Raw genomic sequence first — 57,671 nt, 5'->3', positions numbered from 1 at the left:
CAGAACACGTTATCAGCCTTGCCCTTGAGGACCTGGTCCACGCCCTTGACGACCGCCCCAGCCGCAAAGCTTGCTGCCTGCAGGCTGTCGGGGTTCATCAAGGTGTCGGCGTCCAGGTGGGCGTGGCCGGCGTCAGGCAGAGCGGCGTCGAGGCGCGCCAGGTAGGCAGTGCCATGCACGCGCTCAAGCTGTTCCCGGGTGACCTCGCGAGCATCGGCCTGCATGGCATGCTGCAGCACACCTGCACGCATCAGCTGAGCTCTGATGGCATCCAGTCGCAGCGGGCTCTCCGGGTGCTCTGGTCCCATGTCGTGGCGCTGGCACTGCGGATGGGTCAAGTAGGCTGTAATCATGCGAGGCTCCGGCGGTCATGGCGCCACCTTAAGGGTGAGACGGCCTGGGAAGACAGTCACCAATGGTCGAACGCGCCCACCGTGGCGACACCCCTTGACGTGACACCCAAGGGTGGACGCGCGGAGGGCACCGCGCCACACTCCACCACTATTGGCTTGGGTGGCACGCCAGGTGCCACCCATCGGGGTACGATTCGCCCAGGAGGTCTTGCCGTGAGCACCCAGTTTTTGCGCCGTTTTTTCGATCCCGCGTCGATAGCCGTCGTGGGCGCCTCCGAGAAGACGCACTCCACGGGAGGCCAGGTCATTCGCAACCTTCTCGATGGGGGATACACCGGTAAACTCTGGGCGGTCAATGCCAAGGGCTACGCCAGCGTGCATGGGGTCACCTGTGTCGCGCGGACATCGCAGTTACCCGAGATCGTCGATCTGGCGATTCTGTGCACTCCGGTCAATAGCTTGCCGAAGCTGCTTTCCCGCCTTGGCGAGAGTGGCGTACGGGCTGCGCTGGTGCTGTCCGGAGGCAGCCAACTGGATGATGAGCATAGCGGCAAGTCCTCGCTTCGCCAGCGCATGCTCGATGCTGCCAGGGCCTCCGGTATTCGCGTGCTGGGACCTGAATGCATGGGGCTGATCGTGCCCGGAAGGCACCTCAATGCCTCCTATTCGAGCCACACGGTTCCCAGGGGCAAGGTCGCCTATCTCGGGCAATCCGGCATGCTGGCCAACGCCATGATCGACTGGGCTGCGGGGCGAGGTATTGGCTTTTCACACTTGCTGACGCTGGGTGAAAGCATCGATGTGATGCTTCCTGACCTGATTGACTACATCAATCAGAACTCGCCGACCCAGGCGATATTGCTGCACCTGGAGCGAGTGCATGATGCCCAGCACTTCATGACCGCCGTGCGAGATGCGTCACGCAGTCGCCTGGTCCTGGCCATCAAGAGTGGTCGCACGGCGCAAAGTGACATGAGTGGACTGCCACCGACACCGGGTATCACCCATCGCGATCAGGTCTTCGATGCGGCCTTTGCCCGGGCGGGGGTGGTCAGGGTCAACGATTCCGATGAGCTTTATGATGCGCTGGAAACCCTGTCGCGGATGCGCCCTCTCAAAGGGGATCGGCTGGCGATCGTTTCCAATGGGTTAGGCCCGGCCATGCTCGCCATCGACAAGCTGATCAGCTCCGGCGGTCGCCTGGCCGAGTTCGAGGATGATACCCAACGCGCGCTGCGCGAACAGGACCTGGATATCAGCAAGCCAGGTGAAAATCCGGTGGACCTGGGAGGCAATGCCACCCCAGAGCGGTTTGTGGCAGCGCTGGAGGTGGTGGCAGCAGATCCCAACGTCGATGCGGTGCTGGTGGTTCATGCCCCCACACGCCTGGCGCCCTCCCGGGCCACCGCCGAAGCGCTGATTGGTGGAAGGCGGCGTTTCCCGCGCAATCTGCTGACCAGTTGGATGGGCTTCGAACAGGCTGTCGACGCCCGTCATCTCTGTCATGAAGCCGGTATCCCCACCTACCTGTCTCCTGAGAAGGCGGTCAAGGCATTCATGCACATGGTGGACTATCAGAGAGTCCAATCGCTATTGCAGCAGACGCCGCCAAGTCTTCCCATTTCCACTGCAGCAGAGGTACGCCAGCGCTGTCATCAGCTGATCGATCGGGTGCTGGCCGAGGGCAGGGAAAGTCTTGCCCATAGCGAGACGGCCGAGGTGCTCAAGGCCTATGGCCTGCCGGTGGCCAAGAGCCTCTATCCCGACAGCACCGATAACGCGGCGCAATTGTCCCGAGCCATGGAGGGGCCCTTTGCCCTGAAGGTGGTACATGATGGCAACAGTCGGCCATTCCGCTACCGCCAGCATCCTCACAAACTGTCGGCTGGCTTGATTCAGGACATCGCCTCACCTGCGGACGTCGCAGCCGCCATGGATCGTCTCAGCGAGAAAGTGTCCGAGAAGTTCCCGGGTTTTCAGGTGCGCGAGTTCTGTCTCCAGCCCATGCAGCGGGGCAAGCATTCCATGCAGCTGTGTGCCGGGATCACTCGCGATCCGGTGTTCGGCCCGCTCATCGTCTTTGGCATCGGCGGTTACAAGGTGAATATTCTGGCCGACCGACAGGTATCGCTGCCGCCGCTCAACATGACCTTGGCGGCCGACATGGTAGGCCGCACCCATGCCTACCGGCTGATTCGTGAGCACTCAAGCGATCCCGAACGTGACATGCAGCGTCTTTGCCAGGTGCTGGTGACGCTGTCGCAGATGGCAACCGACCTGCCCAGGCTGCGGGGGCTAGAGATCAACCCCTTGCTGCTCAACCGTGATGGCATGGTGGCGGTGGATTTCGCCATGGACCTGGGGCAGCCCGCGCGATTTGCCATCATGCCCTATCCGGAGGAGTTGCGAGAATCGGTCACACTACGCAATGGATGGGAAGTGGAGTTTCGCCCCATCCGTGCCGAGGACGCGCCGCTGATCACCGAGTTCCACCGTCAGCTGTCGGAAGAGAGTATTCGCTTTCGCTACTTCCATAACAAGACCGACCTGAGCCAAGGCGACCTGTCACGCCTGGCCCATATCAACTACGACCGCCAGATGGCCTTTATCGCAGAGCGTCTGTGCGAGGATGGCAGCAAGGAAATGTTGGGGGTGGTGCGCGTGTGGAATGACCCCGACAACATTCGCACCGAATTTTCTATCATCATTCGTGATGATCTTCAGGGGCTGGGTATTGGCAGTCGGCTGATGGAGAAGATGATCCGCTACTGCAAGGGTGTCGGTACCCTGGAAATGTTCGGCAAGATCATGATCGACAATCATCCCATGCGGGCACTGATGAAACATCTGGGGTTCCGTCAGCGCTTCAACATGGAGGAGCAGGTGGTGGATGCCGTTCTGCGACTCAACGAGCCCACCAGTGATTGGCAGCGGCACCGCCTGGAACGGCCAGTGGAATGATCACGCCGCCACCGGCGCAGCATCCTTCCATGCGCCGGTGGGCCTGAGTTCTCAAGAAGGGTTGCTCTCCAGGTTCTTGTCGACAGACTCTCTTCGACAGATGCTTACTAGAGCAGCCTGCTTTCTCTACGGAGCCAGGCGAGCCACCTCCCAGCTATCATCGCGGCGGTGATAGCGCACGCGATCATGCAGGCGACTGGGTTGCCCTTGCCAGAATTCGATCATCTCCGGTACGACGCGATAGCCGCCCCAATGTACGGGTCGAGGAATGTCCTGACCTTCGTAGGCTTTTTCGAAGCGTTGCTGGCGCTGTTCGATCCAGCCGCGGTCAGGAATCACCACGCTTTGTGTCGCGATCCAGGCACCAAGCTGGCTGCCCCGGGGCCGACTGGAGAAGTAGTCGTTCGATTCTTCTTCTGCCACGCGCTCGACGTGTCCTTCCACGCGTACCTGACGTGCCAGAGAGGGCCACCAGAAGGTCAGTGCGGCATGGGGAACGTTGGCCAGCTCGCTGCCCTTATGGCTGTGGTAATTGGTGTAGAACACCATGCCGTTGGCATCGACGCCCTTGAGTAGCACAATCCGCGCATGGGGCAGTCCCTGACTATCTACCGTAGATAGTGTCATGGCATTAGCGTCCTGGGGTTCGCTATCCAGCGCGAGGGCAAACCACTCGTCGAACAAGGTGAAGGGGTCGTTCGGTACGCTGCCTTCGTCGAGAATACCGCCTTCATAGTCGCGTCGGATGTCCGCAATATCACGGGTCATGAGTGTCTCCAGTGGTATCCAATTAAGCAGTGAACGTGAGTTGTGTTCGGCTGGCCGCTACCAGAATCATCGCATCCACGAAAGTCGCTGTCGCCTTGCCAAGTCATCGTTTAGGCAACGCACACCCAGGCCGTCGGGTTGCACCACGCCAACGGCCAACCAAGACGCATGGGGAGACGCCAACTGGTTCAAGCTTGGCGTAGCTGGCGCGAACGAAAGCGGGCGTAGGCGGTACAGCCGGCAAACAATACCAGCGCCACCACAGCCTCCAGGATGCCGCGACCACCCAGCCCTGGCAGGCTTGCGACCATGACTCCTTGAGCAAAGTACAGCAGGCTGACAAAGGCAAGCCAGGCGTGTCCACGCGGTCGCCGCGTAAGGATGGAAGGCAGAAAGAGGATCAACGGCAGGACGAAGGCGATCATCGGCCCGAATCGATTGCCGTCGGCCTCTACCGAGAACCCTCGATAGATCATCATGGCCAGCAGTGCGATAAACCCTACCAGCACTACCTGGCGTGCTCTCGTGGTGAGCTGATCCAGGCCCTTGCGCCGTTCCAGTTCCTCGAGCCAGGCCCTCATGATGCCGCCTTACGGACAGCCGAGAGCGCCAGCGTCAACCTGGCGATTCGTTCGCCTTGGGCAAAGGCGAGTTCGCGCTCGTGTTCATCCAGCGGACGATCGCTGCGGACCCCAGCGAGGTGGCTGACACCGTAGGGAGTGCCGCCGCCTTGAGTGCGGGTGAGAGCCGTCTCACTGTAGGGCAGGCCTGCGTAAACCATGCCATGGTGCAGCAGCGGCACGAGCATGGTCATCAGCGTGGTTTCTTGCCCACCGTGGAGGCTGGAGGTGGAGGTGAAGGCGGTGGCCGGCTTGTCGATCAGTGCACCGGACAGCCATAGCTCGCTGGTGCTGTCGAGAAAGTGCTTGAGCGGCGCAGCCATGTTGCCAAACCGCGTAGGACTGCCGATAGCAAGGCCGCTGGCATGGCGCAGATCATCGAGTTCGGCGTAGATAGCACCTTCCTCGGGAATCTCAGGATCTACCGCCTCACAGGTGGGCGACACCGGAGGAACCGTGCGGATCCTGGCGTCCACTCCCGCGACCGACTCCACGCCGGCGGCAATCCGCTCTGCCAGAGCGCGCGTTGCGCCCTGGCGTGAATAGTAGAGGACCAGTACGTAGGGCAAATCCGACATGCGGTTTCCTATTGAGTTGACCAGTAAACGGCGTTGAGAGCAGGGCGTTCACCCCATGAAAAAGGCGGAGATCAATGGCCGCGCAGTGCTAGAACAGGCGTTTGATGTCTTCGGGTGGTCGTCCGATCACGGCACGCTGTCCGTCATCGAGAATCGGCCGTTGGAGGATACGCGGATGAGCCTGAATCGCCGCAATAACCTGTTCCGGGTCGTCACGATCGGCGCCCAGCGTTTTCCACTCGGTCTCGTTGGTGCGGACCAGGTCCCTAGGAGAGCCATCCAGACGCGCGATCAGCTCGCGCAGCTCCTGGCCGTTCAGGGGATCGTCCAGATAACGCCGGACCTGCGCCTCTATCCCGGCCTCCTCGAGCAGGGCAAGGGCTTCACGCGACTTGGAACAGCGCGGGTTATGCAGCAGGACGAGAGTGGCCATGACAGCTCCGACGGCAGGAGAAAGGGCTCACATTGTAATGCCCCGGCACCGGGCCCCACAACGCTGTGCGTATCCCGCACCGAAGGACCTGGGCGATGAGATGGGTGAGCGCATCGTCTCGACGAACTTGCGTGTCAGTGTGGATCCAGGCGCAAGTAGACCCAGGCCGGCGTACCATTGGCCAGCGCCACCCTGACCCGCTCGTAGCGCTGGCCCAGCCGCTCGTAGCGATCGAGGGCGCGTAATTCGTCGCCGTCGACCTGTAACAGCTGACCAGGCACGTAGGCCTGTGGCGCGGGCTCAAGGTCCAGGCCAACCCGCTCAAACCCACGCAATAGTGCAGGACTTGTCTCAAGGTCGTCACCGGTAATCAGCCATCGCACCCACGGCCAGCGTAGGGTGCCGTAAACAAAGACCCGATGTTCATCCGCCAAGTCGAGCTCTGAACGAGCCGAACTGACGGTTGTCGCTTGCGCTGGTGGCGTGTAGCCAAGTGGGCTCTTGTAGGTGTACCACAGCCAGCCAAGGCCGAGGATGCCGGCCATGACCAGAGCAAGGCACAGACGAGGGATCCAGCGTGACAGCAACGACATAAGCAGTGACCGCAAAGGGATGAGCGTTGGCACTGTAGCGTGGCCAGGAAGCCGTGCACAACGTTCTGCACGGGAAGAAGACGCCTGGCGCCGACGATGGCAGGGCGTTTGCACGACAGTCTATCGATGATCGTCTTCGGCTTGCTAGGATAAAGACCCGATGACGAGGAGGTGCCCCATGACCGATTCCTTCCATGCCAGCGGAACTGACCATGGCCATGACGATATCGACTTCAAGACCATGATGGGGGATGTCCAGCCACTGCGCCGCAGCCAGAATCGTGCCGATGCAGGTCATCGGCCAGCAGCACCCACCGAGTCACAGATTGCCAGGCGGCGCCATGCCCTGAGTGGCAACGACGGCGCGGACGGTTTGAGTGACGACTTCGTTGATCTGGTGCCTCCCTATGATCCGCTTGAGTTTCGGCGAGATGGCATTCAGATTGGCGTGATGGAGCGCTTGCGCCAGGGGGGCTACCCGGTACAGGCCAGCCTGCATCTATTGCGCAGACCGTTGTACGAGTGCCGTGCCAGCCTGCCGCAGTTTATCCGCGATGCTTACGCTGCTGATCTTCGCTCCGTACTCATCGTTCACGGGCGCAGCCGAGAGATCGATGGCGCGGCCAATGTGCTGCGATCCTGTCTCGCCAAGTGGCTACCTACGCTGGAGGAGGTTCACGCCTTTGTTTCTGCGCAAGAGGGGGATGGGGGATTGGGCGCTACCTGGGTGATGCTACGCAAGAGCGAGCGTGCGCGATCGGCCAACCGGGAACGCCAGCAAAAACGTCGGGGCTAGTTCTGGTGCTTAGTGTCTCGTCCTTAGTCCTTAGTCCTTAGTCCTTAGTCCTTAGTCCTTAGTTCTTAGCCCCTAGTGTCCAGTACCTCCCGGCGGGGACTTGCTGCCAATCCTGACGGTGACAAGCAACTTCTACGTCAATAAGCTTCACCAAACAACAGCGCCGCCCCATCGGGCGGCGCTGTTGTCTTGAATCATAGGTGACAGCAGATCAGTGCTGGCACATCAGCGGTTCAATGCTCCTGCGTCGTTTGACGTATCAGGCGACGGCGGTGTCACGCTGGCGCTCACGCGCTTCACGCTGGCGGCGAAGGAACATCGGTTCCGGGTTGTCGATAGACACCTGGTAATGGCGGGAAAAGATGGTCAAGGCATTCAGCGCATCCTCGACGATCTGATCTTCGCGCAGGGAGAAGGCATCGAAGCCACAGCGAGCCATATAGGACAGCTGGTCGATGAGTACATCGCCGACAGCGCGAATTTCCCCGCTGATACCGTACCGTTCCCGCAGCACGCGCGCGAGGGTGTAGCCGCGACCATCGGTGAACTTGGGAAAGTCGATGGCGATCAGTGGCGCCTTGCGCAGCTCGGCCACGGTATCGTCATCCAGTACTGTATCGCTTGGCAACCAGGGGGCCAGGTCGTCGCGACGCTCAGCGGCGAGCCAGATGTCCAGGCGCACGATGCTGCTGGGCTGGTCGGCAGAGGCTTCGTCTTCCAGGCGAACCCAGGTGTCCTCAGCCAGTCGACGCTCCTTGATGAGCGGACGCTGGGGCGTGTCCTGGAGGGTGGCTTCAGGCTGCATAGACAAACTCCTTGAAGGGTTTCAGGCCGATACGGCGATAGGTGTCGATAAAGGTTTCGTCGGGCTGACGCTCGCCAACATACACCTTGAGCACCTTGTCGATGACGTCCGGCACGTCTTCACGGAAGAACGAGGGGCCAAGGATCTTGCCCAATGACGCTTCGTTGCCCTGGCTGCCACCGAGCGAGATCTGGTAGTACTCTTCGCCTTTCTTGTCGACGCCAAGAATACCGATATGGCCAACGTGATGGTGACCGCAGGCGTTCATGCAGCCGGATATATTGAGGTCCAGCGGGCCGAGGTCATACAGGAAGTCGAGGCTTTCAAAGCGTTCCTGGATGGCTTGAGCCACCGGAATTGACTTGGCGTTGGCCAGGGCGCAGTAGTCACCGCCAGGGCAGCAGATCAGATCGGCCAGGGTGCCCACGGTGGGGTTGGCCAAGCCAAGCGCTTCCAGCTTGTGCCACAGCTCCTCAATCTGGTCCACGGCCACGTCGGACAGCACCAGGTTCTGCTCGTGGGTCACACGCAGTTCGCCGAAGCTGTAATCGTCAGCCAGATCGGCGATCTGTGCCATCTGCTCTGAGGTGACGTCACCAGGCGACTGTCCGCTGCGCTTGAGAGACAGCGTGACGGCCTTGTAACCAGGCACCTTGTGATCGGTCACATTGTTGGTCACGAAACGGGCAAAGGCGCGGTTGTCCCGGCGCAACGCTTCGAAGGCCTCGATGGCCGATGCGTCCACGTCACGGCGGGGCGGATCGACAAAATGAGCGGCCATGTCGTCCACTGCCTGCTGATTGAGGGTCTGCACGCCGTCCTTCAGGTGCGCCCATTCTTCCTCGACCCGACGGCGCATTTCGTCGACGCCCAGGGCCTTGGTCAGAATCTTGATGCGCGCCTTGAACTTATTGTCCCGGCGACCGAACTGGTTATACACCCGCAGTACCGCTTCCAGGTACGTCAACAGATGCTGCCAAGGCAGGTCTTCGCAGAGCGTCTCGCCAATCATCGGGGTACGCCCCAGGCCGCCACCGACAAGGACCTTGATGCGCACGTCCCCGGCGTCGTTGCGCCACAGCTTGAGGCCGATGTCGTGCACCTGAATGGCAGCACGGTCCTGGGCAGCGCCGGTCACCGCGATCTTGAACTTACGCGGCAGGTAGTAGAATTCCGGGTGGAAGGTCGACCACTGACGAATCAGCTCGCACCAAGGCCGCGGATCCACTTCTTCGTCCCCGGCGATGCCGGAGAACTGGTCGGTGGTGGTGTTGCGGATGTCGTTGCCGCTGGTCTGGATGGCGTGCATCTGCACACTGGCGAGTTCCGCCAGCATGTCAGGCACGTCTTCCAGCTTCGGCCAGTTGAGCTGAAGGTTGGTACGCGTCGTGAAATGCCCATAGCCACGATCATAGCGAGCAGCCAGCTCACCGAGCTTGCGCAGCTGGTAAGAGGCCAGCATGCCGTAGGGAATCGCGATGCGCAGCATGGGCGCGTAACGCTGCACGTACAGACCGTTCTGCACCCGAATCGGGAGGAATTCTTCCTCGCTGATCTTGCCTTCGAGATAGCGACGCATCTGGTCACGGAACTGTGCGACGCGTTCGTCGACCAGGGTCTGGTCATGATTGTCGTAGCGATACATTCTGCGCTTTCCTGCAGCCAGGGAATGACGGGACGTTGCGGGTTACTCTACCTGCACGCCATTATGCGATAAAAGAATAAATATTTATAGTTTGGGTGAAAATAGTAATAAGAGGCTTGTCAGCATACCCTCATACCGCCAGTTGTTGCCATCGGCGACGTTGCCAAATGATGGCAAAGCATAGTGAATTGAGGGCGCGATAGCCGAGCTGGCACCACCATACCGCCAATAGGCCGGCACCTTCATGGACGCCAAACCACCAGGCCAGCGGCAAGAACACCAGCCATTGGCACGCCAGGGTCAGCTGCATGACCGTGCGATTGGCGCCGGCACCCAGCAATGCCTGGGTGAACACCAGGGCGACGGCGTCAATCACGATCATCATGGCGGTCAACCGCAACGGGGCAACCCCGAGCGTGATCAGGTCGGGCTCATGCAGGAACAGGCCTAGGACGGCGTGGGGAATCGTCAACATGGGGAGGGCCAGAAGGGCGAGCAGTAGCCAGGCCACCCTGACCGTGTCCCAGCCCCAGCGATGGGCCTTTTCCGGCGAGGCATTGCCCAGCGCTTCCCCCACTAGACTCATCGCCGCCATGCCCAGGCCAACACCCGGCAGAATCAACAGTAGCGACAGGTTGACCAGAACATGGCCGACCGCGACGCTGGCGGTATCGATCTGGCCAAGAATCCAGAACAGCACGGCGTAGCCGGCCGCAAACCAAAGCTGCTGAAAGGAGTGTGGGGTGGCGAGGCGAAGCGTCGTTGCCAGTGTCCTGGGGCAGGGGCGACGGGGCGTTCCCGCGCGGCGGCTGAGCCAGGCCCAGATGCCGAGACCGACGAACAGCGACAGGCTGCTGCCCAGGCCAGCGCCACTCACGCCCATGGCCGGTAGTCCCCAATAGCCAAAGATGAGTCCGACGCTTGCCACCAGGTTGACCGCCTGCATGATCAGCATGATGCGCAGGTACAGCCCGGTCTGCTGGATACCGTTCCAGTAGCCTCGATAGCAGAAGATCATGGCCACCGGCAGCAACGCTATCACCCGCCAGCGAAAGTAGCTCACGGCGAGAGCAGAGACGGCGCCATCATCATTCAGCCAACCGATGAGGGTTGGGGCCTGCCATAGACACAGCAGCATGAGAGGCAGACCAAGCAGGGCGGCCAGCGCCAGTCCAGATACCAGGGGTTCGGCACGAGGATCGCGTGCTCCAGCGCTGACATCCGCCTCTCCGTGACGCCTGGCAACCTGGGCCTGGACTCCGGAGGACAGCCCAAACAGGCAGGCCGTGACCATGAACATGGCATACCCTCCCACCCCTGCGGCGGCCAGTTCCGTCTCGCCCAGCCGCCCTATCAGAGCGGCGTCCACCAGATTCATCAGGCTCTGGCTAAGCATGCCCGCCATGATGGGGAGCGCCAGCCGCAGGATCATGTTCCAGCGGCTGAGCTCTGGCAGCAGCTTGCAGGGTGACGCCACGCGCATCAGGTGTCGTAGGACAGCACGGGCGAGAGCCAGCGCTCCATCTCGTCCAGCGCCATGCCCTTACGGGTCGCCAGTGTCTCTACCTGGTCCCGGGTGATCTTGCCGGTAGAGAAGTACTTTGACTGCGGGTGCGAGAAGTACCAGCCGGATACCGCTGCGGCGGGCCACATGGCGAAGCTTTCGGTCAGCTCGAGTCCACTGTTGGCGGGGGCATCAAGCAAGCGGAACAGGGTGGCTTTCTCGGTATGGTCCGGGCAGGCAGGGTAGCCAGGGGCCGGTCGAATACCCTGGTATTTCTCGGCAATCAGCGCTTCGTTGTCCAGCTGCTCTTCCGGTACGTAGGCCCAGAACTCCTTGCGCACCCGCTCATGCATCAGTTCGGCGAAGGCCTCCGCAAGGCGGTCGGCCAGGGCCTGAACCATGATGGCGTTGTAGTCATCACCGCGGGCCTTGTACTCGTTGGACAGGGCCTCGACGCCATGCCCCGCGGTGACGGCGAAGCCACCGATCCAGTCAGGCGTGCCGCTGTCCTTGGGGGCGACAAAGTCTGCCAGGCTATAGCAGACCCCCTCGCGGTTCTTGGTGGTCTGTTGGCGAATGTGATGCAGTCGTTCGATCACCTCGCTGCGGCTGTCATCGGCGTAGACCTCGATGACATCATCATCCACTGTATTGGCCGGCCACAGGCCAATCACGCCGCGGGCCTTGATGCGCCCCTCGTCGATCAACTTGCGCAGCATGACTTGAGCCTCGTCGAACAGCTGGCGTGCAGCCTCGCCGACGATCTCATCGTCCAGGATCTTCGGGAACTTGCCGACCAGCTCCCAGCTCATGAAGAAAGGCGTCCAGTCAATCCGTGCGACCAGCTCGTCAAGATCATAGTCGTCGAAGACCTTGAGGCCGGTGAAGGTCGGTGCCGGGGGGGGGTATCCCTGCCAGTCCAGCACGGGCTTGCGGGCGCAGGCGTCACGGTAGGAAAGGTCCGCTGCCTTGGGGCGGCGCTTGGCGTTGCGCTCGCGTACCTTTTCATACTCCTCACGCACTTCCTTGACGTAACTTTCCTTAAGGCCCGGGGAAAGCAGGCGGCCTGCAACACCCACGGCGCGCGAGGCATCGGTCACGTAGATGACCGGCTCATCATACTGGGGCTCGATCTTGACCGCGGTGTGGGCCTTTGACGTTGTCGCGCCCCCGATCAGCAGCGGCAGCGAAAAGCCCTGTCGCTGCATTTCCTTGGCCACGTGCACCATCTCGTCCAGGGACGGCGTGATCAGTCCGGACAAGCCAATGATATCGGCGTTCTCCTCTCGGGCCGTCTTCAGGATCTTGTCGGCAGGCACCATGACGCCAAGGTCGATGACCTCATAGTTGTTGCACTGAAGCACCACACCGACGATGTTCTTGCCGATGTCGTGGACGTCGCCCTTCACCGTGGCCATGACGATCTTGCCCTTGGCCTGGGTGTCCTCGCTCTTCTCCGCTTCGATATAGGGGATCAGATAGGCGACGGCCTGTTTCATCACTCGCGCCGACTTGACCACCTGGGGCAGAAACATCTTGCCCGCGCCAAACAGGTCGCCCACCACATTCATGCCGTCCATCAACGGCCCTTCGATGACCTCGATAGGGCGGCTGGCTCTCTGGCGGGCCAGCTCCGTGTCCTCTTCAATGAAGGCAGTGATGCCTTTCACCAACGCGTGTTCAATGCGTTTTTCCACTTCCCAGCTGCGCCACTCCAGATCCTCCTTCTTGTCGCCGCTGGAGCCATCGCCGCGGTACTGATCGGCAATATCGAGGAGGCGTTCAGTGCTGTCGTCACGGCGGTTGAGGACAACGTCCTCGACCGCTTCACGCAGGGCTTCGGGCAGGTCGTCATACACCGCCAGCTGCCCCGCGTTGACGATCCCCATGGTCAGGCCCGCGCGAATGGCGTGGTACAGAAAGACCGAGTGGATTGCCTCGCGCACGGGATTGTTACCGCGAAACGAGAAGGACACATTGGATACGCCGCCGGAGACCATGGCATGGGGCAGATGTTCACGAATCCAGCGGGTGGCCTCGATGAAATCGACGGCGTAGTTGTTGTGCTCCTCGATGCCGGTGGCAATGGCAAAAATGTTGGGGTCGAAGATGATGTCTTCAGCAGGAAAGCCGATGTCATGGACGAGCACGTTGTAGGCTCGCTGACAGATCTCCGTCTTGCGCGCGAAGGTGTCCGCCTGGCCGGTTTCATCGAACGCCATGACGACGACCGCGGCGCCATGCCGGCGACACTCGGTGGCCTGGTGGCGGAAAGCGTCTTCGCCTTCCTTGAGCGAGATCGAGTTGACCACTGCCTTGCCTTGAATGCACTTCAGGCCCGCTTCGATGATGTCCCACTTGGAGGAGTCGACCATGATCGGCACGCGAGCAATGTCCGGCTCCCCGGCGATCAGGTTGAGGAAGCGCACCATGGCATCCTTGGACTCGAGCATGCCCTCGTCCATGTTGATATCGATCACCTGGGCGCCGTTCTCGACCTGCTCAAGTGCCACCTCGAGCGCAGTGGTGTAATCCTCTTCCTTGATCAGGCGCTTGAAGCGCGCCGAGCCGGTGACGTTGGTGCGCTCACCGACGTTCACAAACAGCGAGTCATGTTCGATGTTGAACGGCTCGAGGCCTGACAGGCGGCAGGCGCGGCTGCGCTGTGGAATCTGACGCGGCGTCAGGTCTTTGATAGCACGGTGGATCGCCGCAATGTGTTCCGGTGTGGAGCCACAGCAGCCGCCGATGATATTCACCAGGCCGCTGCGTGCGAACTCGGCCACGATGGCGGCCATCTCCTCAGGCGTCTGGTCGTATTCGCCAAATTCATTGGGCAGGCCAGCGTTGGGGTGAGCCGATACGAAGGTGTCGGCCTTGGTGGACAGCTCCTCGATGTACGGCCGCAGCTCTTCAGCGCCCAGGGCGCAATTGAGGCCAACGGTCAGCGGCTGGGCGTGGCGCACGGAGTTCCAGAATGCCTCGGTCGTCTGCCCTGACAAGGTGCGGCCTGACGCGTCGGTGATGGTGCCCGAGATCATTACCGGCAGGCGCTGGCCGGTCTCGTCGAAGATCTCCTCCAGCGCGTAGATCGCGGCCTTGGCGTTCAGGGTATCGAAGATCGTTTCGATCATGATCAGATCGGCACCACCGTCGATCAATGCCAGAGCCGCCTCGCGGTAGTTGTCGCGCAGAGCATCGAAGGTCACGTTTCGCTTGGCGGGGTCATTCACGTCGGGAGACAGGGACGCCGTCCGCGACGTCGGGCCCAGTACACCGGCGACATAGCGAGCTACCCCAGTGTCCGCCTCGACCTCATCACAGACCTGGCGGGCCAGGCGAGCCGCTTCGCGGTTGAGCTCGGGCACCAGGGCTTCCATGCCATAGTCGGACTGCGACAGGCGGGTCGCATTGAAGGTATTCGTCTCGAGAATATCGGCGCCGGCCAGCAGGTAGTCGCGGTGAATCCGCGATACCAGGTCCGGGCAGGTCAGGACCAGTAGATCATTATTACCCTTGACATCCGAGGGCCAGTCCTTGAAACGCTCTCCACGAAACTCTTCTTCGCTCAGCGCTGCATTCTGCAGCATGGTTCCCATGCCACCATCCAGCATGAGGATGCGCTGGGAAAGGCTGTCGACGAGGCGGGCGGTCTGAGCGGTTGGTGCGGCTACGGCCATGGGAAGGTGGGTCTCCAGCTGGACGCTAGTCAGGTCGACTGACGCAGAATTTTTTATATGCCACCGCTTGCGTTGGCGTGGCTCGGCCCCCATGTGATTGGCGCAGACATGGCAAGTCGCCGGGGGATCCGTTCGAAAGGCGCACATCTTACCAAAGCGCTGGCCGTGGCGGCAGGGGCAATGGCGCTGTTGTCGCGATGCCGGATCCGTTCACCGTTGCGAGACATTCTTGAGTGTTTTACTCGGGATTGAGTCTGGGCCAGCTTGGGCTTACCATGCAGTCATCCAACCCGCAGTGGCCACGAGCCTTGAGTCAAGGCGGGGCGAACCAGTGAGAGAGCCATGAGCGAGAACATCCAGATCACCGACAGCGCACAGGATTACCTGGCCGAACTGCTCGAGAAGCAGAACGTCGACGGTATTGCGGTGCGGATTTTTATCACCCAGCCGGGTACCCCCTACGCAGAAACGTGTCTGGCCTACTGTCGTCCGGGCGAGGAAGAGCCCAGTGACGAGCGGCTTGAGCTCGACAAGATCGCCGTCTACCTGGACGCCAACAGCATTCCGTTCCTGGAGGAGGCCGTTGTCGACTTCAATGCGGATCGCATGGGTGGGCAGCTGACGATCAAGGCGCCCAACGCCAAGATGCCGAAGGTCAATGCCGACAGCCCGCTCGAGGATCGTATCAATTACATCCTGTACAGCGAAATCAACCCGGGCCTGGCCGCCCATGGTGGCGAGATCAAGCTGATCCAGCTGACCGACGATCAGGTGGCCGTACTGGCCTTCGGTGGCGGCTGCCAGGGCTGTGCCGCGGTCGACCTGACGCTAAAGGAAGGGGTCGAAAAGACCTTGATGGAGCGGATTCCCGAGCTTGCCGGTATCCGTGACGTCACCGATCACACCGATACCACCAACGCCTATTATCGGTAAGTCATGCTCAGTTGATCGTCGGCCGCGATGGCTGGTGAGGCATCGGCGTCACCCATCTGTATGACGAATGCATAAAGCGCCGCTCTCTGGAGCGGCGCTTTTTTTATGGAGCGCAGGGCACGTCAGCTGTCGCGGCCTGGGTCTCGCTTGAGCTTGGATTCATCATTTGGTGAGGCGGCATCTTGCTCCCGCTGCTGCCGAGCCAGCGCCCAGATCTTCTCGTCGAGCTTTTCTTCCAGTCCCTTCAGTCGCTCTGTGTGGCTCGCTATCAGGCGACGCTGCTCCTCGATGCGTTCGTTGAGCAAATCCACTTCATGTCCGCGTGCGCGTAGCGCCTCTTCCGAACGAGATCGCTCCAGCTGCGTTTCTCGATGCCGCTTTTCCTCCTCCGCAAGCTCTCCGCGCAGGGCGTGTAGCTGCTGCTGTAGCGTGTCGTGGCGCTGCTCAGCCTGCTTCAAGCGCTGGGCATGGGATTTCTCCAGCGCCTGTCGCTCGCGACGGGCTTCGTCCAGCATCGCCATCAGGCGTGCCTCTGCCGCTTCGTGACGCTGCTCTTCCTGGGCGAGCTTCTCGCGCTGCTGTTGCTGCTGCTCCTCCAGTGCACGCTGGAATTCCCTTGCTTCCTGCTCCTTGTCCTGTTGCAGGCGCTCGAGTTGATCCTGTTGCTGGCTACGGCGCTCGCGCTCCTTGGTCAGCAGCTCCTCCAGTCCCTGCTTTGCCGATGTCAGGTGAGCCGCCTCACTGGCAGCCTCCTGCAGGCGCGCTTCCACCGAGGAAAGGTGGGCAGCAAGGGCGCTCTCGCGCTGCTCCGCGTCTTCCGCGCGACGGTGGGCGGTAGCGACCTTCTCCAGTGCCGCCTCGACGTTACGGTCAGCTTCCTGGCGGTAATGGGCGAGGTTCTCGGCTGCCGCTTCCTGTGCCTTGGTCCACAACTCTTCTGCCAGTGACACGAGTTCTGCCGGCATCCCCTGAGGCGGTGGCACATCACGCCGCTCCTCACGCCGAGACCGCCATTCGCGCAGATGCTCGCTGATGGTGGTGAAGCTGCCAGTCCCAAGCACTTCGCGGATCTTCTGAACGCTAGGGGCTTCCTGCTGCTTCAGCAGAGTGTCCACCGCTCGCTGTACGTCGTCGTAGGTAATCCCTGTGCGGGCCATCGGGGTCTCCTTGAGCGGGCATGTTAGCGCCAGCGGCAGATCATGCCTGAATGCGGGGGTGCTGACTACGATCCAGTGTGTCCATTGGCCACGGCGGCGACCGCGGCCCATCGCCTCAGCGCTGTGCATGTGACGATCTTAGTGTAATTACACTACATAAGTAAACGTAATAATATTTATGATAACGCATAAAAAATCAAGATTACGCGCCTTATCTTGAATAAATGATGCTGTAGGGGCAGCATGGAAGGGGCAGGGAAGGTGTTCAATCCATGGTGGTGACGGGCTTTATCAATGGCAGATAACGACAGATCTGGCGGAGGTGGCATGGCTGCCTTGCGCGCGGAGTCTTCTCAGTGGCTGGCCGCGCGGGAGGCGGATCGCCCAGGCGCGCTGATCGAGGCCAATGACGACTGGGAGGCTGTCACCTGCTGGTTGCAGGAGTACGCGGCAAGCCCGCAAACCCTCAGGGCCTACCGACGGGAGGCTGAGCGGCTGCTGCTGTGGCTGGCCGAGCGCCAGCAGGTCCTCGCGGGTTTGCGTCGTGCCGACATCGACGAGTTCGAACGATTCCTGGCCAACCCGATGCCTGCGGAGCACTGGGTTGGGCCGACCAGACCGCGCCAAGACCCACGCTGGAGGCCCTTTCGCGGGCCTCTGTCACCGTCGAGTCGGCGCCAGAGCCTGGTGATCCTGCAGGGCATGATGGCCTGGCTGGTTGAGGCCGGTTGGCTGTCGCGCAATCCGTTTCGATTGATGCGCGACAAGCGGCGGAGGCTCAATAATGGCCAGCGCAGGATCGAACGCTATCTGGAGCGTGCGTTATGGGACTGGCTATGGTCCTGGGCGAGTCGCCCGTTGCCTTTACTGGCGACGCAGCGCATGCGCTACCTTTGGTTCAGGCGCAGGCTGATACTGGGTTTTGGCTATCTATTGGCCCCGCGCATCAGCGAAATGAGCGCCGCACGCTTTGATGACATCGTTTCGAGAGAGGGGCGGTGGTGGTGGCAGGTCGTCGGCAAGGGGCAGAAGTTTGCCCAGATTCCGGTGCCACCAGACATGCAGGAGCTGTTGGAGGAAGCCCGCTCGCTCTATGGAGTGTCAGATGCCTTGGGCGCAGCGCAAGGTCCGATCTTGCGTCGGCTCGATGGTCAGACACCGCTGGGCGACAACCAGCTCTATCGGATGATTCGCCAGACCTTTCGCGAGGCAGCAGAGGCGCTGGAAGAGGAGGGTGGTGAGGCGCGCTACGTTGCCCAACTGCGCGAGGCTACGCCACACTGGCTGAGGCATACCGGGCTGACCCATCAGGCCCAGGCCGGGGTGGAGCTGCGCTACCTGGCTGAGACTGCGCGCCATTCACGCCTGGATACAACGGCGATCTACCTTCACTCGGAAGATGAAGAGTGGCACCGTCAGCAGTCCCTGCACCGATTGACGCGTTAGCCAGGGCCAGCATGGCCAGGCGTCTGGCTGGGATTTCAGGGGCTGGGTTCTACGAGGACTGGTTTCAGGAACAACCTGACAGAACGGTTTCAGGGCCTGAAATGGCCGCGCTTACGCGCGAGATAGCGATCGGCGTGCTCGGTCAGTGCCTTGACGTCTGACTTGTAGCCGCGATCTAACTGGTAGGCTGCCACGGCAAGTGCCAGGGTGGCGGCCAGCATGATCAGCATGGCGATGTGAAAGGTCATTACTTATCCCTCCAGGTCAGCAGGGCCTTTGCATAGGATGCCACGAGTGCGAGCCCGAAGCCAATACAGGCTCCCCATAGCGGCTTTGCGGTGTTGGCCACGACCAGGGTGGCATGACTGTCCTTGTCGGCAAAGAACAGGGCGATCAAGGACAAGGCACCCACGGTGGTGCCGGCTCGGTCCGCCAGGTCAAGCAAATTGGTCAGGATTGCCGCACGCTTGGCCCGTCGCTGGGCGGCCAGGTGCGCGATGATGTCTTCCAGTTGCTGCGATGTCAGCCCACGTTCGTGCGCAGGCGTTTCCTTGCCAGCCAAGGCATGGCGCGAGCGAGCGTCTTCCAGGTAGCGGTCAAGTTGCTTCTCGAGAGCGGCAAGCCGACGGTCGCGGGGCTGTCGTTTTCCCGGTCCTTCGGGAGGGTGTTCTGCCATATAGACTCCGTGGCGGCGCTAAAGCCCAGTTCTCAAATGCCCTGTTTTAAAATGCCCAGTTCTGAAAAGCCCAGCCCCTGAAACCGGGACGCTAACACCTACTTGCCAGAACGGGTGGCGAATACCTGGCCGTTGTAACCGGGTTGTCATGCCCGATGTATCACGACCGAGACATCACGTCGACGCATCACAGCGAGTCACCAAGACGTGTCGAGGTACCCGATGTTACCGACAAGGGAACATGGTCGAGCGTTTCCGAGCCTGGCTTATCGCAGATAGCGATACCATGCATTCATCGCTGGGGGTAAAGCGGCTACAGTCTAGCACGCTCGCTGTCGTCTTCATGTCCGCGGTAGGTCTTCATGTTCGCAGTAGGTCTTCATGTTCGCAGCAGAAGGGTGGCCGCGGGAGGGACGACGCCGGGGGCGTGGTGAAGGTATACTGGCGCGAGCAATTTCAGGGAGTTTCCATGACCACTACCGCGGAACAGGCCCAGCAGGAGCTGCTGGAAGAATTCGAGTTGTTCGACAACTGGATGGATCGCTATCAGTACATCATCGACATGGGCAAGGCGCTGCCGCCCTTTGCCGAAGAAAACAAGCGGGATGAGCTAAAGATCCAGGGCTGTCAGTCAAATGTGTGGATGCGCCACGAGCGTCAGGGCGACCTGCTGCACTTCGCTGCCGTTTCGGATGCGGCTATCGTATCTGGGCTGATTGCGGTGCTGCTGCGGATTTACAATGAGCGCACGCCATCCGACATCCTCGCCACCAGTCCTCATTTTCTCAAGGATCTGGGGCTCGACAAGCACCTGTCGCCGACCCGTAGTAATGGACTCAATGCGATGCTGCAGAGGATTTATCGCGTCGCCGAGCAAGAGGCGGCGTAACGGTCCGGCAAGGTCGAGCGCAAGAGATACACGAAAGCTGCCGCTCCGCGGGGCTTGGCAGAGTCAACGGAGTGTTGCGTAGGCCCGCCGAGCGCCGCGACTCGTCTGCGCAGGCATTTGTGCAGTGTCTCCCTATAGGTTCCGCTAAGGGCGAGGCTGAAAATGATCGTCCAGCTCAGGATCATCGCGACACAGCTGTTCGCTGGGCCCGCCTGGCACGGGATCGATGCCACCCTCGGCACCGGGATGACAGCGAAGTATGCGTTTCACTGCCAACCAGCCACCCCGCAGTGGGCCATGCACGACGATGGCTTCGTGGCTGTAGTGAGAGCAGCTCGGCCAGTAGCGACAGCGTGGCCCCAGCACCGGGCTGATCACCGTCTGATAGACACGGATGACACCGAGCAGTGGCAGTGACAGCCAGCGCTTGACCCCCTGTTGACGGGAAAGTACTGGCTGTTCAGGTGTCTGCTGCACAGGAGCTGAGGGGGAGGCGTCTGCATGATCCTCGCCACAGCGACAGCCCGCATGATGCTCTAGAAGGGGCGGCGGCGGAGCAGGGCAGGCACCATGCTGTGCCGGAGTGCCCGTCTCGCCCGTGTGAGGGTCGACCCGGTTACCATCGCTCACCTGGGCAGTGCTTGCTTGACTGCCACGGCGTGCATCACTTCTTGTTGTAGAGCTCATTGGGGTCCATCAGCGGGGCGCTGGTGATGCGCGCCTGCTGGTCCTCCAGTCCCACGTAGAAGCAGCTACGACGTCCGGTGTGACAGGCAGGTCCGGTCTGATCGACCTGAAGCAGCAGGGTGTCGCCATCACAGTCCAGCGCAGCGCTTCTCAAATGCTGCTGCTGCCCGGAGGTCTCCCCCTTGCGCCACAGTTTGCTGCGTGAGCGTGAGTAATAGCACACGCGCCCGGTGCTCAGGGTTTCCTGCAGGGCTTCGCGGTTCATCCACGCCATCATCAGCACCTCGCCACTATCGTGCTGCTGGGCAATGGCAGGCAGCAGCCCATCCCCATTGAAACGAACGTGGTTCAGCACCTCTTCGAGGGAGTGGCAGCTGTCCTTGGGTTCGCTCTCGAGGCGTTTCATGAAATCGCTCATGGGGCTCCGTTGTCGGTGGAATGGGTAGAGGTTCCGTTGTGGGCTGAGCTATCGTCGCCGCGGGATTGGCACTGCTGGCACAGGCCGTGAAGCTCGATGGTCTGACGCTGTACCTTGAAGCCCAAGGATCGAGCCCGTGCGGACAACTCCTCATTGATATCGTCCAGATGCAGTTCTTCCACGAGCCCGCACTGACGGCAGATCAGCAGTTGAAAGCGATGAGCATGCTCAGGACACGGGCATGCCACATAGGCATTGGAGGACTCGATGCGGTGGACCAGTCCCTGTTCGATCAGAAACTCCAGAGCACGATAGACCGTCGGCGGCCGCGCGGCCGCATGGTCCTTGGCCAGCCGGTCCAGAAGATCATAAGCCTTCAGTCCACCGCAGGCGTCGGCAATAAGCTCGAGCACGCGGCGACGAATCGGCGTGAAGCGTACACCACGTCGGGCGCAGTGTTCTTCAGCCTGTTGCAGCAGGGCGGTATCGGTCATGGGGGCCTAAAAGTGCAAATCCAGATGTCAGTCTACCTGCTGGCTCAGGTGCGAGCCAGCAAGCAGGCGGGTCAGATGGCTTCGGCGGGGCTGTCCTGCAGCTCTCCTTGGCGAGCAAAATGGTGCTGGGCGAAGGCGACCCGTTCGGCTGCATTGCGCGACGTTGTCTGTGCCTCGATCAGGTCCAGGCGACGACGCAACCCCTCACCGTTGGCCATCTGGATGGCCAGGCCTGGCCTCGCGTTGAGCTCAAGCAGCATCGGGCCGCGATCTCGGTCGAGCACCATATCGGTACCCAAGTAGCCAAGACCGGTCATTTCAAAGCAGCCGGAGGCCAGTTCCAGCAAGGTGGTCCAGCCGGTAATTTGCAAGCTGGCCAACTCATGCCCAGTGTCGGGATGGTCCGTGCGCGCGCGGTCAAACTGGACGCCGCGAACAGCTCGTCCGCTGGCGATATCGATGCCGACGCCCACTGCCCCCTGGTGGAGGTTAGCCTTACCATCGGAAGCAGCAGTGGACAGGCGCATCATCGCCATGACGGGATATCCCTGAAACACGATGACGCGGATATCCGGCACGCCTTCATAGGTGTAAGCCGCGAAGGAAGTGTCGAAGTTGATCAGCGCCTCGACCAGCGCCACATCGGGTGCTCCGCCGAGGGAGTAAAGACCGGAGAGGATGTTCGAGACGTGCCTCTCGATGTCCTCGATATCGAGCTCGGCGCCGCTTGGCTTGATGAAATGCCGGCCTTCGACACGTTCGATCACCAGGATGCCCTTGCCGCCGCTGCCCTTGGCCGGCTTGATGACGAAGCCATTATGGCCCGCCAGCATGTCGCCAATCCGCTTGACGCCGAACTGGGTTGACACCGTGCCGATCAACTCGGGGGTGGTGATGCCATACTCCTGAGCGAGCAGTTTGGTCTTGAGCTTGTCGTCCACCAGGGGGTAAAGCTTGCGGCTATTGTATCGGCCGATGTACCGGATGTTGCGCCGGTTCATACCGATAATCCCCTTGGCCCTCAGCTTGCCTGGGCTGGTCCAATCACGCATGAATCAGTCCTCCGTCACCGGCTTGAAGCGCCGGAGTTCGAGCAGGCGATAGCCGGTGTAGTTGCCCAGCAGCAGGATGAAGGCCATCAGGATCAGCTGCAGCCCGAGGAAGTTGAAGGTGATATGGCGAATCCAGGGATTGTTCATGGCCAGGTAAGCCAGCACCGCTGTCAGCAGACTGCCACCACCCTGAATCAGTACCTGCTTGGGGCCTTCTTCCTCCCACAGGATGGACATTCTTTCGATGGTCCAGGACAGAATGATCATCGGGAAGAAGGTGATCGTGAGGCCGGCATTAAGCCCGAATCGATAGGACAAGACCGTGAAGATGGAGATGATGGCGATGACCGTTATGATCACCGCCGTCACCCTCGCCACCAGCAATAGATTCAGGTGCGACAGGTAGCTACGAATCACCAGGCCTACCGCTACCACCAGCAGGAAGCCAATCAGGCCGGTCAGCAGGGATGTCTGGATGAAGGCCAGGGCAATCAGCACGGGCATGAAGGTGCCCGAGGTCTTGATACCCACCAGTACCCGCAGCAGCACCACCACCAGAGCGCCGATGGGAATCAGCAGGATGGTCTGGAACAGCGCCTGTTCTTCCAACGGCAGACTGTGGATCGAGAAGTTGAGCAGGGTGTCACTGTCTTCCGCCAGCTGGCTTCTGACCGCTGCCGCAGCGGGCTGATTGCGGACCAGCATGGAGAAGGAAATCCGCGAGTCGCTGCCGCCTTCCACTTCCAGAACCGCGTTGCCGGCGCTTTCCCACATCAGCAGGTTGTCGGGTTTGCCCTGTTCACCGGTGGCAGGGTTGAACAGGGCGCGCTGGTCACCGTCGTAGACTTCGATCCAGGAAGTCAGACTCTGGCGGCGGCGTCCGCTCTCGAGCATCAGGCCGTTGACTTCACGCGCGGCAACTCCCGCCTGGTTGAGCAAGCGGACGGCGAGGGGGACACGATCAAACTGAGTCAGCAGCAGACGGGCGTTCTCGCCCTGACGGTTGTCCGCAAATTCGCTCAGCAGTTCCCGGGCGAAGGTGAAGGCATCCGAGGAGCGGTCCCAGGCACGGTCGATGACCTGCTGGGCGGCAGTATCGTAGGGCCGTTGCCACGCCACATCGCTGACGGGCGGAGGCGGAGGCGGCTCTGATGCCTTGCGTCCGCCTTCGGTCACCAGGACCTGGGCCGTGTAATAGAGACGCTGATCACCGCTGGCTTCACGGGTGGACCATTCCGCACGGCGCGCGCCATCCTGCTGCAGGAAGGCAAGCCCGTAGCCCGGGGACGCGGTGTGTTCAGTCAGCACCCGGAAACCCGGTTGGGAGGAGGGCAGAGCCATGTCCACCTTGGCCGGCTTGCCATCGCCATCAAAGGTGACCTGAGCCTCGATTTCCCAGACCTGGCGCTGTTCACCCGGGGTCCATGGCACCTCGAATTCCACGTGGCGATGGATGCTTGTAGCGATGCCGACCACCATCAGCAGGGCGACGATCAGATAAAAGGGCAATCTGGACATGGGTCTTCCTTAAACGGGAGCGAAAGGCCAGCCAGCTGAGGGCTGGCACACAGCGTTCGGTCAGGGCTGTTCCTGATCATCACGATCGGCCGCTTCTTCATCAGCGGCTTCGCTGGCGGATTCCCCTCCTGGGAATTCGGGGCGGTCGTGCAGGTAGTGGCGAGCCACATCAATAACGGCAATGTCGAGCAGGAATCGCCGCCCAAGCAGCACCGGGTAGCTCAGGTGGGTACGGTCATTGAGGGTGAACTCAACTTGTTCACGAATGGGACCAAGGGTCATCAGCAGGCTGACCACCGGACGACTTTCCTCACCATTGGCCTGAACGATGGTGACATTGCGCTTGACCGGTGCTTCGATCCACTTGTCTCGCACCGATTCGACCACAGAGTCCTTGTCGTTCAGCCCCAGCTTGAAACGAACCCACTCATCACCATCTCGTTCGAAGGTGGTGACATCGGTGGCGGACAGCGACGAGGTGTTGGCCCCGGAGTCGATTCTGGCCTTCAGATACGTGCCGACGTTGGGCAAGCCGACCCACTCGCTGCGCCCGAGCAGCTCCTTGTTGTCGATGCCAGACTCGGTAGAGGCCTCACACTGGGCAACCTGAACATTGGCCTGTGAGGTGTCTCGATCCAATGCCTCAAGGTCGCTGCGGACGCCGCGGAGCAGACTGCCGACTTCACGGATATCGGCGGTCATGCGCAGGTCCTGGGCGCGCTGGGCGCTCAGCACATCCTCGGTAATGTTGCACTGGCCTGCCAGGCGGGTTTCCAGCCGCTGCATTTCAGCGTGAAATTCTGCCGGCGTAAGAGGCTCGGGGGGCGGTTGTGTATCGACCGGTGCCAGAGCACAGCCTCCCAGCATGACAGCGGCGGCCAGAGGAATCATACAGGTCGGTCGAAGAGGCATGACGCTAGCGTCCTTGTATCGGCATCGGCAAAAAGGTTTGGCTGACGGCCTGCGCCGCTAATGACGCATCCGAATGAACCAAATTGAAGGGATGATAAGGAGCGATGCCTGCGCTGTCCATGCTGGCACATGGGCGAAAGGAGGATTCAAGTCCCGCTGGGTGCGTGGTTGGTGAAGGCGAGACGCACTGGCGGCGTCGCGGGAAGGTCGCAGGAGCGAAGTCCGTGCGTCATATCCAGCCCAGCACGGGCGTCCTCGCACCATGGAAGTGAACATAGCTACCGACCAAGCCGTCAGCAACGCTCGCTATATCAGCACTCTATGGTAAATATTGTGCCAATTGTCGGTTTCAGCTCTCGTTCAGAACCAGGATCACTGAGCGATATTCGCGCTGTCTTGTCGGCTCAGTGATGCCGGGTTCATACTCAATTGGCTTCTACAGCACTGTCAGGCCCCTTCATGCCGAGGAAACCATCCTGGTGTGGTGCGGATGATGTGCCATAACTTATTGGGGATTGCATTCCTGGCAGGGTCTTGTGACATATCCATGGCCTTCCGGATGTGGGTTTCCTCGCCTGCCTTGGCCAGCTCTACCCAATCCGGAGTGACGGCCAGCCCTCTGCCCACAGCCACCAGGGGCAGACCCAGTGCCAAAGCATCGCGCGCCTGCTGTGCCGTATAGTTCTCTCCGGCAGCGAGCAACGGCACTCGGTCGGCAACGCGGTCGATAATGATCTCCGCGGTGGTTCTGCCACCGCTGACGCTATCCTGGGGTGTACTCGACAGCACGTTCTTTAGGGAGACATGCAGATAGTCGACTTGTTCTTCTACTAGCTGATCCATGAGTGCACAGGCATCGGTGATGCGTAAGGCTCCTTCATCCGCTTCCTCGGGAGAGAATCGGTAGCCGAGTAAAAAAGGGCGCTGTGCATGTAAGGATATGACGCGCTTAACCTCCCGTACGACTTCCAATGGAAACCGCATACGGTTTTCCAGCGAGCCGCCCCATTCGTCGTTACGCTGGTTGAACCGCGGCGAAAAGAAGTTCTGGATAAGAAACCCGTGCGCGCCATGCAACTCAATACCATCGAAGCCGGCGTGGATGGCTCGCCGTGTGGCTTCTCCAAAGGCGCGAATGACCTCCCGGATTTCTTCATGGTCGAGTGCACGGCTACTGATGTCTCCTGAATTGAAGGGCCCAGGCGTGGCCCGCCCTGCGCTGGCACTGACCAGATCGCCGTCCGGGATCAAATGAGGCACCGCCTTGTTGCCCGCGTGGAAGATCTGTAGAACGGCGTGTGCGCCGCCACTCTTGGCCGCGTCTGCAAGCCTGCGCAGACTGGGGATGAAACGGTCGTCATACGCCGCAAATTCGTCAGTAAAGCCTATGCCGCTTCTTTGCACATGGGTACAGCCCGTGATCACCATGCCCACGCCCTGAGCTCGGGCACGGTACCAGGCCAGCTCCTGATCGGAGATGGTCTCGTCGTCGTTGGACGACCAGGTGGTCATGGGTGCCATCACCACTCGGTTGCGCAGCGTCACGCCTCTGGCGAAGGAAAAGGAACGGAACAGGGTATCGGTAGAAGACATTCTCGTTAACTCACTTGATGTTTTAAAACCACTCATCGTCGATGGCCTGGAGCATCTCTTCGGGCGGTAGCTGTTGCGTCATGCGCCCGCGCAGTACAGAGCGGTGTTCGAAGGACGCTGCGCCGTGCTCCATGACCTTGGCCCTGAACGCAGCGATCTGCTCGTCACCGAAGTTGCTGTTGAAGGTGTTGAATAACACAACATGTTGGCCATCGAAGCGGTGGTGCTCGACGAAGGCCCAGATCGGCGGCGCAGGGCTATAGAACCACACGGGTGAGCCGAGCCAGACGGTGGAAAATGGCCTGAGGTCAATGGTGCTCGGGCTTATTTCGGGCAGGTTGCCGGGATCGTTGCGGCGTGCCTTGGCGTCCCAGGCTGAATGGCCCAAACCCCTCAGCCCTAGCTCGTATTCCGGCACTTCAAGAGCGTAGATGTTGGCATCGAGCCGTTTGGCCACCTGGCGTGCGGCCAGCGCTGTGTTACCCGAGCGTGAGAAATACACCACGGCAGTGCTCGTCAGCTTGGGTTCCACTGGTGCGGTGTAAGGCACCATGGTGCTCACCTGCCGTGCCTGGTGGCTTTCGATGCTGGTGACGCCCACAAAGAAGCCCAGCACCGCCAGGCCCACCATAGAGAAGATCATGAGACCCCACTGAAAGAAGATCATGCCTTAGAAGTCTGTCGTATTGGTCAGGTGCTCGAACCCGCGCATTTCCTCGATACGCGCGATAAGAGAGGGCATCACGTAGTCCATCGCATCGTTGCCGATCAACAGCTGCCTTGGCGGGTTGTCCAAGGCCACCAGTTGCATGACGACCTGGGCCAACTTGACCGGGTCGCCTTGTTGCTGGCCATCTGCCGCAGCCAAGTCACGACTACTGCCGTATGGCTTGTAGTCGGCGATCGGGTTTTCGCCATGGATGGCGGAGCGGTCGTTCAAGAACTCTGTACGGAAGAATCCCGGCTCGATGGCCGTGACCTGGATACCCAGCGGTGCCACTTCATCCGCTAGGGCCAGCGTCATACCTTCTACGGCGAACTTTGATGCTGAATAAAACGTGGCGTTGGCGGTCGCCTTGACGCCTGCAATCGATGAGGTGTTGAGGATGCGGCCGCTCTGCTGTGCCCGCATCACAGGCAGTACGGCTCGCAGGACATTAGCCATTCCGAAGACGTTGGTGGCAAACTGCGCTTCAATCTGTGCTGCGGTGGCTTCCTCGAAGCGGCCCAGCAAGCAAAACCCTGCGTTGTTGACCAGCACATCTATGCGGCCAAAGTGGTGCATGGTGGTATCCACGGCGGCCTTAGCCTGTGCCTCGCTAGTGACATCCAATTCCAGCAGTTTGATACGGTCCCGTGGGGCGTCGGCGAATACCTCAAGCAGTTTATCCAACGTGCGCCCGGTAGCAGCAACCTTATCGCCTTGCTGCAAGGCGGCTTTGACAATTTCGACGCCCATGCCGCGGGTGGCGCCGGTGACGAACCAGGTACGGCTCATGATGTGTCCCCTTTACTAGATGGAAAAACCCGATGGGAAGTGTTCGTTGGCGCAGACCATCGCAAAAGCCGCCGGCGGCAAACGTGAGAGCACAACAGATCGCCCGGCGTGCTCATCCTTCCCCTACGCTCTCGACCATGGCGCCGATACAAGCCTTCATCGGAGGGAAGGGTGATGATGGTTGGCGCCCGTTGGGATTACATGAAGTAGGGCTTGTCGCCGTCGGTATGAGCCTTGTTAACGCCCAGGTTGGCGGCGACGTGACGTGCTGGCGAGTCGATGACCTTTACGATCAGGTCCGCCACGCTCTTGCGTGACACCACGGTGCCCTTGAACGGCTCGTCTCTGTCGGTCAGCTCGTAGTCCACCTCGTCCTCATCCGTCAGCCAGGCGGGACGCAGAATGGTGTAATCCAGTCCCGAGGACTCGATAGCATCGGCGGCACGGCGGAAGGGCTTCAGGTCTTCACCGATGATGGCGTTGTTCCATTCGCCGAACTTGCCGGGCACCTCGTCATAAATACCTAGCGCCAGTACAAAAACCAGCCGTCTTACGCCTGTGGCCTGCATGGCGGCGATGACACTCTGGGCCTGTCTGTCCAGGTCTTCGCCGGTAAGGTTGGCATAGACAATATCCTGGCCAGCCATGGCGCTTTTCAGCAGCTTCTTGTCCAGTACGTTGCCGATGACGACCTTGGCGTTGGCGGGCTCGTTGCCCGTGAGTTTTCTGGGATCGCGCAGCAGCAGTGTCTGGCTGATGTTCTGTTCGTTGGCCAATGCCTTGACCACCCATTTGGAGATCTGGCCGTTGGCGCCAAGGATGAGGACGTTTTGCATGATGGGTTTCCTGTTTCGGGTTCAATTGCTGAAGGTAACGTTCGAAGCCCAGCCATGCTCAGGTGTCGGCGAAGCGTGGCCGTTTCCATGCCTGGAGCCCTGCAAGCCACGCGCGCGGAGGAGAAGGAGAAGAAGGGCCCCGCCGCATGAGGCTCGCGCGGCGGGGCTGGGGCGAGACGGCGCAGACGCTTATTCGCCAGCCACGTGCTGCTTAAGGAACGGCAGCATCTGCTCCATCGCCAGCGCAACCGGTTCGGCCTGGTCGTAGAGGTCGTAATGCGACCAGCCCTGCAGCGACACCAGTTGGCGGTCTTTCGAGGCGGTGGCGCGGCCATATGCCTCCATTCCGTCGCAATAGGCACCGAATGCACCCGCCTTCTGGCCGATCACAACCATCATCGGCTGGTTCATCAGGGTCTCCGAAAAGTTGAAGGCGTCCCAGGCCAGCGTCTGCTGAGCGTGGCTGAACAGCATCCGAGTCCAACCGCCAGGCTGCTGCCCGCGCGGGGTCTTGTAATAGTCGGTGGCCTCGAACACGTCGATCTCGGTCAGCCCTGCTGCGGTGGCCGCCTCGGGGCTGGCGGGCAGAAGTTCGTTGACTTGCAATTCACCACCAAGGGCTTCCTTGGTGCGCTGCGCGGCCATGGCATCCAGCACGCCCAGCGGGTTGTATTGGCTGAAGCCCTCGCGGAACAGGCGGCCGATATTGACCGGCGTGATGCCCACTACGGCTTTGATCCGCTTTTCTGTCAGCGTGGCGTTGAGGATGTAGCCGCCGCCTCCGCAAATGCCGATGCCGCCGATGCGCTCCGCATCGACGTAAGGCAGCGTCACCGCATAGTCGATGACATGGCTGACATCCGCGACACGCTGCGACGGGCTTTCAATCCAACGCGGTGCGCCGCCGGACTCACCCTGGTAACTGGCGTCAAAGGCGATGACAACAAAGCCCTGTTCGGCCAACGCCTTGCCGTACACCGCGCCGGAGGTCTGCTCCTTGCAGCTGCCGAAGGGGTGCACGCTGATAATTGTCGGGTACTTCTTGTTTCGGTCGAAGCCGGGCGGTGTCAGGATCAGGGTGGCGATGTCCCATGCCATGTCTGGGTTCCTGAAGGTCACGCGCTCAGTGGTTGTCCATCGTGCTGTCATGGTTGCCTGCTCCGGTTCAGAGGCATGGATTTACTTCAGCCTGGCCGTGAAGAACGGGGCCAGTTGCGACACGGCCTCATCTACGTACCGGGGTACGTCGTACAGCGACATGTGATTGGCACCCTCGACGACGTGCATCTGCTTGTCCTGGCTGGCGGCACGTACCAGCAGGTCGTCGCTCATCCACTTGCTGCCGGCTACACTGCCAGCCACGGCCAGGATCGGCTGGGTCAGGAAAGCCTCGGCCTTGTGGTAGGCGTCGTAGGTGATGATCTGGTTGAGGTTGCGGGTCAGCGCGAAGCCGGGGGCGTTCGGATGCTCGCTGCGCGGGGTGTGGTAATACTCCCAGGCTTCGCGCAGCTCGGCGTTGGGCGCGTCTTCTTCCTTCATCGGGGCTAGCGGGATGGTGGCGTATTCGTTCGCGCTCGCGTCGCTGCTGCGCGCGTTGGAGCCGAATTCCAGCAGGCTTACAGCGTCGGCATCCTCGACGGTATTTTCCCAGCCGTTACGGAACATCTGGCCGATGTTCACGGCGCTGACCATTCCCAGCGCTTTGATACGGCGGTCGTTGATGGCGGCGTTGGCGCTGTAGCCCGCGCCGGCGCAGATGCCCATAGCGCCGATCTTGTCCTGATCCACATAGGGCAGTGTGGTCAGGTAGTCAATCACGGCGCTCACGTCTTCGGTGCTGATATAGGGATTTTCCAACTGGCGTGGCTCACCGGTGCTTTCTCCCTGGTAGGAGCGGTCGAAGGCAATGGTGATGAGGCCATTTTCGGCCAGCTTGCGGGCATACAGGCCGGCGGTCTGCTCCTTTACGCCGCCACCAGGGTGCGAGACCACTACGGCTGCATAGGTCTTGCCCTCATCAAAGTCGGCGGGGTAGTAAGTGTTAGCAGCGAGAGTGATGCCTTGGCCGTTGAGGGTCGGGATGCTGACGTTTTTCATGGTGAGGCTCCTATCGGGATCATCAGGTGTGTACCGCTCAATACCGACAAGATTAGGAGCTCTACTGTTTTTGATAAACGGCTCTATAATGACATGACTGTTAAGTCATGGTTACCAATATGCCCTTGGATCCCACGCAATACCCGGGACTGGTGTGGTTCTTCCACATTGCCCGCCATCGCAGCTTCACCAAGGCCGCCACCGAGATGGAAGTGTCGCGTGCCGCGCTGTCCCAGCAGCTCAAGACTCTGGAGCAGCAGCTGAACGTTCGCCTGTTGAATCGAACCACTCGGAACATGTCATTGACTGAAGAAGGGCAGCGACTTTATGACTCGCTGAAGCCAGCTCTGGGGTCCATTGAGCGGGCCGTCTCAGAAGTGGGCGAGGCCCAGGCGGAGCCGTCGGGGGTCATCCGGATCAATACATCCCGGGTCGCGTCCCGACTGTTGCTGGAACCTCGAATGGACGAATTTCTCGCTCGCTACCCAAAGTTGCGCCTGGAGCTCGTCATGAACGATGGCTTTTCCAACATCGTCTCCGAAGGGATGGATGCCGGATTGCGTCTCGGGGAGAGCTTGGATGAGCATATGGTGGCTGTGCCGGTGACGCCGCCGATCGAGATGGCCATCGTTGCCTCTCCCGAGTACATCAAGCGGCATGGTATCCCGACGACGCCAGCCGATCTCGTCCAGCACAACTGTCTGGGTTATCGATTCGCGTCAAGCGGTGCGATCGATCGTTGGGGCTTTACCTCACCAGAGCCAGACGGGCGAAGCCTGGTGTTTGAACCCAAAGGAAACGTGATCTTCAATGATGACGACAGCATGTTGAATGCTGCAGTTAGAGGGGTCGGCTTGGTGAAGCACCTGGATCTGTGCGTCCGTCAGCAGCTGTCGGACGGAACCTTGGTTCGGGTACTGCAGCCGTGGTGTCAGCCTTTTTCCGGGTTCTATCTGTACGTGCCATCGCGAGCGCACATGCCTGCCAAGATCCGAGCACTGATTGATTTCCTGGTAGACCAGCGATCGAGCTTCGAGCGGAAGTGATCGCGTGCAAAGAATCTCTTGGCATTGATTCCTGATGAAGGACGGGCCAGGGTAGGGCTCAGTGCTGTGTCGCCATTTGCAGGCCATTCGCTGGCTTAAAGGCGATGCCTGAGCTCAAGGTATGCCACCAGTCCTGGTATCTCTGGATCAAGCGTTTTCGGGTCAGGGCTATCCAGGTCGATGCTTTGCACATCTCCCTTTACACTGCTTATTTAACATAATATAGATTATGCGAACTGCTATGGTACATGGCTCACTGATGGCGGTCCCACCCGTTATTCCCTATATTTGCTGTACGACACCTCTACAAGGATCTTTGCAATGTACAGTAAAATCCGATGGGTCCCCGGGCTGGCCGTGCTTCTGATATTGGTGAGTTGCGCCAATGTCGACGTCGCACGCTACGCTGGAACGACGCCGCGGCTCGATATCGCCGAGTACTTCGACGGCCAGACGCGAGCCTGGGGCATGGTCCAAGACTACGGCGGCGAGGTGCAGCGACGCTTCACCGTCGACATTGAAGGTCGCGTCGACGGCGATACCCTGACCCTGGATGAGCGATTCACCTACGCGGACGGTGAAACCGACCGTCGGGTGTGGACCTTCGAGCGAGGTGACGGTGGACGCTGGCAAGGCCGTGCCAGCGACGTCGAGGGCGTTGTCATGGCAAGTCAGGCGGGTCACGCCTTCCACATGCGCTACCCACTCGAGGTTCGTGTCGGCGAGCGGGACATCACCTTCACCATGGATGACTGGATGTACCTGCAGCCAGACGGTCGACTGATCAATCGCACCACCATGTCAAAGTTCGGTGTGACGCTCGGTGAAGTCACCCTGGTGTTCGAGCGTACTCCCTGACCCTCCTACTTTTTTTCCTTGAACTGCTGGTAGGTCTCGCGGGCGCGCTCCAGATGTCGTGCCATGGCGGCTCTGGCAGCATCGGGCTGGCGTGACAGAATCGCGTCAAGCACGTCCTGATGCTCCGCCTCCACGCGCTTTAGATAGGTCACGCTGGATTCGGCATTGACTTCGCTGGACGCGAGTTTTGAGCGCGGAATGGCGCTCAGATCCAGCTGTTCCAGCGCCTGGGGGAAAAACGGGTTGTGCGTTGCCTGAGCGATGGCATGGTGAAAGTCGAAATCCTCGTTGCGTGCCTGACTGCGCTGTTGGCGCGCCTTGACGAAGGCTTGGTGAGATTCTTTAAGCCGATCGACATCCGCCAGCTCATGGCGCTCGGCGGCCAATGCCGCCGCCGCAGGTTCAAGGTTCAAGCGCAGCTCAAGCACGTGCAGGATATCTTCTACGGTGGTCGGCCTGATGCGCTTCGCTGGCATGGCTTCTGCGGGCGCCTGGCGAATAACGGTGGTGCCAACACCACGCCTGGCCTCGACCAGGCCCAGGGACTTCAGATGGGCCACCGCTTCACGGATCACCGTGCGGCTGACACCAAAGGAGTCGCACAGACCGCTCTCCGTGGGCAGTTTTTCCCCTACAGAGATGGTGCCAGCGGTGATCAACCCCTCCAGTTGGTCGGCCACATTCATGGAAAGGCTGCCCTCACGGGTCAGCTTCTTGACGTTGAGCGGTACCGGTTCCGTTCGGGGTACAGGCTTGGCTGCCATGGTCGATTCCTCTTCAGTGCGCATGCAGGACGCACGTCTTTCCGCAAAGCGTCATTGTAACAGGGTGTTGACGGCGGGTCTTTTAGGCGATCACCGCCGACATTCCTCGTTATTTGGTACAGGGTCGCCCGCCTTGGCGATGCGCCGCTGTGCCCATTGGTTCAATCATCCGGGTGGCCCTGGGCGGTAAATTTGCCGCCCTGAAAGCGCACGGCTGGGTCGTTCGGGTCCAGGCGCCCTTCCCTTGCCTCCGTCTGGGCTCTCCAGGGCTCCGAGCTGTCCTTGGGTACCCAGCCCAAGAATCCCGCCTCGCGGTTGTCCCACCATTGCTCGGCGTTGTTGGATGCGCCATACACCACGGTATAACCGAGCTTGGGTGCAACGAAGGCGCGCTCCAATAATGCCACGAAGTCGTCGACGCTCATCCAGGTCGCCAGCATTCGAGTGTCGGCCGGTTCTGGAAAGCAGGAGCCGATCCGCACGGCGAGGGTTTCCACCCCGAATTTGTCAAAATACAGACTGGCCAGGTCCTCGCCGAAGCACTTTGACACCCCATACAAAGAGTCCGGTTTGTGCGGAACCCGGGCATCCAGACGTTCGGTGCGTGGATAGAAGCCGATGGCATGATTGGAGCTGGCGAAGACAATGCGCGAGCACTGCTGCTGCCGAGCCGCCTCGTAGAGATGATAGGTGCCCATGATGTTGGCGGGCAGAATCTCCTGCCAGGAGCGCTCTACCGAAACGCCACCGAGGTGAAGAATGCCGTCGCAGCCGTCGACCAGGCGCATGACCGCAGCACCATCAGCGAGGTCTGCCCGCACGACTTCCTCGTTATCTGCCGTTGACCCGCCTGGTAGTTCCGCCACGTCGGACAGCCGAACGTGGCGAGCAAGACGGCCCAGGTGCGGTCGCAGGGCCTGGCCCAGACCACCCGCTGCGCCGGTTACCAGTAGTCGATTCAGCATGTCAGTCTCCTTGATCTGTACGCCCGTTGAATCTCTCGACTGCTATCTCTATCCCGGCCAGGCTGAGCGTGCTGATGCTCATGCCCATTAACGGCCCGGTCCATCCACCGTTACTCTGCCGACAAGCCTGTTCTCAAGCTATTCAGCTGGCAAACCCATACAGCGTGGCCGGGTTATCGACCAGGATCTTCTGACGTTGCGCTTGTGTTGCCCAGCTCAACAGAATATCCAGCTGGTCAGGGTCGTCCGGGTATTGCTCCCGTGGCACGCCGACATGTGGCCAGTTGCTGCCCCACAGGATTCGCTCTGGCGCGTGGGCGATCACCCTTCGAGCAATCGCGCCCACGTCCTCGTAGTGGGGTCCTCCGGTCACGCTTGATTCGTAGCCGGCGCAGATCTTGAACCAGGCATTGCCCCGATCCAGCAATCGCAGAATTGCGTCTACGCGGCGGTCATCAGCGGGAACTGGATCCATGAACTTGCCGATATGGTCAATGATGTACGGGCAGTCGATGCCTTGTAAGGTTGGCAAGTGCTGGTCCAGCTCTCGGCCATTGAATTGCACCATCAAGTGCCAACCTAGTGGACGGATCAGCGGCTCGATCTGCTTGAGTTGAGCGATCGGCACGGCGCCACCGGGCAAGTTCATGATCCTGGCACCACGGATGCCTCGCGCGTGCCACTGCTCCAGGGTGCTCATCGAGGTATCGGGGGCCACCACGGCCACACCGCGGGCGCTATCAAGGCCGAGCTGGTCGAGGGAGCTCAGCAAGGCGCCATTGTCGAACTGGTAAGCGTTGGACTGGGTGACGACCACACGGTCCAGTCCCATCCAGCGTTGATAGCGGCGCAAGTCGTCGACCGTCGCCAGTTCCTTGATCGGCGGTCCGCCTGGCTGACCTTCAAAGCCCTCGAGATATAGGTGCACGTGGCAGTCGGTAGCACCTGCCGGGGCTACCAGCCGAGGGTGGCGTCCCTCGAGTGGACGGGTGTTGGCCGGAATCACAGGTTTGTCTCCTTGAGGGCGAAACGTGTCAGGGCGTCGCGATCGATGTCGATGCCAAGCCCAGGACCATCGGGAATCGATACCCAGCCGGCATCATGCTCCAAGGGCTTAAGCACCACGGCTTGCCGAAAGGGGTTGTGGGTACGGTCAAACTCCATGATGGGCTCGATAGGCTCCCGTCTCGGCGGGTTGGGTGGCAGCGCGGCCATGGCCTGAAGGCTGGCGGCAATACACACTGCAGTACCCCACACATGGGGAATCAGCCGCACGCCGTGCAGCGCGGCCATGTCCACCACCCGGCGCATTTCGGTGAAGCCCCCTACCCCACAAATATCCGGCTGGCAGATGTCGATGGCCCGACTGGCGAGCGGCTCTTGCATGGCATAGCGGCCGTGCCAGTTTTCACCACTTGCCACCGGCAGCGGCTGACCTTCACGCACCGCGCGATAGGTCGCTATCTGCTCCGGCAGTACCGGCTCCTCGAACCAGTCCACCCCGAAGGTCGCCGCCTGACGTCCCACTTCAAGTGCTTCGAGCAGATCGTAACCGTGGTTGGCGTCGATCATCAGGCGACGGCGAGGACCGATGGCTTCCCGCACCGCAGCGATGACCCGCAGGTCCTCTTCGACGTTGAAGCCAATCTTGATCTTGACCCCGTTAAAGCCTTCCGCCGCATAGCCGGCGACCTCTGCCGCGATATCGCTGACGCGATCGACGCCGTCACGGCGAAAGGATCCAGTGGCGTAGGCCTCTACACGCTCTCTGAAGCGGCCTCCCAGCAACTCGGCAATGCTGGCTCCATAGTGCTTGCCCTTGATATCCCACAAGGCGATGTCGATGCCGCTGAGCGCCGTCATGGTCAGTCCACGCTGGCCTTGATCGCGCAACCGGTTGTACAGCTCGAGCCAGCGCTTTTCATGCTCGAGGGGGTTGGTGCCGATGAGGGACGAAGCATAGGTGGCCACCACCCCCGCGTTGGCCTGGGCCGGTCCCAGGCATTCGCCCCACCCCACGGTGCCATCATCACAGGTGATCTCGACCAGGCAGTGCTGGCGGCGTTCGAAGCGCATAGAGGCACTTTCGAAGGCCTGGTCAAGGGGGTGATCCAGCAGATGGGTCTGTACCTTGGCTATCTTCATGGGTGATGCTCCGACGTCTTCGGCAGTGGGTCTAGGGGCGTTCATTGCAGCCAGTTGGGTAGCGCCATGGACAGTGCCGGTACATAGGTCACCAGCATCAGCGCAGCAAACAACGCCAGATAGAACGGCCAGATGGTACGTACGGTCTGCTCGATCTTGATCTTGCCCACCACACTGCCGACGAATAGACAGGCGCCTACCGGTGGCGTGCACAGGCCGAGGCCAAGGTTCATCATCATCATGATGCCGAACTGGATCGGATCCATGCCGAACTGAGTGGCGATGGGCAGAAAAATCGGTGTACAGATCAAAATCAATGCGGCCATGTCCATGATCATGCCCAGAGCCAGCAGGATCAGGTTGAGCATCAGCAGAATGGCGATGGGATTGTCACTGATGCCCAGCAGCGCCTCGGTGAGCAGCTCCGGTACGCTGTACAGTGCGAGCAGATAGGAAAATGCGGACGCGCAGCCCACCAGAATCATCACCAGCGCGGTGGTTCGCACCGACTGGTAGACAGCCTGCTTAAACGAGGCCCAGTTGAGCTCGCGATAGACCAGTGCGGTGATGACGATGGCGTAGATCGCACCGAAGGCACCGGACTCGGTCACCGTCAGCACCCCGGAGAGTACGCCGCCGACGATGATCACCGCCGTCAGAAGTCCTGGCAGTGCCGCCGCAAGGCTGACCACCAGCGCCTGCCAGCCGGGGAAAGGCTCGCCCTGATACCCTCGTTTCACCGCGACCAGATAGGCAGCCAAGGCCAGTAGCGCGCACATCACGATGCCCGGCACGATGCCCGCCATGAACAGCTGGGTGATGGAAAGACCGCCACCGGCTGCCACGGCATACAGAATCATGTTGTGACTGGGGGGGATGACGACGCCGGCCACCGACGAGGTGACGGTGACATTGACCGCATAGTCTGCGTCATAGCCCTTTTCCTTCATGACCGGTATCAGAATGGAGCCCAGCGCCGAGGTGTCGGCCACCGCAGACCCTGAAATGCCACCGAACAGCATCGATGAGGTGACGTTAACCACCCCCAGTCCGCCTCGCACACGGCCCACCGCAGCGGAGGCGAGCCTGACCAGACGCTGGGAAATTCCCCCATGCAGCATCAGTTCGCCGGCGAAAATAAAGAACGGAATCGCCAGCAGGGAAAATACCGAGATACCAGAGAGAATCCGCTGGAACGCGACAAACAGTGGCAGGCCCTCGTAGAGGAAGCCGCCTACAGCAGCTAACCCAACCGCAAAGGCAACGGGAGCACCCACCGCAAGCCCGAGTGCGAACAGCCCAAAGACGATCGCCAGTCCCATGTTCAGGTCTCCTGTGTGGATGTCGGGTGGCCAGCGAGACGCCGGACAATGTTGACCAGGGCGAATAGCGACATCAGCACGCCGCAGATCACCAAGGGGGCCGCACGCCAACTTTCAGAAAGCCCGAGCATGGGAATCGGCCGGGCCAGGTTGGTCATCATCAACAGCCAGCCCTGCCACGCCATGAAACCGCCAAAGGCCAGCACAAACAGGTCAGCAAGATGGTGCATCAGGGTCTTTATCGGTCCGGGCATGGCATCCCTGAGCAGATCGATGGACAGATGAGCGTTGTGGCGAACCCCCGCTGCGGTGCCAAGGCACGTGATGTACACCACGCACAGCAAGGCGGATTGCTCCACCCAGGTGGGCGTGTCATTGAGGATGTAGCGACCAAACACCAACCAGCCGAAGGTGATGATCAAAAACACCAGCAAGACCCCTGCCACCATGATGCAGCCGTGGGCCAGGCTATCCAGCAGCCGGTCCAGCGTATCCGGCGGCTGCCGCTGATAGCGAATGGAGCGGGATTCAGGCGACGCCGGAGGAAAGGCCCCGCGGCGCGTCGACGTTGACCCTTCCGAGGCGCTGGGTACTGGCTCCGCCGAAGACGATTGATGGGGTGCTTTCACACAGATACCTCCCTGCCGGCCCCATGCAGGGGCCGGCCTAGCCTGATCGCAGAGGAAACACGGCATCATCGCCTGAGCGCATGAGTTGTTGCGTTGCGCGGTGCTCGAACACCTCGCCTATGCCGCATGGGCTCCGAGTTCTTCGCTTCCGGAGCCTTGCGTGTCATTGCGCTCGGCTGATGTCGTCAGTGCTTCCTTGGGCTGACGATGTCAGCGCGTCCGTGAGGTTAGTCGGCCTGCGCCGCGCGAATGTCATCGACCAGAGATGCAAGGTCGGGGTTATCGCTCAGGAAGCCGTCATAGACCGGTTCCATCAGCGTCTGGAAGGCCGTCTTGTCGGGCACTTCATTGATTTCGACGCCGGCATCAAGCGCCTTTTGACGGCTGGCCTCGGTGCGCTGGGCCCACAGCTCCCGTTGCTCGCTGGTGGCGATCGCCGCTGCCTCCCTGATGGCCGCCTGATCGTCGGCCGAGAGCTGCTCCCAGCTACTTCTGGCCACGCACAGGCACTCTGGAATCACCAGGTGATTGGTCAGTGAGTAATAGCGGGCTACCTCGTAATGACCGCTGGACTCATAGGAGGGGAAATTGTTTTCCGCACCATCGATTACACCCGTGGTCAGCGACTGATAGACCTCCCCGTAGGCCATCGGCGTGGCATTACCGCCAAGAGCGTCGATCATCTCCACGTACAGGTCGTTGTTCATCACCCGCACCTTCATGCCCTTGACATCATCAGGGGTCTGCACCGGATGATCGGTGTTGTAGAGGCTGCGTGATCCGGCGCCAAACCAGCCAATAGCGATCAAGCCTTGTTCTTCCATGGCAGCAGCGAAGCGGTCACCGATCTCGCCGTCCATCAGCTCATACATGGCCTCTTCGCTTTCAAAGATGAACGGCAGTGACAGCACATTGGCCGCAGGCACCATGGGCCCCATCGGTCCCATGTTGAAATTGCCGAAGTCCAGCGCTCCATTGCGCGTCTGCTCTATGGCGTCGGGCTGATCTCCCAATACGGCATTGTGGTAGACCTTGGGGGTGATCCTGCCGTCGGTCTTGTCATCGACCTGCTTGGCAAAGGTCTCGAGCGCAATACTATTGGGATACTCCGGTGGGTGAATGTTCCATCCCCGCCACTGTTCCGCCATGGCGGGGGTAGCAACAAGTCCCACGCTGGCAGTAACGGCAGCAAGAATGGCGGCGTTGGTGGCATGACGTGCAGAAGACATGGCGAGACCTCGTATCGACGTTATTGCTGTTGTTGTCATCTCTGGCGCCCGGAGGAATGCCCCTACCCTGCGGCTCCCCCGTCTGGCGCCAGGCTCACACCTGATCTTGTTATATTATGTATGACAAAGTAGTGTCTTGAGCATCCAGATCGCAAGTCGCAAATAACATCTTTTGACTAAAGTGCAAGGTCTTACTGTGAGCCAGCAACGGGACATATGAGCGCGAGTGTTATCTCGGCGAGATACGGAAGCGGCGCGAGTTCAAGCTGCATCACGCCGATGCCAAACACCACCAGTGACCTTTGCTGGGCAGCGGAAACACGCAAGGTGTCAATAGTTGTAAATCTGCAATTCCAGAGCCGATATGGGCACGGCCTGACCTGAGCCTGGCGCTCGCAGGCAGGAGCGCCCTGGTGTCATGTGGTGCTCGGTAAGTGACGCGGCTACCACCATTGGCAAGTGCAACAGTTTCTGGACCGCAGCGTGTCTCAAGCGGCCTTCCAGCCCTGCACAAGGGCCCTAGAAGGCCCAGGCGGCGGACAAGGAGACGGTATCGCCGTCAAAGCGGTTTTCCGAGGACACGTCGTGAAGCCACTTGCCGATCAGCGTGACCGGTGTCTGCCCGAGGGAGACACTCTTCATGAAGGCCGGCCCCACCCCTGCTCCGCTGCTGCGGAAGCCATCATCCAGACGGTCGGGCACCGGCCCGGAGTCCGACTCCAGCTGCTCGTAGACATAACCGGCTACGCCAAGGCCGAAACCCGGCGTCACATATTTGGCGGCCAACACATCCAGGTGAAATTCGTCCCCGGTCGTATAATCGGTGGCATCGTTCTCGAAGTTGAACAGGATGCCAGCCGTCAGTGACAGGTCCCAGCCGCTTGCCGGTAGCCAGCTATAGGTGATTGTCGGGTCGATGGCCCAGTAGTGGCGCCCCAGATTGATGCGATCATCTTCGTCGTAGCGTCCCACCGGAATATTCACTCCCACCGCTGCGGTGGTGTGATGCGCGCCGTTGGCCCAATTCAACGCAATGGGCACCAGGTACGGGTCACCGAAGCCATCATTGCTGCCCGTGCTGAAGCGCTCTTGCCCGGCAAATTCGGCGTTGAGATCTACGCTGACATCAAACACATAGGGAATGTTGATGCCAGCAATGTAGGTAGCCCCCAGCCATTCCACGTCTGTGACCCAGGTAAGCTTCAGCAGGTTGAACCACAGGGTCTGCTCAAGGCCCGCATCCAGTCTACCGCCCAAAGGTCTGGCACCGATCTCCCCTTCGTAACGCACCAGATCATTGCGCGCGTAGACGCCGGGCGGCGGTGCAAGCCCGGCAGCAAAATCGTTATAGGCCCCGGGAACATAGATACTGCTTGCGCCCTCTGAGGCGTGGGCGGAGGCCGCGATCGAAAGGAGCAACGGGGCTGCGAACACCGATAGCCAAGGACGGGACGGGCGTCCTTCCAGGCGGGGGTAGCGGTAGTCGGCAGCAAGACAACGGGCAGGCATGGTCAGCGCTTCCATCAGATGGTGTGAAGCAAAGTATAGGGGGGCTGCCCAACTTTTTGGCACAATTTGCAAATTGCCTGACGTAGCGACGGATCCAACGAGACGTCGTGGCCGAATTGGCAGCGACGTCAGTGACGGCGTCTTGTTTCAATCGGCCTACGTCGGGATGTCAAAACGACAGCGGCGCCCACCAGGGGCGCCGCTGTTGTGCTTGGCTGTTATTGCCATCACACCGTTCAGTCATCGGCCGGAGCGTAGGAGCCATCCTCGCGATGCACTTCCTTGCCGGTCAGTCCCGGTGTGAAGACACAGGCCAGGTGCATGGTCTTGCTGGCCCGCAGCAGGTGCTCGTCATGCTGGTCCAGGATATAGATATCACCTGGCTTGATCGGCCAGATCTTGCCGTCGGCCAGAGTCTCGACCTCACCTTCACCCTCGATGCAGTAGACCGCCTCGAAGTGATGCTTGTAATGGATGTGAGTCTCGGTGCCTTCGAAGATACGCGTGATATGGAACGAGCACTGACCGCCATCATCGGCGAGCATCAGTCGGGTGCTGTCCCAGTTACCGTTTTCTGCCTTGACCAGGCGATCGGTTTGACGTGCTTCTTCCAAGTTACGAACGATCATTGAACACTCCATTGTCAGGGGGTTTCGACGGGCCATGGTGCACCATCCCTCGGGACGTTGGTGCCACCATGACCCTCGATCTTATCAGGCCGTGGCTATCTCAGGGCTAAGCCAGGATTAGCCGGTCCTGAGGATCTCAGCTAAGCGCTTCGTGAGTACTGCGCTCGAGGATATCGAGGCCTTCGAGCAAGTCTTCATCGGTGATGGTCAGCGGGCAGAGGCACTTCACCACTTCACCATCTTGGCCACTGGTCTCGATGACCAGGCCGTTTTCAAAGGCCTTGGCGGTAATCTTGTCAGCCACCTCACCGTTTTGAACGTCGATACCACGCATCAGTCCGCGGCCGCGCTCCGACGCGGTGTAACCCTTGTCATTCAGCCAGGCGGCAATCTTCTGGAAGCGTTCCTCGACGATGCGTGCCTTGCGCTGGACATCACGCTCGAAGGTATCGTCGCTCCAGTACTTGCGCATGGCCGCTGCAGCGGTCACGAAGGCCAGGTTGAAGCCACGGAAGGTACCGTTGTACTGGCCGGGCTTCCACTTGTCGAGTTCGGGACGCATCAAGACGTGGGCAAACGGCAGGCCGAACGCGGACAGCGACTTGGAGTTGGTCACGATGTCCGGTGTGATGCCCGCGTGTTCGAAGCTGAAGAACTTGCCGGTGCGGCCGCAGCCCGCCTGGATATCATCAATGATCAAGAGGATATCGTGGTCGCGGCAAATCTTTTCGAGTCGCTTGAGCCACTCGAGCCCAGCGACGTTGATACCGCCCTCACCCTGAACGGTTTCCACAATCACGCCCGCAGGCACGTCCAGGCCGCCGGACTTGTCACCGAGGAGCTTTTCAAAGTAATCCAGCGTATCTGTCTCGCTGCCCATGTAGCCATCAAACGGCAGGAAGGATGCGCCCTGGGTCGGGATGCCGCCGGTGGCTTCACGGAACTTGCGATTACCCGTGGTGGCAAGCGCCCCCATGGTGACGCCGTGGAAGCCATTGGTGAAGGTCACGATGTTGTGACGTCCCTTGGCCACGCGGGCCAGACGAATGGCCGCTTCCACCGCATTGGTGCCGGTCGGACCAGGCAGGTGGACCTTGTAGTCAAGACCACGCGGCTTGAGGATCACCTCTTCGAGGGTCTCGAGATAGTCGCGCTTGGCGGCCGTCCAGAAGTCGAGACCGTGAATGATGCCGTCGGTGGCCAGGTAGTCGACCAGCGCCTGCTTGAGGTGCGGGTTGTTATGCCCGTAGTTGAGGGTACCTGCACCGGCAAGAAAGTCGATGTACTCGCGACCGGTCTCGTCTGTCAGGCGAGCATTCTGCGCCTTGGTGAAGACGACCGGAAAGGAACGAGAATAGGTACGAACGTCGGATTCCATGCGTTCGAGGATCTGGGTCTGCATTGGTGACCTCCTGTCGGGTTCGTAAGCAGTGAATCTGAATGAGGAGAGAATGGCGAAGCGTCGGTAAATGCCTCGCCATCAAGTGATGGGGCTAGATGCGTGTGGTATCGAACGGACCGATGCGCACGAGGTTTTCGGGATCGTGCTCACCACCTAGCTGGTCAGTGGAGAAATACTCGCGACTGTTAAGCGGGGCCTGCCAGCGATCTGCCAAGCGTCGAAACAATCCCCACGAGGCCTGGTTATCAGGCGTGATGGTGGTCTCGAGGTGGTGCACCTCGGTAAATTCTGGTCGCGTCAGAATGGCCTCGACCAAGCGCCGTGCCAGTCCGGTTCCGCGGGCCTTCTCGCCCACCGCTACCTGCCACAGGAAGTAGGTGTCCGGGGCATTGCTTTTCACGTAGCCAGAAACGAAGCCGACAATTTCCCCTTCCTCGTTGGTGGCAACCGCACAGCTGTCACGGAACTGGGTCGCCAGCAGCAGATAGGCATAGGCGGAATTGACGTCCAGCGGGGGGCACGACTTGACCAGCTCGTAAATCCCCCAGCCGTCTTCGGGATTGGACTTGCGAATAAACAGCGGCGCCTCTTCGTGCCCGACCACTGCATCTGCCACGGTGGGCTTGGCGAGGTCGGCGGAAGGTGTGAAGGGCTCAGTGCTTGCAGTCATGTTCGTTATGCTTCGCTGTAGCGAATTTGGACAGCCATTATAACAGTCGATTATGACATTTCAAAATCTGGATTATTCTTAAGCCTCAGAATCATAACAAAATGTTATGCGAGCACCGTAGCGCCCGTGGTTGGGCGCCTTGGTACCGGCAGTAGCCGCCAACGCTTGCCAGCGACTCGAATGTCAGCCCAGGCCCCCGTTCTTGAGGTGCGTATCGACACTCCTGGATCATGAAATACGTACCTCAATGAGTATAGAAGGCGCTTGACGAACGGCCAGCTTCCGTTTTTCTCATCGCCTCAGCAACGCCAACTGCTGTGAAATCCGCCACAACCTGTCACTAACTTCGCGGATTCGCGCTCCCGCTATGGGCAATGTCTGAAAGTGCGCAGCTCCTCGCTGCGTCACGGTTTCACAATGCTTAGGATCCTTCTCATTCAGGGCCTCGTGTCTATGGCTCCGTGTTTATAGCCCCGTGTCTATGGCCCCGTGCGCTGTCAGGGAGGATCTCGCATGCCGTTGTTGTCGCGTTCATGTCGCTTGGGAAATGTCCACTGGGTGGGCTGTGTCCTCGTAGATGACGGCAAGACGGGAGGGCACTGACATGTGGATACCTCCTTCCTCCGGTCAGCCGCCTTCTGGCACTTCCGATAACTCTGACGCTTCTGACCAGCCTGGCACGAATGCCCCGCCCTCCCCCCGCCGCTTGCATGAGCTGTTGGCTGCCTTTGATGTCCCTCTGACCCAGGACCACCGGCTGCTCAAGCTTCAGCTATCCGGCCATTCCTCATCCCGCCACGCCCTGATTCCCCATCGCCTGGTCGGGGAGGAAATGCTGTCGCGACCCTATCGCTATCGTCTGGACGTGATCGCCCAGCGTGGAGATATCGAACTCAAGTCGTTGATCGCTCAACCCGCCACGCTGGAGATTCGCCAGGCCGACGGGAGTTACCGCCAGCTTTCCGGGCTGGTGGAATCCGCCGCCCTGCTCGGTGAAGACGGCGGCGTCTTCTACTACCAGCTCGAACTGGTGCCCTGGCTTGCCATGCTCAGCCTTGGCCGCGACAGCCGCATCTTTCAGGACAAGACGGTGGTCGAGATCATCGAAGCGGTGTTCGACGGCCACGACGTCGCCAAGGGGGGCTATCGCTTCGACCTGCGCCGGGACTACCCCGCCCGCAGCTATTGCGTGCAGTACCGGGAGAGCGACTACCACTTCGTCAATCGCCTGATGGAACAGGAAGGTCTGTTCTACTATTTCGAGCACCACCCCTTTACCAACGCGTCCTCCGACAGCGCCAGTGGCGCGGGCGAGGTCAGCCACCGTCTGGTGATCACCGACGATGTGATGACCTGCCCCGCCGTCGCCCCCCAGACCATTCGCTTTCATCGTCAGGCAGCGACAGAGACCGAGGACGCCATCACCCAGTGGGGCGGCAAGCGGGTGCAGCAGCCGACGCGTGTCAGCCTGGCGACCTTCGACTACAAGCACCCACGACGCGATACCAGCAACACTCAGCACACCATCCGTGCCCAGGGCAATCTGCCCGCCAACGAGGTCTATGACTTTCCCGGCGAGTACTACTATGCGGACCATGGACGGGGCGAGCGTCTTGGCGTCAATCGCCTGGAGGCGCTGGAATCCCGCGCCAAGCGCTTCTTTGGTGCCGGTGGTGCTCGCCAGCTCCAGGTCGGCGGCCATTTCACTCTGACCCAGCACCACCAGCATGACCGAGGCGATGCCAGCGAACGCGAGTTTCTGGTGCTGGCGCTGAACCTGTACGCCGAGAACGCCCTGCCGGTGTCGGCTCACCTCTCGACCCTGCCGGGCAGTTTGCAGCAGGAGCTGACGGACGCCCGTCGCGCCCATGGCCTGGATCACGCGATTGATGGCCAGAGTCTTCACCAGGGTGACTATCAGCGCGCCGGGACCGGCCACTTTCTGGTCGACTTCGAGGCCCAGCGGCGGCTCCTGCCCTACCGCTCGACCCTTGACCACCCCCGGCCCATCGTGGGTGGCCCCCAAACTGCCATCGTGGTGGGCCCCGAAGGGGAAGAGATCCACACCGACCGTCTCAACCGGGTCAAGGTGCAGTTTCATTGGGACCGCGAAGGCGCCCATAACGCCCAGTCGAGCTGCTGGCTGCGCGTCGCCTCACCCAATGCCAGCGCGGGCTGGGGCGGGGTGTTCGTGCCGCGCATCGGTCAGGAGGTCATCGTCGACTTCCTCGAGGGCGACCCGGATCGTCCGCTGATCACCGGGCGCCTCTACAACGGTGACGAACGACCCGAGTGGCACTCCAACGGCCTGCTGTCCGGCCTCAAGTCGAAGACCTACCGGGGTGGCAAGTACAACGAGCTGGTGTTTGACGATGCCACCGATCAGGAGCGAGTGCGGCTCAATTCCGAACATGCCAAGAGCCAACTCAACCTCGGCTATCTGATTCACCAGCAGGGCAATACGCGCGGCGACTTTCGCGGTACCGGCTTTGAGCTGCGCACCGACGCCTATGGCGCCGTACGCGCCAACGAGGGCCTGCTGCTGACCAGTTGGGGCCAATTGGGGGCAGGCGGTGAACAGCTCGACCTGTCACCGGCCTGGCGTGAACTGCAAGCCGCCTGGCAGCTTGCCGATACGCTGAGTGACAGCGCCGTTGACCATCAGGCCGAACCGCTGGCAAGCCTCAATGACCTGCACAAGGCCAGCGACGACGCCCAGGGGCGCCATGGCCGACCCGCCAGCACCAACAAAGACCGCTTCGATGGCAGCAGCGCCCAGAGTGCAAGCCAAGGCGGCCAGGGTGAGGCCGGCAGCCTCAAGGCGCCCTGGCTGCACCTGGCCTCCCCTGCCGGTATCGCCGCCAGCACGCCGCAGTCGACGCACCTGGTGCAAGGCAAGTCGCTCAGCATCACCAGCGGTGAAGACATTAACTTAGCGGCCGGGCGTAGCCTGATCGGCTCGCTGTCCGAGAAACTCTCGCTGTTTGTCCAGCGCGCCGGCATCAAGCTGTTCGCCGCCCAGGGCAAGGTCGATGTCCAGGCCCAGTCTGACGAGATGGCCCTGACCGCCGAGAAGAAGGTCACCATCACCTCCACCGAGGATGCCGTTCACATCGCCGCCGCAGAAGAGATTCTGCTTACCAGCGGCGGGGGCTATATCCGCCTCAAGGGCGGCGATATCGAGATTCATGCGCCGGGGCTGATCGACGTCAAGGGCGGGCAGCACCTGTTTGCGGGGCCCGCGAGTCTCAGCTACCCCTTGGCCAACCTGCCCGTGACCGAGCCCACCAATCTGGAGCTTGAACACCTGTACGGCAACGGCCAGCCGGTACCCGGAGCGCGCTATCGCGCCATTCTCGCTGATGGCTCGATCCGCCAGGGCGTACTTGATGCTGCTGGCAAGGCGACCCTCACCGGCGTCCCCACAGGAGCCGTTCAGGTCGAGTACTTCCAAGACCCGAGGGATATCGAAAAGCGGCCCCAGGCCTGGCCACGCACGCCGCCCGCCAAACCCCGCGTCGACGTACCGTCAACGGGAGTTGTCGCGTCAGCTAAGGGCAGCCCACGAGGAATGTTCCCCGGCCAGAACAAAGGCACATCGATGTCTCCCCCGGCAGGCTTTTCCTCCCCCGGCGGGCCGGGTCCTTCGCCATCGTCATTACCCTCGTTGCTGGCCTCAGCCGTGACGGCCGGCTTGCCCCCGTTGAAGGACGTGTTACCAGATAGTCTCCGACCCCATGAGAGGGACAACTTTATCGGCAAGGTCGTCGACAAGGCCGGGCACCAGCTCGAACAGCGGGCCAAGAAGGCCGTCCTCGAAAAGGCCTTCAACAAGATCCTCAAAGAGGATGGCGTACCCGATGATCTACTCGATGGGGGACTTCAGGACACGCTTCAGGATCGCGCCTCGCGGCCAACCGACATCCCCTTGTCCTCCCCTGGTTGGCCAGGGGGGGCACGCAAAAAAACCTAGCTGACACGGTAGATCAAAAGACGCGTAGGCCAAGCGCTAGAACGGTGACGCTGGCGAAACAGGGACCGTTTCCCCCTCAAAGGGGAGAAGTGAACAAGGGATACGATAATGAGTGGTGCATACGGTGGGTATCTTGGCGTCAGCGTTTCCGACGAGCTCGACAAGATCAAGGAAGAACTCAACCACAACCGTGTCATCGTCGCTGCACCCTACACGCAGGGAGAAACGCCTGATGCTGTGATGGTCATGGAGCTCGAAGAGGATGACGGCATCGATGTCCTGGACGTATTGATCCAGGCGGCCTATATGCTGCCCGTGGTCGGGAATGTCATGGCCATTGGCGATGTCGCCCGTGATGTAGCCACCATCTACGACAATGACGGGAATGAGCCCGAAGCCCTGCTATGGGCGGTATTGGTAATTGATGCCATAGGCCTGGTCCCTGCAGCAGGAAATGCATCACGTCCTGTCCGCGTCGGTGTTCGTGAAGGCTTGATGGCGTTTGCCCGCAATGACGGGATCGAGATTGTCATTGATATTTTCTTTAACTACGCAGCGGGTGCAGCACTCGATTTCCTGGAGGAACTTGAGCCATGGATCGAACAACAAAAACCCAAGCTACTGAGCGAGCTGCGTAGTCTTGTCAGCACCTTGAGTCGATACATTCAAAACCCTGTAGGTGCCGCGGAACAAGCAGGCCTCATCGACAAGAATCCCGAGTGGTGGAATCTGTTAGAGAAAGGCAAGCGCATTGTCTTTATCGCCTTTGACCGACTCCTAGAGGCGTTCGGCAATGACCGTCAGCGCCTTGTAGGCTTCCTTGCGTCCCTTGCAGGTATGGCGGAGTCCATTATCAATGGAGGGATAACACAGATACTACCGCTCGTCAGAGAATTGGCGGGCGCTGCCCGAAAACGACGCACAAGCACCGGCGGCGTCACCCACCAGACCACCGCGATTGCCGGCCAGCAAAACACCTCTCACCGAGGGGCACAAAAAGTCCAGACCAGCCATGAAGCGTCGACGCCCAGCCGTACCCCGAGCGGCTGTGCCTGTAACTTCAACGCGGTACTTCCCAGCACGACGACCAACAACCCCATCGACTATGTGATGGGCGACGAAAACCTCTGGCACACCGATTTCAGCGTGCCGGGGCTGATCGATGTCGAGTGGACCCGCTACTATCGCTCCAGCATCGATGAGCTGGATGACAGCGAACTGGGTGCCCGCTGGAGTTCGCCCTTCCACCTGCGTCTGGAAACCGAGGGCGATACCCTCACCTTTATCGACAGCCTGAACCGCGCACTGCCCATCGAGCCCCTGGCGGTGGGAGAGCAGCGTTTCCTACCCCGCGATAACCTGACCATCGAGCACTCGGACGCCGACCACTACCTGCTTCACTATCTGGACGGCAGCCAGGAGCGCTATCGCCACATTGCCGAGTCCGGTCGCGGTCAGCGTGCTCACTTCCGCCTGGTGGAGCAACGTCAGCGCGATGGTCGCGCCCTGACGCTGAGCTACCGTCAGGGTCGGCTCGATCGCATCACGGATGGTGCCGCGCTGGAGCTACGCTTTAACTACTCCGCCCAAGGGCTGATGTCCCAGGTCGTGCGTCATTACCCTCAGCAGGATGCCCTCGGCGGTCAGACCACAGCAGCTCATGAACCCGAGGTCCTGGTCCGCTATACCCACAGTGACGACGGCGACCTGATCGAAAGCCGGGATATCCGCGGCTATACCCATGAGTACGAGTACCAGCATCATCTGGTCACGCGCTACACCCATCGCGATGGCCTGGCCGTCATGCTGGAGTGGGACTGGCCGGGCAAGGCCGACGGTGCCCTGCCCTCCGCCCATGACGCCCGCTGTATCCGCAATCGTCTGGAAGACGGCAGTGAAGACACCCGCTTCGAGTACCACCGGGGCCTGTGGTACACCAAGGTCACCGACGCCGACGGCATCATCACCTACTACCGCTACAACTATCACAACCAGATCGAGTCGATCACTCACCCCTTCAACCCGGAGCTTGGCAGCGAGCACTGGCGCTGGGATGAACACGGTCGCCTTACCCGCCATATCGACGGTGAAGGCCGCACCAGCCACTATCGCTACGATGACCGCGGACGGCTGATCGAGATCACCGATCCCCAGGGCCTGACCACCCGCATCGAGTATGACGCCGATGGCCTGCCCATCAAGGTCACCGAGCCGGATGGCCGCGCACGCCATATGCGCTTTGATGAGCGCGGTCTGCCGCTGGAAGAGACCGCCCCCAACGGGCGTATCACCACCTTTGAACACGACCAGCGTGGCCTGTTGACGGCCATGACCGACGCCGCCGGCAACACCTACCACTACGCCTGGAACGCCCATGGGCGACTGATCAGCGCGTCGGACTGCTCGCGCAAGACCACCACCTTTGCCTATGACCATCGCGGCCTGCTGACCCAGCGCCGTGATGCCGCAGGCCATGTGACACACTATACCTGCGACCCGACCGGCCTGGTGCTCAGTGCCCAGCACCCCGATGGTGCCATGGAGCACTTCAGCTACAACGGTGACGGCCGCTTGACTGAGTACCAGGACCCGACCGGCCAACGCACCCGCTATCGCTACAATGGCAAGGGCATGCCGATCGAGCGTCTCGATCCCATGGGCCAGCGCTTTCGCTACGACTACGACCGCCTGCTGAGGCTTAGCGCGCTGACCAACCATAACGGGGATCGCTGGCAGTTTGTCTATGACGGCGGCGGCAGGCTGATCGAAGAAACCGGCTTCGATGGACGCATCCTGAAGTACCGCTACGACGCCGGCGGCGCGCTGATCGAGCGCGTCGATGGCGACCAGGTGATTACCTTCAAGCGCGACAACCTGGGCCGCGTGCTGGAGCGCAAGACCCGTATCAGCCAACAGGCCGAATTCATCACCCAGTATGGCTATGACCTGCTCGGGCGGCTGGCCCGGGCCGCCAATCCGAGCAGTGAGACCCGCTTCCACTTCGACCACGCCGACAACCTGATCGCCGAAGTGCAGCGTCATCAACTGCCGACCGGTGGGGAGTATGCCAGCGTCACCCGGCATACCTACGACGTCCTCGGCCACCGCGAGACCACCACCCTGCCCAACGGCCAGACCCTGGCCTGGCTGCGCTATGGCTCCGGCCACGTGCATGCCATGAGCCTGGATCAGCAGGAACTGATCGCCTTCGAGCGTGACGACCTGCATCGGGATATTCGCCGTCGTCAGGGGGCCCAGGAGATTCACTCGGCGTATGACCCGGTCGGACGCCTGATCGAGCAGCAGATTCGCACGCCCCGCTCTCCTCAAGGCCAGCCCGCCCAGGGCCGCACGCTCACCCGTCAGTGGCACTACAGCGCCAATGGCCTGCTTAGCCAGGTGGATGACAGCCTGCGTGGCACCACTCGCTACGGCTACGATCCGCTGGGCCGACTGCGTCAAGCCAGTGCGCCAGGGCTGGAGGAAGTATTTGCCTTTGATCCGGCAGGTAATCTGATCGACCCGGCAGACACTGCAGACACCACCAAGCAGCCTACGTCTCACCCCGCCAGCCCCAACGGTGCCACCCGCTGGTGGAGCGAGCGTCGTCGTGACCATCTGGACGGCGGCACCGAAGAGTTCGTGCGCGTCGGCTATCTCGGAAGCCCCAAGCTCTCCCCGGCCATGGGCAACCTGCTCAAGCGCTATGCAGGCACCCACTACCACTACGACCCACATGGCAACCTGACCCGGCGTATCTCGCCCAATGGCGAGACCTGGCACTACCAGTACGACGCCGAACACCGACTGATCGAGGCCAGCCACTACCGCAGCGCCCCGGCGGCAGGCGATGACACCCCGCCGATACTGCGTGCCCATTACGCCTACGACGGCCTGGGACGACGTATTTGGAAGCGGGTCGAGCGGGCCGAGAACTTCCGCAGCACCGAGCGTCGCCCGTCGGAGCCTGGCCACTCCCCAGGCCACACGACCATTGAACTAACGGTGTTCACCTGGGACGGAGACCTGCTGATCGGCGAAGAACGATTCGAAGGCCGAGCACAGACCCCTTTTGACACCGCCCTGTGGTATGTGCCGGGACGCCAGCCGCTGGAACTCACCTCTGAGAACCCCGCGCGGCCCCACGTCCTGCCGGTGGCCCAATGCCGCTACGATCTGGTCAACCACACGCTGACCCCGGTGTATCAGGCCAACTACCTGTTCGAGCCCGAGAGCTTTATCCCCGCAGCCAAGATCGAGCGACATTATCAGAGCGTGCCAGTCACGATGCGCACGGGCACCGACGACACCCTGCTGTATCACGACACCCAACCCGGCAGGCCTACCCTTTACTACCTGCAGACCGATCACCTTGGCACCCCACTGGAGCTCACCACCCAAGACGGACAGCTGGCCTGGGTGGGCCAGTACCACGCCTGGGGCAAGCTGCGTCACACCAGCGACGGCCAGGGTAATAAAGCCCAAACCAACAACCCCTTCCGCTTTCAGGGGCAGTATCACGACGAAGAAACCGGGCTACACTACAACCGCCATCGGTACTATGATCCAGAGATAGGCCGCTTCACCACCCAGGACCCCATCGGCCTGGCGGGAGGTGATAACCTCTACGTCTACGCACCCAACCCGACGGGCTGGGTAGATCCGTTGGGGTTGAGTGGGTGTAATTGCGGTGATAGACCACCAAGTTTGTCGCCTCCTGGTGCTGGTAGAAGAGGCGCATTCAGAGAAGCAAAAAGGCAGTCAGGGGTGCCAGTAGGAAAACAGCCTGATGCTGTTCATCCGAATCTCGACAGACGGGAGAACACCCAGCCCGGGCGAATTTATGAATTCAATGTGCCTAATGATGGCGGAGGCACGAAATCAGTTTTTATTCGCGAAGATTCCGAAGGGCACTTCTTTGGGATAGGAAACCCCCAAAATAGAGGGCCGCACTTCAATGATGAGGCTGGAAATCACTATGACTACTAGGGACGAGAACGTAGCGAAAAAAAAATTTAAGCTTGAGACGGTAGATAATCCTTTTGGTGAAGAGGGTTTCTCTAAATTAAGTTTAGTGGGCGATAAGAAAATTGAACAACAATATGCTTTAAAAGCAATTGAATCATCAGTGAAGGCTCTACCAAAAAAAGTAAACCAGTGGTTGCTTATAAAAGATAAATGTGGTCAACCTGTAAGTAGAATTGTGCTTTACAAGAAAATTTTGAAAAATATTAAAGGCTCCGGAATTGATGTATCGTGCTACCAAACCACCAAAGAGTGGAGCAGCTTCAGCGATAATAAAGTTACCTTTAGGTGCGGACTGTTAGTTAGAAGTAATATTGCACAGATTGTTGATAGATTATCACACTTGAATTATGATCTAAGTGTCATTTATGTTGAAGACGACCGAGACGTGGATGATGTGGTGTCAGGATGGGATGAAAAGGAGCCTAGCATCCAGACATTATATTCTAGCGTCGTAAAATATAATGGTCTAATCGCCAACTGTTTTGGTATGTTCGACGATCATGAATGGGGTGTGAACGTAATCGGAAGAAAAGAAAAAATCAACTTACTAAAAAAACATTTGAAATTTAATAATGTAGTCTGATGTGCATCGTTGATGGGGGGTATTCACCCCATTGACCCGCCTTATGAAAGCGGGCCGATAGCCCCCGCCATAACAGCGACGAGCGTGCCCGTCGGAGCCTGGCCATACCACAAGGGAGCTAATGGTATTTACCTGGGACGGAGGACCTGCTAACAGGCGAAGAACGGTTCAAAGGCCGCGCACAGACTCCTTTCGACACCGCCCTGTGATATGTGCCGCGACGCCAGCCGCTAAAGCCTACCTCTGAGAACCCCTAGCGGCGTGGACGCCCAACAAAGAATTAGCACTGCAGCATGCTAACAAAGACGGTTCGGGAGGAGTCCTATTGAGTGTTCCGCAAGGAGCTCCCACCGATGGAGAATCCTGGTCGTGGGGATGGTCTCACATTAATGACTGGGGAGAAACAGAAATGCTTCAAGAAGGTACACGTAGAAATGTAAAAGTCACTAGAGAAGGATGTTAATAATGAGCTCTGCAGAATTCGACTTCATAAGAACGTTAATAGAAGAGGTGCCGCCGTGTGAGCTTGCAACAAAAGCTAGGGAGGTTGTAAATTCTCAGTCGGCATGTCTGTTCGGAAAGAACCCTAGGAGCTCATCAGTACGTTTTGCTAGAGAGCAAGCTCTGGCTAGAAGAGAAACAACTAAAAACAAAGGCATCTATGCTTTTGGGATGAATGAGCTGATAAATGCACTAAAAACATACAAAGACGATGACCTTGTGTCCTACTACTATGTAAAAAGCAAAAATTTTGCTGGTGAAATATACGTTAAAGGAAGCGCGCTAGTAGGCTTTCAATTTGTTGAAAGAAAATGCGAAAAATACAGCAAAGGATATGATTCGAGTATAGTGCCATGATGATTGGCTCGAATAAAAAAACTGTGTTAAACAACTGAGCCGAGTCAGTCCCTGATCAAGATTTGGCGATCCAGTTCGCTCGCTGACCACTGGTCGCCTATACAACGTTGACGAGCTTCCCGAGTGGTAAACTAATGGCCTAGGCCTAGTGTCCGGCTTCAACTCGAAGACCTATCTGAAGTGCCCTCCCTCCCCACACACGGAGGCCGTATCCCTACAAAGCATCGAACAAAAAAGGCACCCGAAGGTGCCTTATAGAGGTGAGCCAGTGCTGTCCGCGTTGCCGCTACAGTCGATGCCTCAAGTGCGGGTGGGAGTCCGCATGGTCACGAACTCTTCTGCGCCGGTGGGGTGAATGCCAACGGTGGCATCGAACTGGGCCTTGGTCAGTCCGGCACGCACGGCGATGGCGATGCCCTGAATGACTTCACCAGCCTCTTCGCCGACCATATGGGCGCCCACCACCACGTCGCTCTTGTCATCGACGATCAGCTTCATCAGACAGCGCTCATCGCTGCCGGACAGGGTGTGCTTCATCGGACGGAAGTCGGCTGTGTAGACACGAATATCGCCGTATATCTCACGTGCCTTTTCTTCGGACAAGCCGACGGTGCCAATATTCGGGTGACAGAACACCGCTGTCGCGATGTTGTCGTAGTTCATCGGTGCCTTGGGCGCGTCCCCATAGTGGTGAGCAACCAAGTGCATGGCCTCGGCCAGGGCCACCGGGGTGAGCTCCGGCCCGCCGGTGACGTCGCCTAGCGCCAGAATGGACGGCACCGACGTCTCGAAGCGATCGTTCACCTGGATCGAGCCATTCTCGTTGAGGGCGATATCAAGACGGTCCAGTCCCAGGCCTTCCAGGTGAGGCTTACGACCGGTGGCCGACAGCACCGCATCCACTTCCAGTACATCGCCGTTGGTCAGGGTAGCCTTGATGCCGCCCTCGACCTTCTCGAGAGACTCGATGTTGGTGTTGAAGTGAAGGTTAACGCCCTTCTTGGCCATCTCGTCCCGAGTGAATTCGCGGACCTCCTGGTCAAAGCCGCGCAGGAACAGCTCCCCGCGATACACCAGATGGGTATCTGCGCCCAGGCCGTTGAAGATGCTGGCAAACTCGACGGCGATGTAGCCACCACCGAGGACCAGAAAACGCTTAGGGAAGTGGTCCAGGTCGAAGATCTGGTTGGAGTTCATGGCCAACTCACTGCCCGGGAACGGCGGCACCCATGGCCAGCCACCCACCGCCACAAGAATCTTCTCGGCGCTGATGGTTTCACCTGCGACCTCGACACGATGCTCGTCGACCACCTTGGCGCGGCCATTGATCAGGCGCACACCTGCGTTGTCGAGCAGCTTGCCGTAGATACCGTTGAGACGCTTTATCTCCCCGATCTTGTTGTCGCGAAGCGTGTTCCAGTCGAAACTGGGGGCTTCATTGAGCTCCCAGCCGAAGCCCCTTGCATCATCGAAGGCCTCATGAAAATGGGCGGCGTAGGAATACAGCTTCTTCGGTACGCAGCCTACGTTGACGCAGGTGCCACCCAGGTAGCGATCTTCAGCGACGGCCACCTTGGCTCCTGTTGCTGCTGCGGTGCGCGCCGCGCGTACACCGCCAGAGCCGGCACCAATGACAAAGAGGTCGTAGTCGTATTGTGACACTTGCGTCTCCTGAAATCCGATTCTCGTCAGCTCGCTCCAACGTCCTCGCCTACGAATAGCCAGGTTGAGGACACCGGAGAGGACAGATGGTCCGCTCGCGGCGGCAGGCTGCCATGATACCAGCGGTACGCTTACCCCGGGAGGGTGCTTGACCACCTTGGCCGACGGGGGTAAAAACATGCACCACTTTAGTCACCATTCGCACAGACGGGGAAAGAACATGAGTGATATCGACAACCTCCTTGAAAGAAACCGGGCTTGGGCTGACAAGGTCTGCCAGGATGACCCCGACTTCTTTTCTCGTCTGGCCCAGCAGCAAAGCCCCGAGTACCTGTGGATTGGCTGTTCGGATAGCCGCGTGCCGGCCAACCAGATCATCGATCTCCCTCCGGGTGAGGTGTTCGTCCACCGTAACGTTGCCAACCTGCTCTATCACAACGACATGAATGCTCTGTCGGTCGTGCAATTTGCCGTCGACGTGCTGAAGGTACGTCACATCATGATCGTGGGTCATTACAACTGCGGCGGCGTGCGTGCGGCGGTGACCGGTGGCGAGAATGGCATGGTAGATAACTGGCTGCACAGCGTACGTGAGCTGTACAGCATGCACCGCCCTCAGCTCGAGCAGCTGCCGCTGGATGAGCAGGTCGACCGTATGTGTGAATTGAACGTCCAGTCGCAGGTCAAGACGCTCTGCCGCACCAAGATCATTCAGCGTGCCTGGCAGCGCGGACAGCAGCTGTCGGTCCACGGCTGGGTCTATGGCCTCAGCGACGGCCGGGTGACGGACCTGGAGTGCAGTGTCCACGGCCTCGATCAGGTTGCCCAACTCTACCGGATCGATCGCGTCACCCCGTCGCAGGATTGATCCCCCCTCCGACCAGCTACGATGTCGTCAGCTTGGTGCACTACCCCGCCTGGCCTTCGCCGAGCGGGGTTTTCTCGTGCGTCATCAGTATAGTTTCGCTGAGGAAGGTCGTGCTGCCAGGAGAACCGCGAAAGACGAACCGCGAAAGATGAACTGCGACGAGTGCAACTGCTGATAGCGGGTCCATAGGCGGCTCACCCATGACTAGCGCTCTCTTTGAGCGGGCAACGTTCAGCGGGCATCGTTCAGTGGGCATTGTTCAGTGGACATCGTTCAGTGGGCATCGATCAGCGAGCCGCCCGTCCACAGGGTCTTCGGTTTCCGGGATGACGCGCAGACGCCGCGGGTGAACCACTAGGCACTACAAGCGGACCCTGCGCGGCTGCCGTGGCCCTTCCCCCTTCCTGCCTGCATGACATGCATCGTGTTCTATTCAATCCTCGCATGGGGGTTATCAGAATTTCGATTGTGTTTAAACGGCACATCTCACTATGTTGTTGGTGGACATTGACTAGGCGGCATGTGCCAATTGCGCCAAGCGTCCGACTAGCCATTACAACAACCTCAATAACAAGCAGGACCACCTTCC

The 57,671-nt window shown here is 60.2% G+C and carries 49 protein-coding genes (1 of these 49 cut by a window edge); 12 read left to right on the top strand and 37 right to left on the bottom strand.

All coding sequences use genetic code 11. From position 1 onward, the window contains the following. A protein-coding gene (locus KUV86_RS00765) for a histone deacetylase family protein (RefSeq protein WP_222483276.1) crosses the window boundary here: on the bottom strand, positions 1-353 show its beginning. Its footprint begins 595 nt before the window's first position; 353 of the gene's 948 nt are visible here — the first part of the coding sequence; the start codon lies at positions 351-353; the stop codon falls past the left edge of the window. A gap of 213 nt (positions 354-566) precedes the next feature. On the opposite strand from KUV86_RS00765, the gene KUV86_RS00760 reads away from it, so the two are divergent. Then, a complete protein-coding gene (locus tag KUV86_RS00760; RefSeq protein ID WP_222483275.1) occupies positions 567-3,314 on the top strand; it encodes a bifunctional acetate--CoA ligase family protein/GNAT family N-acetyltransferase in 2,748 nt (915 codons plus the stop codon). A gap of 126 nt (positions 3,315-3,440) precedes the next feature. Here the strand turns inward: KUV86_RS00760 and pdxH are convergent, their stop codons facing one another. The 5 genes from pdxH to KUV86_RS00735 form a co-directional block, all read right to left on the bottom strand. Then, positions 3,441-4,082 carry a pyridoxamine 5'-phosphate oxidase gene (gene pdxH, locus KUV86_RS00755; protein ID WP_222483274.1) on the bottom strand — a complete coding sequence of 214 codons (642 nt, stop codon included), beginning with the start codon at positions 4,080-4,082 and terminating at the stop codon, positions 3,441-3,443. A 188-nt stretch (positions 4,083-4,270) separates the two neighbouring features. Beyond that, positions 4,271-4,663: a DUF2069 domain-containing protein gene (locus KUV86_RS00750; protein ID WP_206938826.1), complete on the bottom strand. Its 393-nt coding sequence runs from the start codon at positions 4,661-4,663 to the stop codon at positions 4,271-4,273. Then, positions 4,660-5,280, bottom strand: coding sequence for an NAD(P)H:quinone oxidoreductase (gene wrbA / locus KUV86_RS00745; RefSeq protein WP_222483273.1), 621 nt, complete (start codon positions 5,278-5,280; stop codon positions 4,660-4,662). Before wrbA ends, KUV86_RS00750 begins: the two co-directional genes overlap by 4 nt. Before the next feature lie 88 nt (positions 5,281-5,368). Further along, positions 5,369-5,713, bottom strand: coding sequence for an arsenate reductase (glutaredoxin) (gene arsC / locus KUV86_RS00740; RefSeq protein WP_206938822.1), 345 nt, complete (start codon positions 5,711-5,713; stop codon positions 5,369-5,371). Between the two features lie 134 nt (positions 5,714-5,847). Continuing rightward, positions 5,848-6,306: a gamma-glutamylcyclotransferase family protein gene (locus tag KUV86_RS00735; protein WP_206938820.1), complete on the bottom strand. Its 459-nt coding sequence runs from the start codon at positions 6,304-6,306 to the stop codon at positions 5,848-5,850. Positions 6,307-6,484: 178 nt separating this feature from the next. Between KUV86_RS00735 and smrA the strand changes: the two genes are divergently transcribed. After that, positions 6,485-7,102, top strand: coding sequence for a DNA endonuclease SmrA (gene smrA, locus KUV86_RS00730; RefSeq protein WP_206938818.1), 618 nt, complete (start codon positions 6,485-6,487; stop codon positions 7,100-7,102). 259 nt (positions 7,103-7,361) lie between these two features. Here the strand turns inward: smrA and KUV86_RS00725 are convergent, their stop codons facing one another. The 4 genes from KUV86_RS00725 to metH all read right to left on the bottom strand — a co-directional run bounded on the left by KUV86_RS00725 (position 7,362) and on the right by metH (position 14,736). After that, positions 7,362-7,907, bottom strand: a complete 546-nt coding sequence (locus KUV86_RS00725) for a DUF934 domain-containing protein (protein WP_222163802.1) — start codon at positions 7,905-7,907, stop codon at positions 7,362-7,364. Next, entirely contained in the window at positions 7,897-9,552 is a 1,656-nt protein-coding gene (locus tag KUV86_RS00720; RefSeq protein WP_222483272.1) for a nitrite/sulfite reductase, read from the bottom strand. Before KUV86_RS00720 ends, KUV86_RS00725 begins: the two co-directional genes overlap by 11 nt. Positions 9,553-9,682: 130 nt before the next feature. Continuing rightward, positions 9,683-11,011, bottom strand: a complete 1,329-nt coding sequence (locus KUV86_RS00715) for an MATE family efflux transporter (RefSeq protein ID WP_409995795.1) — start codon at positions 11,009-11,011, stop codon at positions 9,683-9,685. Positions 11,012-11,034: 23 nt separating this feature from the next. Next, positions 11,035-14,736, bottom strand: coding sequence for a methionine synthase (gene metH / locus KUV86_RS00710; protein ID WP_222483270.1), 3,702 nt, complete (start codon positions 14,734-14,736; stop codon positions 11,035-11,037). A gap of 342 nt (positions 14,737-15,078) precedes the next feature. Between metH and nfuA the strand changes: the two genes are divergently transcribed. After that, the gene (nfuA, locus tag KUV86_RS00705; protein WP_206938806.1) at positions 15,079-15,669 is read left to right on the top strand and encodes a Fe-S biogenesis protein NfuA; all 591 of its coding nucleotides are present in this window, start codon (positions 15,079-15,081) and stop codon (positions 15,667-15,669) included. Positions 15,670-15,791: 122 nt separating this feature from the next. Here the strand turns inward: nfuA and KUV86_RS00700 are convergent, their stop codons facing one another. Next, positions 15,792-16,826 carry a DNA-binding protein gene (locus tag KUV86_RS00700; protein ID WP_222238480.1) on the bottom strand — a complete coding sequence of 345 codons (1,035 nt, stop codon included), beginning with the start codon at positions 16,824-16,826 and terminating at the stop codon, positions 15,792-15,794. Between the two features lie 327 nt (positions 16,827-17,153). Here KUV86_RS00700 and KUV86_RS00695 point away from each other — a divergent pair, with 327 nt between their 5' ends. Continuing rightward, complete coding sequence (locus KUV86_RS00695; protein WP_222483269.1) at positions 17,154-18,272, top strand: tyrosine-type recombinase/integrase; 1,119 nt, start codon at positions 17,154-17,156, stop codon at positions 18,270-18,272. 89 nt (positions 18,273-18,361) lie between these two features. Here KUV86_RS00695 and KUV86_RS00690 read toward each other — a convergent pair whose 3' ends face one another. Further along, positions 18,362-18,520 (bottom strand): hypothetical protein, encoded by a 159-nt coding sequence (locus tag KUV86_RS00690; RefSeq protein WP_206938775.1) that lies wholly within the window; start codon positions 18,518-18,520, stop codon positions 18,362-18,364. Further along, complete coding sequence (locus KUV86_RS00685) at positions 18,520-18,948, bottom strand: hypothetical protein (RefSeq protein ID WP_222163808.1); 429 nt, start codon at positions 18,946-18,948, stop codon at positions 18,520-18,522. Before KUV86_RS00685 ends, KUV86_RS00690 begins: the two co-directional genes overlap by 1 nt. A 469-nt stretch (positions 18,949-19,417) precedes the next feature. On the opposite strand from KUV86_RS00685, the gene KUV86_RS00680 reads away from it, so the two are divergent. Then, positions 19,418-19,837: a SufE family protein gene (locus tag KUV86_RS00680; protein WP_222483268.1), complete on the top strand. Its 420-nt coding sequence runs from the start codon at positions 19,418-19,420 to the stop codon at positions 19,835-19,837. Positions 19,838-19,981: 144 nt separating this feature from the next. Here the strand turns inward: KUV86_RS00680 and yidD are convergent, their stop codons facing one another. The 12 genes from yidD to KUV86_RS00620 form a co-directional block, all read right to left on the bottom strand. Beyond that, positions 19,982-20,257, bottom strand: coding sequence for a membrane protein insertion efficiency factor YidD (gene yidD / locus KUV86_RS19880; RefSeq protein ID WP_261397509.1), 276 nt, complete (start codon positions 20,255-20,257; stop codon positions 19,982-19,984). A gap of 244 nt (positions 20,258-20,501) precedes the next feature. After that, positions 20,502-20,942, bottom strand: a complete 441-nt coding sequence (gene hisI / locus KUV86_RS00670; RefSeq protein WP_222163810.1) for a phosphoribosyl-AMP cyclohydrolase — start codon at positions 20,940-20,942, stop codon at positions 20,502-20,504. Next, entirely contained in the window at positions 20,939-21,436 is a 498-nt protein-coding gene (locus KUV86_RS00665) for a transcriptional repressor (protein WP_206938751.1), read from the bottom strand. The genes hisI and KUV86_RS00665 overlap by 4 nt, the downstream gene beginning before the upstream one ends. A gap of 71 nt (positions 21,437-21,507) precedes the next feature. Further along, positions 21,508-22,488 carry an alpha-L-glutamate ligase-like protein gene (locus KUV86_RS00660; protein WP_206938750.1) on the bottom strand — a complete coding sequence of 327 codons (981 nt, stop codon included), beginning with the start codon at positions 22,486-22,488 and terminating at the stop codon, positions 21,508-21,510. A 3-nt stretch (positions 22,489-22,491) separates the two neighbouring features. Further along, a complete protein-coding gene (locus KUV86_RS00655) occupies positions 22,492-24,006 on the bottom strand; it encodes an inactive transglutaminase family protein (RefSeq protein ID WP_206938748.1) in 1,515 nt (504 codons plus the stop codon). A 60-nt stretch (positions 24,007-24,066) separates the two neighbouring features. After that, on the bottom strand, positions 24,067-24,918 hold the full coding sequence (locus KUV86_RS00650) for an ATP-dependent zinc protease (protein ID WP_206938746.1): 852 nt from the start codon (positions 24,916-24,918) through the stop codon (positions 24,067-24,069). Between the two features lie 447 nt (positions 24,919-25,365). Further along, positions 25,366-26,511: an NADH-dependent flavin oxidoreductase gene (locus KUV86_RS00645; RefSeq protein WP_222483266.1), complete on the bottom strand. Its 1,146-nt coding sequence runs from the start codon at positions 26,509-26,511 to the stop codon at positions 25,366-25,368. 22 nt (positions 26,512-26,533) lie between these two features. Next, the gene (locus KUV86_RS00640; RefSeq protein ID WP_222483265.1) at positions 26,534-27,154 is read right to left on the bottom strand and encodes a flavodoxin; all 621 of its coding nucleotides are present in this window, start codon (positions 27,152-27,154) and stop codon (positions 26,534-26,536) included. Between the two features lie 27 nt (positions 27,155-27,181). Further along, positions 27,182-28,009, bottom strand: coding sequence for an SDR family NAD(P)-dependent oxidoreductase (locus KUV86_RS00635; protein WP_222483264.1), 828 nt, complete (start codon positions 28,007-28,009; stop codon positions 27,182-27,184). A 197-nt stretch (positions 28,010-28,206) separates the two neighbouring features. After that, positions 28,207-28,845, bottom strand: a complete 639-nt coding sequence (locus KUV86_RS00630; protein ID WP_222483263.1) for an SDR family oxidoreductase — start codon at positions 28,843-28,845, stop codon at positions 28,207-28,209. Positions 28,846-29,034: 189 nt separating this feature from the next. Then, positions 29,035-29,943 carry an alpha/beta hydrolase gene (locus KUV86_RS00625; protein WP_222483262.1) on the bottom strand — a complete coding sequence of 303 codons (909 nt, stop codon included), beginning with the start codon at positions 29,941-29,943 and terminating at the stop codon, positions 29,035-29,037. An 81-nt stretch (positions 29,944-30,024) separates the two neighbouring features. After that, positions 30,025-30,942 carry an alpha/beta hydrolase gene (locus KUV86_RS00620; RefSeq protein WP_222483261.1) on the bottom strand — a complete coding sequence of 306 codons (918 nt, stop codon included), beginning with the start codon at positions 30,940-30,942 and terminating at the stop codon, positions 30,025-30,027. Positions 30,943-31,049: 107 nt separating this feature from the next. On the opposite strand from KUV86_RS00620, the gene KUV86_RS00615 reads away from it, so the two are divergent. Further along, positions 31,050-31,988 (top strand): LysR family transcriptional regulator, encoded by a 939-nt coding sequence (locus KUV86_RS00615; RefSeq protein WP_222483260.1) that lies wholly within the window; start codon positions 31,050-31,052, stop codon positions 31,986-31,988. Between the two features lie 321 nt (positions 31,989-32,309). Continuing rightward, a complete protein-coding gene (locus tag KUV86_RS00610) occupies positions 32,310-32,846 on the top strand; it encodes a DUF3833 domain-containing protein (RefSeq protein ID WP_222483259.1) in 537 nt (178 codons plus the stop codon). Between the two features lie 5 nt (positions 32,847-32,851). On the opposite strand, the gene KUV86_RS00605 is transcribed toward KUV86_RS00610, so the two are convergent. From KUV86_RS00605 to ectA, 11 genes are all read right to left on the bottom strand, one after another. After that, a complete protein-coding gene (locus KUV86_RS00605; protein ID WP_222238456.1) occupies positions 32,852-33,610 on the bottom strand; it encodes a FadR/GntR family transcriptional regulator in 759 nt (252 codons plus the stop codon). Between the two features lie 161 nt (positions 33,611-33,771). Beyond that, positions 33,772-34,575 (bottom strand): NAD-dependent epimerase/dehydratase family protein, encoded by an 804-nt coding sequence (locus tag KUV86_RS00600; protein WP_206938735.1) that lies wholly within the window; start codon positions 34,573-34,575, stop codon positions 33,772-33,774. 142 nt (positions 34,576-34,717) lie between these two features. Next, positions 34,718-35,581 (bottom strand): amidohydrolase family protein, encoded by an 864-nt coding sequence (locus KUV86_RS00595; RefSeq protein ID WP_222483258.1) that lies wholly within the window; start codon positions 35,579-35,581, stop codon positions 34,718-34,720. Continuing rightward, positions 35,578-36,720: a mandelate racemase/muconate lactonizing enzyme family protein gene (locus KUV86_RS00590; protein ID WP_222483257.1), complete on the bottom strand. Its 1,143-nt coding sequence runs from the start codon at positions 36,718-36,720 to the stop codon at positions 35,578-35,580. Before KUV86_RS00590 ends, KUV86_RS00595 begins: the two co-directional genes overlap by 4 nt. Positions 36,721-36,761: 41 nt before the next feature. Further along, the gene (locus KUV86_RS00585; protein ID WP_206938731.1) at positions 36,762-38,042 is read right to left on the bottom strand and encodes a TRAP transporter large permease; all 1,281 of its coding nucleotides are present in this window, start codon (positions 38,040-38,042) and stop codon (positions 36,762-36,764) included. A gap of 2 nt (positions 38,043-38,044) precedes the next feature. After that, the gene (locus KUV86_RS00580) at positions 38,045-38,671 is read right to left on the bottom strand and encodes a TRAP transporter small permease (protein WP_315900574.1); all 627 of its coding nucleotides are present in this window, start codon (positions 38,669-38,671) and stop codon (positions 38,045-38,047) included. Positions 38,672-38,898: 227 nt separating this feature from the next. Beyond that, complete coding sequence (locus KUV86_RS00575; protein WP_206938729.1) at positions 38,899-39,900, bottom strand: TRAP transporter substrate-binding protein; 1,002 nt, start codon at positions 39,898-39,900, stop codon at positions 38,899-38,901. A 519-nt stretch (positions 39,901-40,419) separates the two neighbouring features. Continuing rightward, a complete protein-coding gene (locus KUV86_RS00570) occupies positions 40,420-41,409 on the bottom strand; it encodes a transporter (RefSeq protein ID WP_222163816.1) in 990 nt (329 codons plus the stop codon). Between the two features lie 236 nt (positions 41,410-41,645). Further along, a complete protein-coding gene (locus tag KUV86_RS00565) occupies positions 41,646-42,038 on the bottom strand; it encodes an ectoine synthase (RefSeq protein ID WP_206938725.1) in 393 nt (130 codons plus the stop codon). Positions 42,039-42,174: 136 nt separating this feature from the next. Further along, positions 42,175-43,440: a diaminobutyrate--2-oxoglutarate transaminase gene (gene ectB / locus KUV86_RS00560; RefSeq protein WP_222163817.1), complete on the bottom strand. Its 1,266-nt coding sequence runs from the start codon at positions 43,438-43,440 to the stop codon at positions 42,175-42,177. 91 nt (positions 43,441-43,531) lie between these two features. Then, positions 43,532-44,110 carry a diaminobutyrate acetyltransferase gene (gene ectA, locus KUV86_RS00555; RefSeq protein WP_222163818.1) on the bottom strand — a complete coding sequence of 193 codons (579 nt, stop codon included), beginning with the start codon at positions 44,108-44,110 and terminating at the stop codon, positions 43,532-43,534. Positions 44,111-44,714: 604 nt separating this feature from the next. Between ectA and KUV86_RS00550 the strand changes: the two genes are divergently transcribed. The 4 genes from KUV86_RS00550 to KUV86_RS00535 all read left to right on the top strand — a co-directional run bounded on the left by KUV86_RS00550 (position 44,715) and on the right by KUV86_RS00535 (position 54,552). Next, a complete protein-coding gene (locus tag KUV86_RS00550) occupies positions 44,715-48,083 on the top strand; it encodes a type VI secretion system Vgr family protein (RefSeq protein ID WP_222483256.1) in 3,369 nt (1,122 codons plus the stop codon). A gap of 108 nt (positions 48,084-48,191) precedes the next feature. Beyond that, positions 48,192-53,072 (top strand): RHS repeat-associated core domain-containing protein, encoded by a 4,881-nt coding sequence (locus KUV86_RS00545; protein ID WP_222483255.1) that lies wholly within the window; start codon positions 48,192-48,194, stop codon positions 53,070-53,072. Beyond that, positions 53,062-53,694: a hypothetical protein gene (locus KUV86_RS00540; protein ID WP_222483254.1), complete on the top strand. Its 633-nt coding sequence runs from the start codon at positions 53,062-53,064 to the stop codon at positions 53,692-53,694. Before KUV86_RS00545 ends, KUV86_RS00540 begins: the two co-directional genes overlap by 11 nt. A gap of 465 nt (positions 53,695-54,159) precedes the next feature. Further along, positions 54,160-54,552 (top strand): hypothetical protein, encoded by a 393-nt coding sequence (locus KUV86_RS00535; RefSeq protein ID WP_222483253.1) that lies wholly within the window; start codon positions 54,160-54,162, stop codon positions 54,550-54,552. 300 nt (positions 54,553-54,852) lie between these two features. On the opposite strand, the gene gorA is transcribed toward KUV86_RS00535, so the two are convergent. Then, positions 54,853-56,214 carry a glutathione-disulfide reductase gene (gene gorA, locus KUV86_RS00530; protein WP_222483252.1) on the bottom strand — a complete coding sequence of 454 codons (1,362 nt, stop codon included), beginning with the start codon at positions 56,212-56,214 and terminating at the stop codon, positions 54,853-54,855. A 220-nt stretch (positions 56,215-56,434) separates the two neighbouring features. Here gorA and can point away from each other — a divergent pair, with 220 nt between their 5' ends. After that, positions 56,435-57,082 (top strand): carbonate dehydratase, encoded by a 648-nt coding sequence (gene can, locus KUV86_RS00525; protein WP_206938703.1) that lies wholly within the window; start codon positions 56,435-56,437, stop codon positions 57,080-57,082. Positions 57,083-57,671 lie beyond the last annotated feature (589 nt).

This window comes from Halomonas sp. DP8Y7-3, assembly GCF_019801675.1.
In the GTDB taxonomy this organism is placed as follows: domain Bacteria; phylum Pseudomonadota; class Gammaproteobacteria; order Pseudomonadales; family Halomonadaceae; genus Halomonas; species Halomonas litopenaei_A.
This window is presented reverse-complemented; position numbering and strand designations above follow the sequence as displayed.

Coding starts and splice junctions, on each gene's coding strand:
- pdxH (WP_222483274.1), bottom strand. CDS start 4,082: ATGACCCGTGATATTGCGGACATCCGACGCGACTATGAAGGCGGTATT.
- KUV86_RS00750 (WP_206938826.1), bottom strand. CDS start 4,663: ATGAGGGCCTGGCTCGAGGAACTGGAACGGCGCAAGGGCCTGGATCAG.
- wrbA (WP_222483273.1), bottom strand. CDS start 5,280: ATGTCGGATTTGCCCTACGTACTGGTCCTCTACTATTCACGCCAGGGC.
- arsC (WP_206938822.1), bottom strand. CDS start 5,713: ATGGCCACTCTCGTCCTGCTGCATAACCCGCGCTGTTCCAAGTCGCGT.
- KUV86_RS00735 (WP_206938820.1), bottom strand. CDS start 6,306: ATGTCGTTGCTGTCACGCTGGATCCCTCGTCTGTGCCTTGCTCTGGTC.
- smrA (WP_206938818.1), top strand. CDS start 6,485: ATGACCGATTCCTTCCATGCCAGCGGAACTGACCATGGCCATGACGAT.
- KUV86_RS00725 (WP_222163802.1), bottom strand. CDS start 7,907: ATGCAGCCTGAAGCCACCCTCCAGGACACGCCCCAGCGTCCGCTCATC.
- KUV86_RS00720 (WP_222483272.1), bottom strand. CDS start 9,552: ATGTATCGCTACGACAATCATGACCAGACCCTGGTCGACGAACGCGTC.
- metH (WP_222483270.1), bottom strand. CDS start 14,736: ATGGCCGTAGCCGCACCAACCGCTCAGACCGCCCGCCTCGTCGACAGC.
- nfuA (WP_206938806.1), top strand. CDS start 15,079: ATGAGCGAGAACATCCAGATCACCGACAGCGCACAGGATTACCTGGCC.
- KUV86_RS00700 (WP_222238480.1), bottom strand. CDS start 16,826: ATGGCCCGCACAGGGATTACCTACGACGACGTACAGCGAGCGGTGGAC.
- KUV86_RS00695 (WP_222483269.1), top strand. CDS start 17,154: ATGGCTGCCTTGCGCGCGGAGTCTTCTCAGTGGCTGGCCGCGCGGGAG.
- KUV86_RS00690 (WP_206938775.1), bottom strand. CDS start 18,520: ATGACCTTTCACATCGCCATGCTGATCATGCTGGCCGCCACCCTGGCA.
- KUV86_RS00685 (WP_222163808.1), bottom strand. CDS start 18,948: ATGGCAGAACACCCTCCCGAAGGACCGGGAAAACGACAGCCCCGCGAC.
- KUV86_RS00680 (WP_222483268.1), top strand. CDS start 19,418: ATGACCACTACCGCGGAACAGGCCCAGCAGGAGCTGCTGGAAGAATTC.
- hisI (WP_222163810.1), bottom strand. CDS start 20,942: ATGAGCGATTTCATGAAACGCCTCGAGAGCGAACCCAAGGACAGCTGC.
- KUV86_RS00665 (WP_206938751.1), bottom strand. CDS start 21,436: ATGACCGATACCGCCCTGCTGCAACAGGCTGAAGAACACTGCGCCCGA.
- KUV86_RS00660 (WP_206938750.1), bottom strand. CDS start 22,488: ATGCGTGATTGGACCAGCCCAGGCAAGCTGAGGGCCAAGGGGATTATC.
- KUV86_RS00655 (WP_206938748.1), bottom strand. CDS start 24,006: ATGTCCAGATTGCCCTTTTATCTGATCGTCGCCCTGCTGATGGTGGTC.
- KUV86_RS00650 (WP_206938746.1), bottom strand. CDS start 24,918: ATGCCTCTTCGACCGACCTGTATGATTCCTCTGGCCGCCGCTGTCATG.
- KUV86_RS00645 (WP_222483266.1), bottom strand. CDS start 26,511: ATGTCTTCTACCGATACCCTGTTCCGTTCCTTTTCCTTCGCCAGAGGC.
- KUV86_RS00640 (WP_222483265.1), bottom strand. CDS start 27,154: ATGATCTTCTCTATGGTGGGCCTGGCGGTGCTGGGCTTCTTTGTGGGC.
- KUV86_RS00635 (WP_222483264.1), bottom strand. CDS start 28,009: ATGAGCCGTACCTGGTTCGTCACCGGCGCCACCCGCGGCATGGGCGTC.
- KUV86_RS00630 (WP_222483263.1), bottom strand. CDS start 28,845: ATGCAAAACGTCCTCATCCTTGGCGCCAACGGCCAGATCTCCAAATGG.
- KUV86_RS00625 (WP_222483262.1), bottom strand. CDS start 29,943: ATGGCATGGGACATCGCCACCCTGATCCTGACACCGCCCGGCTTCGAC.
- KUV86_RS00620 (WP_222483261.1), bottom strand. CDS start 30,942: ATGAAAAACGTCAGCATCCCGACCCTCAACGGCCAAGGCATCACTCTC.
- KUV86_RS00615 (WP_222483260.1), top strand. CDS start 31,050: ATGGTTACCAATATGCCCTTGGATCCCACGCAATACCCGGGACTGGTG.
- KUV86_RS00610 (WP_222483259.1), top strand. CDS start 32,310: ATGTACAGTAAAATCCGATGGGTCCCCGGGCTGGCCGTGCTTCTGATA.
- KUV86_RS00605 (WP_222238456.1), bottom strand. CDS start 33,610: ATGGCAGCCAAGCCTGTACCCCGAACGGAACCGGTACCGCTCAACGTC.
- KUV86_RS00600 (WP_206938735.1), bottom strand. CDS start 34,575: ATGCTGAATCGACTACTGGTAACCGGCGCAGCGGGTGGTCTGGGCCAG.
- KUV86_RS00590 (WP_222483257.1), bottom strand. CDS start 36,720: ATGAAGATAGCCAAGGTACAGACCCATCTGCTGGATCACCCCCTTGAC.
- KUV86_RS00585 (WP_206938731.1), bottom strand. CDS start 38,042: ATGGGACTGGCGATCGTCTTTGGGCTGTTCGCACTCGGGCTTGCGGTG.
- KUV86_RS00575 (WP_206938729.1), bottom strand. CDS start 39,900: ATGTCTTCTGCACGTCATGCCACCAACGCCGCCATTCTTGCTGCCGTT.
- KUV86_RS00570 (WP_222163816.1), bottom strand. CDS start 41,409: ATGCCTGCCCGTTGTCTTGCTGCCGACTACCGCTACCCCCGCCTGGAA.
- KUV86_RS00565 (WP_206938725.1), bottom strand. CDS start 42,038: ATGATCGTTCGTAACTTGGAAGAAGCACGTCAAACCGATCGCCTGGTC.
- ectB (WP_222163817.1), bottom strand. CDS start 43,440: ATGCAGACCCAGATCCTCGAACGCATGGAATCCGACGTTCGTACCTAT.
- ectA (WP_222163818.1), bottom strand. CDS start 44,110: ATGACTGCAAGCACTGAGCCCTTCACACCTTCCGCCGACCTCGCCAAG.
- KUV86_RS00550 (WP_222483256.1), top strand. CDS start 44,715: ATGTGGATACCTCCTTCCTCCGGTCAGCCGCCTTCTGGCACTTCCGAT.
- KUV86_RS00545 (WP_222483255.1), top strand. CDS start 48,192: ATGAGTGGTGCATACGGTGGGTATCTTGGCGTCAGCGTTTCCGACGAG.
- KUV86_RS00540 (WP_222483254.1), top strand. CDS start 53,062: ATGACTACTAGGGACGAGAACGTAGCGAAAAAAAAATTTAAGCTTGAG.
- KUV86_RS00535 (WP_222483253.1), top strand. CDS start 54,160: ATGAGCTCTGCAGAATTCGACTTCATAAGAACGTTAATAGAAGAGGTG.
- can (WP_206938703.1), top strand. CDS start 56,435: ATGAGTGATATCGACAACCTCCTTGAAAGAAACCGGGCTTGGGCTGAC.